Source organism: Caenimonas sp. SL110 (assembly GCF_001044395.1).
Classification (GTDB): domain Bacteria; phylum Pseudomonadota; class Gammaproteobacteria; order Burkholderiales; family Burkholderiaceae_C; genus Ramlibacter.
The window spans coordinates 57,672-115,342 of sequence record NZ_JANU01000007.1 but is presented as its reverse complement, the minus strand read 5'-3'; the positions used below and the strand labels follow the sequence as shown (position 1 = coordinate 115,342).

At 61.9% G+C, this 57,671-nt stretch carries 43 protein-coding genes, 2 tRNA genes and 2 pseudogenes (2 of these 47 cut by a window edge); 14 read left to right on the top strand and 33 right to left on the bottom strand.

Annotated features, from left to right (window positions below; translation table 11 throughout):
• From ahpC to hemP, 7 genes are all read left to right on the top strand, one after another.
• A protein-coding gene (ahpC, locus tag AQ12_RS05330) for an alkyl hydroperoxide reductase subunit C (RefSeq protein WP_048438832.1) crosses the window boundary here: on the top strand, positions 1-537 show its 3' portion. It extends 27 nt beyond the left edge of the window; 537 of the gene's 564 nt are visible here — the last part of the coding sequence; its start codon lies beyond the left edge, outside the window; it ends in the stop codon at positions 535-537.
• An 88-nt stretch (positions 538-625) separates the two neighbouring features.
• Positions 626-2,173: an alkyl hydroperoxide reductase subunit F gene (ahpF, locus tag AQ12_RS05325; protein WP_048438831.1), complete on the top strand. Its 1,548-nt coding sequence runs from the start codon at positions 626-628 to the stop codon at positions 2,171-2,173.
• A gap of 332 nt (positions 2,174-2,505) precedes the next feature.
• Positions 2,506-4,677 (top strand): TonB-dependent siderophore receptor, encoded by a 2,172-nt coding sequence (locus AQ12_RS05320; protein WP_238587656.1) that lies wholly within the window; start codon positions 2,506-2,508, stop codon positions 4,675-4,677.
• Positions 4,678-4,722: 45 nt separating this feature from the next.
• Positions 4,723-5,400 (top strand): Fe2+-dependent dioxygenase, encoded by a 678-nt coding sequence (locus AQ12_RS05315; RefSeq protein WP_048438904.1) that lies wholly within the window; start codon positions 4,723-4,725, stop codon positions 5,398-5,400.
• Positions 5,397-6,515, top strand: a complete 1,119-nt coding sequence (locus AQ12_RS05310; protein WP_048438830.1) for an alpha-hydroxy acid oxidase — start codon at positions 5,397-5,399, stop codon at positions 6,513-6,515. The genes AQ12_RS05315 and AQ12_RS05310 overlap by 4 nt, the downstream gene beginning before the upstream one ends.
• 61 nt (positions 6,516-6,576) lie before the next feature.
• On the top strand, positions 6,577-6,819 hold the full coding sequence (locus AQ12_RS22410; RefSeq protein ID WP_082151418.1) for a bacterioferritin-associated ferredoxin: 243 nt from the start codon (positions 6,577-6,579) through the stop codon (positions 6,817-6,819).
• Positions 6,803-7,003, top strand: coding sequence for a hemin uptake protein HemP (gene hemP, locus AQ12_RS05305; protein WP_048438829.1), 201 nt, complete (start codon positions 6,803-6,805; stop codon positions 7,001-7,003). The genes AQ12_RS22410 and hemP overlap by 17 nt, the downstream gene beginning before the upstream one ends.
• 29 nt (positions 7,004-7,032) lie before the next feature.
• Here the strand turns inward: hemP and AQ12_RS05300 are convergent, their stop codons facing one another.
• Positions 7,033-7,440, bottom strand: a complete 408-nt coding sequence (locus tag AQ12_RS05300; RefSeq protein ID WP_048438828.1) for a heme-binding protein — start codon at positions 7,438-7,440, stop codon at positions 7,033-7,035.
• A 154-nt stretch (positions 7,441-7,594) separates the two neighbouring features.
• Here AQ12_RS05300 and AQ12_RS05295 point away from each other — a divergent pair, with 154 nt between their 5' ends.
• The gene (locus AQ12_RS05295; RefSeq protein WP_048438827.1) at positions 7,595-8,284 is read left to right on the top strand and encodes a Bax inhibitor-1/YccA family protein; all 690 of its coding nucleotides are present in this window, start codon (positions 7,595-7,597) and stop codon (positions 8,282-8,284) included.
• Between the two features lie 64 nt (positions 8,285-8,348).
• On the opposite strand, the gene rlmD is transcribed toward AQ12_RS05295, so the two are convergent.
• From rlmD to surE, 6 genes are all read right to left on the bottom strand, one after another.
• On the bottom strand, positions 8,349-9,776 hold the full coding sequence (gene rlmD, locus AQ12_RS05290; protein WP_048438826.1) for a 23S rRNA (uracil(1939)-C(5))-methyltransferase RlmD: 1,428 nt from the start codon (positions 9,774-9,776) through the stop codon (positions 8,349-8,351).
• Between the two features lie 31 nt (positions 9,777-9,807).
• Positions 9,808-10,593: a 3'-5' exonuclease gene (locus AQ12_RS05285; RefSeq protein ID WP_048438825.1), complete on the bottom strand. Its 786-nt coding sequence runs from the start codon at positions 10,591-10,593 to the stop codon at positions 9,808-9,810.
• Positions 10,594-10,628: 35 nt separating this feature from the next.
• A complete protein-coding gene (gene rpoS, locus AQ12_RS05280; RefSeq protein WP_082151414.1) occupies positions 10,629-11,621 on the bottom strand; it encodes an RNA polymerase sigma factor RpoS in 993 nt (330 codons plus the stop codon).
• 3 nt (positions 11,622-11,624) lie between these two features.
• The gene (locus tag AQ12_RS05275) at positions 11,625-12,467 is read right to left on the bottom strand and encodes a peptidoglycan DD-metalloendopeptidase family protein (protein WP_238587655.1); all 843 of its coding nucleotides are present in this window, start codon (positions 12,465-12,467) and stop codon (positions 11,625-11,627) included.
• 58 nt (positions 12,468-12,525) lie between these two features.
• Positions 12,526-13,182 carry a protein-L-isoaspartate(D-aspartate) O-methyltransferase gene (locus tag AQ12_RS05270; RefSeq protein ID WP_152682685.1) on the bottom strand — a complete coding sequence of 219 codons (657 nt, stop codon included), beginning with the start codon at positions 13,180-13,182 and terminating at the stop codon, positions 12,526-12,528.
• A 101-nt stretch (positions 13,183-13,283) separates the two neighbouring features.
• Positions 13,284-14,036 (bottom strand): 5'/3'-nucleotidase SurE, encoded by a 753-nt coding sequence (gene surE, locus AQ12_RS05265; RefSeq protein WP_048438823.1) that lies wholly within the window; start codon positions 14,034-14,036, stop codon positions 13,284-13,286.
• A 110-nt stretch (positions 14,037-14,146) separates the two neighbouring features.
• Between surE and AQ12_RS05260 the strand changes: the two genes are divergently transcribed.
• Together AQ12_RS05260 and AQ12_RS05255 are read left to right on the top strand one after the other, a co-directional pair.
• Positions 14,147-15,121: an NADPH:quinone oxidoreductase family protein gene (locus tag AQ12_RS05260; protein ID WP_048438822.1), complete on the top strand. Its 975-nt coding sequence runs from the start codon at positions 14,147-14,149 to the stop codon at positions 15,119-15,121.
• Between the two features lie 27 nt (positions 15,122-15,148).
• Positions 15,149-15,224, top strand: a tRNA-His gene (locus AQ12_RS05255).
• A gap of 320 nt (positions 15,225-15,544) precedes the next feature.
• On the opposite strand, the gene AQ12_RS05250 is transcribed toward AQ12_RS05255, so the two are convergent.
• The 15 genes from AQ12_RS05250 to AQ12_RS05180 all read right to left on the bottom strand — a co-directional run bounded on the left by AQ12_RS05250 (position 15,545) and on the right by AQ12_RS05180 (position 43,966).
• Positions 15,545-16,510 carry a hypothetical protein gene (locus AQ12_RS05250; RefSeq protein WP_048438821.1) on the bottom strand — a complete coding sequence of 322 codons (966 nt, stop codon included), beginning with the start codon at positions 16,508-16,510 and terminating at the stop codon, positions 15,545-15,547.
• Positions 16,511-16,541: 31 nt separating this feature from the next.
• Complete coding sequence (locus tag AQ12_RS05245) at positions 16,542-18,641, bottom strand: UvrD-helicase domain-containing protein (protein ID WP_048438820.1); 2,100 nt, start codon at positions 18,639-18,641, stop codon at positions 16,542-16,544.
• Between the two features lie 4 nt (positions 18,642-18,645).
• Entirely contained in the window at positions 18,646-25,074 is a 6,429-nt protein-coding gene (locus AQ12_RS05240; RefSeq protein WP_048438819.1) for a DEAD/DEAH box helicase, read from the bottom strand.
• Positions 25,075-25,171: 97 nt separating this feature from the next.
• Positions 25,172-26,002 (bottom strand): hypothetical protein, encoded by an 831-nt coding sequence (locus AQ12_RS05235; protein ID WP_238587654.1) that lies wholly within the window; start codon positions 26,000-26,002, stop codon positions 25,172-25,174.
• Positions 25,999-29,409: a hypothetical protein gene (locus AQ12_RS05230; protein WP_152682682.1), complete on the bottom strand. Its 3,411-nt coding sequence runs from the start codon at positions 29,407-29,409 to the stop codon at positions 25,999-26,001. The genes AQ12_RS05235 and AQ12_RS05230 overlap by 4 nt, the downstream gene beginning before the upstream one ends.
• A gap of 82 nt (positions 29,410-29,491) precedes the next feature.
• On the bottom strand, positions 29,492-30,235 hold the full coding sequence (locus AQ12_RS05225) for a hypothetical protein (RefSeq protein WP_152682681.1): 744 nt from the start codon (positions 30,233-30,235) through the stop codon (positions 29,492-29,494).
• A gap of 104 nt (positions 30,236-30,339) precedes the next feature.
• A complete protein-coding gene (locus AQ12_RS05220; RefSeq protein WP_048438816.1) occupies positions 30,340-35,433 on the bottom strand; it encodes an N-6 DNA methylase in 5,094 nt (1,697 codons plus the stop codon).
• A 1-nt stretch (position 35,434) separates the two neighbouring features.
• Entirely contained in the window at positions 35,435-38,407 is a 2,973-nt protein-coding gene (locus AQ12_RS05215; RefSeq protein WP_048438815.1) for a DEAD/DEAH box helicase, read from the bottom strand.
• A gap of 1,006 nt (positions 38,408-39,413) precedes the next feature.
• The gene (locus AQ12_RS05210; RefSeq protein WP_053076559.1) at positions 39,414-39,803 is read right to left on the bottom strand and encodes a hypothetical protein; all 390 of its coding nucleotides are present in this window, start codon (positions 39,801-39,803) and stop codon (positions 39,414-39,416) included.
• A gap of 55 nt (positions 39,804-39,858) precedes the next feature.
• The gene (locus AQ12_RS23115) at positions 39,859-40,050 is read right to left on the bottom strand and encodes a hypothetical protein (protein ID WP_193387961.1); all 192 of its coding nucleotides are present in this window, start codon (positions 40,048-40,050) and stop codon (positions 39,859-39,861) included.
• A gap of 591 nt (positions 40,051-40,641) precedes the next feature.
• Entirely contained in the window at positions 40,642-42,153 is a 1,512-nt protein-coding gene (locus AQ12_RS05200; protein WP_048438813.1) for a YfjI family protein, read from the bottom strand.
• Entirely contained in the window at positions 42,146-42,613 is a 468-nt protein-coding gene (locus tag AQ12_RS05195) for a CHC2 zinc finger domain-containing protein (protein ID WP_048438812.1), read from the bottom strand. Before AQ12_RS05195 ends, AQ12_RS05200 begins: the two co-directional genes overlap by 8 nt.
• Positions 42,610-42,873 carry a hypothetical protein gene (locus AQ12_RS05190; RefSeq protein ID WP_048438811.1) on the bottom strand — a complete coding sequence of 88 codons (264 nt, stop codon included), beginning with the start codon at positions 42,871-42,873 and terminating at the stop codon, positions 42,610-42,612. The genes AQ12_RS05195 and AQ12_RS05190 overlap by 4 nt, the downstream gene beginning before the upstream one ends.
• Complete coding sequence (locus AQ12_RS05185) at positions 42,873-43,085, bottom strand: hypothetical protein (RefSeq protein WP_048438810.1); 213 nt, start codon at positions 43,083-43,085, stop codon at positions 42,873-42,875. Before AQ12_RS05185 ends, AQ12_RS05190 begins: the two co-directional genes overlap by 1 nt.
• Before the next feature lie 137 nt (positions 43,086-43,222).
• Entirely contained in the window at positions 43,223-43,966 is a 744-nt protein-coding gene (locus AQ12_RS05180) for a hypothetical protein (protein WP_152682679.1), read from the bottom strand.
• A gap of 482 nt (positions 43,967-44,448) precedes the next feature.
• Here AQ12_RS05180 and AQ12_RS05175 point away from each other — a divergent pair.
• Positions 44,449-44,893: pseudogene (locus AQ12_RS05175) on the top strand (ATP-binding protein); the annotation flags it as partial.
• On the opposite strand, the gene AQ12_RS23110 reads toward AQ12_RS05175, so the two are convergent.
• Positions 44,786-45,262 (bottom strand): hypothetical protein, encoded by a 477-nt coding sequence (locus tag AQ12_RS23110; RefSeq protein ID WP_193387960.1) that lies wholly within the window; start codon positions 45,260-45,262, stop codon positions 44,786-44,788. The pseudogene AQ12_RS05175 and the gene AQ12_RS23110 overlap by 108 nt on opposite strands.
• Between AQ12_RS23110 and AQ12_RS23505 the strand changes: the two are divergent.
• From AQ12_RS23505 to AQ12_RS22665, 3 genes and pseudogenes are all read left to right on the top strand, one after another.
• Positions 45,225-45,314: pseudogene (locus AQ12_RS23505) on the top strand (hypothetical protein); the annotation flags it as partial. The gene AQ12_RS23110 and the pseudogene AQ12_RS23505 overlap by 38 nt on opposite strands.
• Before the next feature lie 36 nt (positions 45,315-45,350).
• The gene (locus AQ12_RS05170; protein WP_369798973.1) at positions 45,351-46,901 is read left to right on the top strand and encodes a hypothetical protein; all 1,551 of its coding nucleotides are present in this window, start codon (positions 45,351-45,353) and stop codon (positions 46,899-46,901) included.
• On the top strand, positions 46,894-47,808 hold the full coding sequence (locus AQ12_RS22665; protein ID WP_152682678.1) for a hypothetical protein: 915 nt from the start codon (positions 46,894-46,896) through the stop codon (positions 47,806-47,808). Before AQ12_RS05170 ends, AQ12_RS22665 begins: the two co-directional genes overlap by 8 nt.
• 230 nt (positions 47,809-48,038) lie before the next feature.
• Here AQ12_RS22665 and AQ12_RS05160 read toward each other — a convergent pair whose 3' ends face one another.
• From AQ12_RS05160 to pgsA, 10 genes are all read right to left on the bottom strand, one after another.
• Positions 48,039-49,439 carry an integrase family protein gene (locus AQ12_RS05160; protein WP_082151417.1) on the bottom strand — a complete coding sequence of 467 codons (1,401 nt, stop codon included), beginning with the start codon at positions 49,437-49,439 and terminating at the stop codon, positions 48,039-48,041.
• Positions 49,440-49,736: 297 nt separating this feature from the next.
• Positions 49,737-50,693 carry a hypothetical protein gene (locus tag AQ12_RS05155; RefSeq protein ID WP_048438806.1) on the bottom strand — a complete coding sequence of 319 codons (957 nt, stop codon included), beginning with the start codon at positions 50,691-50,693 and terminating at the stop codon, positions 49,737-49,739.
• A gap of 14 nt (positions 50,694-50,707) precedes the next feature.
• Positions 50,708-51,634, bottom strand: a complete 927-nt coding sequence (locus tag AQ12_RS05150) for an ATP-grasp fold amidoligase family protein (RefSeq protein ID WP_048438805.1) — start codon at positions 51,632-51,634, stop codon at positions 50,708-50,710.
• 4 nt (positions 51,635-51,638) lie between these two features.
• Positions 51,639-53,564: a SurA N-terminal domain-containing protein gene (locus tag AQ12_RS05145; RefSeq protein WP_048438804.1), complete on the bottom strand. Its 1,926-nt coding sequence runs from the start codon at positions 53,562-53,564 to the stop codon at positions 51,639-51,641.
• Positions 53,565-53,630: 66 nt separating this feature from the next.
• Positions 53,631-53,706 (bottom strand) — tRNA-Val (locus tag AQ12_RS05140).
• Between the two features lie 17 nt (positions 53,707-53,723).
• Positions 53,724-54,014, bottom strand: a complete 291-nt coding sequence (locus tag AQ12_RS05135; protein WP_161798981.1) for an HU family DNA-binding protein — start codon at positions 54,012-54,014, stop codon at positions 53,724-53,726.
• Positions 54,015-54,279: 265 nt separating this feature from the next.
• Positions 54,280-55,377, bottom strand: a complete 1,098-nt coding sequence (locus AQ12_RS05130) for a tartrate dehydrogenase (RefSeq protein ID WP_048438802.1) — start codon at positions 55,375-55,377, stop codon at positions 54,280-54,282.
• A complete protein-coding gene (locus AQ12_RS05125) occupies positions 55,374-56,270 on the bottom strand; it encodes an alpha/beta hydrolase (RefSeq protein ID WP_048438801.1) in 897 nt (298 codons plus the stop codon). The genes AQ12_RS05130 and AQ12_RS05125 overlap by 4 nt, the downstream gene beginning before the upstream one ends.
• Positions 56,271-56,292: 22 nt before the next feature.
• Positions 56,293-57,204, bottom strand: a complete 912-nt coding sequence (locus tag AQ12_RS05120) for a DMT family transporter (RefSeq protein WP_048438800.1) — start codon at positions 57,202-57,204, stop codon at positions 56,293-56,295.
• On the bottom strand, positions 57,201-57,671 hold the 3' portion of the coding sequence (gene pgsA, locus AQ12_RS05115) for a CDP-diacylglycerol--glycerol-3-phosphate 3-phosphatidyltransferase (RefSeq protein ID WP_048438799.1). It continues 96 nt past the right edge of the window; the window shows 471 of its 567 coding nt (coding positions 97-567); its start codon lies beyond the right edge, outside the window; the stop codon is at positions 57,201-57,203. Before pgsA ends, AQ12_RS05120 begins: the two co-directional genes overlap by 4 nt.

Genomic DNA, 57,671 nt, shown 5'->3' with positions numbered 1-57,671 from the left:
CCGTTCAAGACCGAAGCCTTCCACAACGGCAAGTTCATCACCGTCAGCGACCAGACCCTCAAGGGCAAGTGGTCCGTCCTGATCTTCATGCCTGCAGCATTCACCTTCAACTGCCCGACCGAAGTCGAGGACGCAGCCGACAACTATGCCGAGTTCCAGAAGATGGGCGCCGAGGTGTACATCGTCACCACCGACACGCACTTCTCGCACAAGGTCTGGCACGAGACGTCCCCAGCCGTGGGCAAGGCGAAGTTCCCGCTGGTTGGCGACCCCACCCACGCACTGACCAACGCATTCGACGTGCATATCGCCGAAGAGGGCCTGGCACTGCGCGGCACCTTCATCGTGAACCCCGACGGCATCATCAAGACGATGGAAGTTCATTCGAACGAAATCGCCCGTGACGTCAAGGAAACGCTGCGCAAGCTGAAGGCAGCCCAGTACACCGCCGCCCACCCCGGTGAAGTCTGCCCGGCCAAGTGGAACGAAGGCGCCAAGACCATCGCCCCGTCGCTGGACCTGGTCGGCAAGATCTAAGCGCCCTTTCTTCGCGCCCCAGGGCTCGGCGCGACGTCGCTCCGGGCCCTTTTTGTTTCTCGAATCACCGCTATCCAAGGAATCCACCATGCTCGAAGCCGCTCTGAAAGCACAACTCAGCACCTACCTGCAGCGCATTTCGCAGCCTGTCGAAATTGTTGCGTCGCTGGATGACTCCCCGGCCTCGGCCGACATGCGCGAACTGCTCCAGGACATCGCAGAGGCGTCGCCGTTGATGAAGGTCAGCGAAACGCGCGGCGGCCCCTATCGAACCCCGTCGTTTTCGATCAACCGGCCTGGGGAAGACCACGGTCCGCGCTTTGCGGGTCTTCCGATGGGCCATGAGTTCACTTCGCTCGTGCTCGCGCTGCTGCAGGTCGGCGGCTATCCGCCCAAGGTGGACGATGCCGTGCTGGAACAGATCCGGGCGCTGGACGGTGACTTCGAATTCGAGGTTTACGTTTCGCTGACCTGCCACAACTGCCCGGACGTGGTGCAGGCGCTCAACCTGATGGCGATCCAGAACCCCCGCATCAAGACCACGATGATCGAGGGCGGCATCTTCCAGAACGAAATCGAAGAACGCCAGATCATGGGCGTGCCAACGGTCTTTCTCAACGGAAAGATGTTTGGTAACGGCCGCATGAGCCTGGAAGAAATCCTGGCGAAGATTGACACCAGCGGTGTCGAGCGCGAGGCGAAAAAGATCTCGGCCAAGGAACCGTTCGACGTGCTCATCGTCGGCGGCGGCCCGGCTGGCGCGGCAGCCGCCGTGTACGCAGCGCGCAAGGGCATTCGCACGGGTATCGCCTGCGAACGTTTCGGCGGCCAGGTGATGGACACGCTGGGCATCGAGAACTTTATTTCGGTCAAGGAAACCCAGGGACCGGCGTTCGCGCTGGCACTGGAAGATCATGTTCGCCAGTACGAGGTGGACATCATGAACCTGCAGCGCGCCAAGGCGCTCAGGACGGGTGGCGAGCTGATCGAGATCGAGCTGGAAAGCGGCGGCTTGCTCAAGTCCAGGAGCGTGATCATCACGACCGGCGCGCGCTGGCGCAACATCAACGTTCCGGGCGAGCAGGAATACCGCAACAAGGGCGTGGCCTATTGCCCGCATTGCGACGGCCCGCTGTTCAAGGGAAAGCGTGTGTCGGTGATCGGCGGCGGCAATTCGGGTGTCGAGGCGGCCATCGACCTGGCAGGCCTGGTCGGCCATGTCACGCTGATCGAATTTGATACGCAGTTGCGTGCCGACGCCGTGCTCCAGCGCAAGCTGGGCACGCTGCCCAATGTCACGGTGCTGGTCAATGCGCAAACAACCGCCATCACCGGCGACGGCCAGAAGGTGAACGGCCTCGACTACAAGGATCGCGCCACCGGCGAGAGCCATCATGTCGAGCTCGAAGGCGTGTTCGTGCAGATCGGCCTCGTGCCCAACACCGAATGGCTCAAGGGCACCGTCGAGTTGTCGCGCCACGGCGAGATCATTGTGGACGCCAGGGGGCAGACATCCGTGCCGGGCGTGTTCGCAGCGGGCGATGCAACGACAGTGCCTTTCAAGCAGATCATCATTGCCGCCGGCGACGGTGCGAAGGCAGCGCTGGGTGCATTCGACCACCTGATCCGCCAGTGATTTGCGCCACAATCGCCGCGAAGCCCGCATCCTGACGCTTGACGGCCTGCCCAACCTGCAGGACCTGGGCAAGGCCGGGCTGTAGAACTACCTGCAGTCGCAGTTGGACTCCGAGTAATCATCCAACTCCGGCCTAAATGCGATAGATTCTCATTTAGATATAGAATCGCCGTTCACAACGAAACGGCAAGCCAATCGCACGCACTTCCCCGCGTGCACCAGCCAGCCTCTAACCGACAGCGCCCGCCGAAGCGGACGCTCTTCTGGAGGCCATCTTGGCGCAAAAACCTGTACGTCCACGTTCCGACCACTCCCTGCTTCCCCTGGGCGCAATGATGCTGGCCGCCTCGACCGCCAGCTGGTCGCAAACTCCGCCGCCGGTGCGGGCCACACTGCCGGTCGTGGTGATCCGCGAGAAAGCGCAAGACAAAGACACACTGCGCGCGACCACCACCACCATCGGCAAGGGAACGCAGGAACTGCGCGACATTCCCCAGTCGATCAGCGTCGTCACCGAGAAGCTGATGGACGACCGCAATCTCGACACCATGAAAGATGCGCTGCGCAACACCGCCGGCATCACCTTCATGGCTGCTGAAGGCGGCGAAGAAGACATCCGCCTGCGCGGTTTCTCGCTGGCCGGCACCGGCGACATCTTCCTGGACAGCATGCGAGACCCTGCCTTCTACGACAGGGACACCTTCAACAACGACCGGATCGAATTGCTGCGCGGTTCGGCCTCGATGCTTTTCGGCCGGGGATCGACTGGCGGCGCCGTCAACCAGGTCAGCAAGGTGCCGCGACTGATCGACGAGCATGAGGTCAGCACCACCATCGGAAGTCACAGCTACAAGCGATTTACGGGTGACTTCAATTTCCACACGGGTGAGAACGCGGCGCTCAGGATCAACGCCATGACCACCAGCGCCGACGACAACGGCTCGGGCAGCAGCGTGTCCAAAAAAGGATTTGCGGCGGCCTATCGCCTGGGGATCGGCACCGCCAACGAATTCATGGCCAGCCTCTACGTGCTGGACAACCGCAACGGCATGAATTACGGCATGCCGTGGATCAAGCCGCTGGCAAGCGATTCTTCAGCGGCAAATACCCTGATCGCAAGCCTCGACCCAACCGCCTACTACGGCATGGCCAGCGACCGCAACAATGGCTCGGCGAACATGTTCACGCTCAGTCACCTGCATCGCTTCGGCGACGCAAACGAAATCAGGACCCTGGTGCGCAGGGGCAAGTTCGAGCGGGACCAGCGCGCGGGCACCGTGCGCTTTGGCGCCGGCACCGACCTGACCAACTTCGGCCCCAGCACGGTCATCGCGCGCGGCACACAACTGAAGATCCAGGACCTGGCCACGACCCACGCGCAAAGCGACGTGACGCTCAAGTTCGATGGCCTGGGCTACAAGCACGCCGTGCAGACAGGCATCGACTTCGCCCGAGAAGAAAAGACGGTGTATGCGGCGCGCACGGCAGCCCAGGGCGGAGTGAATCTTGCCAAGCCCACCTCCACCTTCGGCACACCCAATGACGGTGCGTGGATCGATGAGGACTCGCGCATCCTGCGCATCGGCAGTGAATTTGTCGCCAAGTCCTGGGGCATTTACGGCCAGGACCTGATCCAGGTTGCGCCGCACTGGAAGCTGCTCGGGGGCCTGCGCTACGACAGCCTCGATGGCGGGTTCACCAACTACGCGATTCCCACCAGCGCAGGCGGCCCAGTGACTACGACGGCCTATCAGCAGAAGATTTCCAAAGTCAGCAAGCGATTTGCAGTGCTGTACCAACCGACCGACCGTCACTCGTTCCACTTCTCGTACGGCACGTCGTTCAACACCTCCGCAGATACCTACTCGTACAACGCGAACAGCGCCAACACGCCACCCGAAGAAAGCCGCAACATCGAAGTCGGCGGCAGCATCGACAGCGCGGACAAGCGCTTCACCACACGCTTTGCGATCTTTCATGCGACGAAGCTTCACGAGCGCAACGTGGACCCCGACACGGCCGCAACGCGACTCCTGCTATCAGGCAAGCGCCATTCAGCCGGCATCGAAATCGACAGCACCGGACGCCTGACGCCACAGTGGGAGGTTTACGGTTCGTACCAGTGGATGCCGGTTGCACGTGTCGATGAAGCAGCGTCGACCGCGACCACGGTGGGCAATCGCGTCGGCGACCGACCGGGCCTGAGCCCCCGCCACAGCGGCACGGTCTGGACCACCTATCAGGTCAACCCGAATTGGCGGATAGGCGGCGGTATCAACTTTCGCAGCAGCCAGGCCGCTGCCGATGTGACGGCGCCTGCATGGGAAGCGCCCGGCTTCATGACCGGCGAGCTGATGACCGAATACACCTTCAATGAGATCTGGAAGCTCAAGGCGAACCTGAGCAACGTGGCGAACAAGCTGTACGGCGAATCGCTCTATCGTGGCCACTACATCCCCGGTGCCGGACGGCAACTCCAGGTGGCGCTGACAGGCCGGTTCTGACGCGGCGCGCCGACTTCGGTTGCAGGTTCTAATATGAGTGCAGCCATGCTCCACCTTCCCTCACTCATTGACGCAACAGAACTTCGCGAGATTGCCGGCCTGCTGGCGTCTGCGCCGTGGACTGACGGCCGCGCCAGCGCCGGTGAGCAGGCAGCACAGGCCAAGAACAACGAGCAGCTCGCACCCGACAGCGAAGCTGCTCGCGCCGCGCAGGCGATCGTGCTGCGCGCGCTGGAAAGATCACCGCAATTCCTGGCGGCCGCGCTTCCCAAAAAACTGTTTCCGCCCCGCTTCAATCGCTATAGCGGCGCGCGCAACCAGTACGGCGCGCATGTGGACAACGCCGTTCGATTCACCGAGAACGGTGTGCGCGTGCGCACGGACCTTTCGTGCACCCTCTTTCTATCGAACCCAGACGGCTACGAGGGCGGCGAGCTGGTCATCCACGAAGGCAGCCACACACGCAGCGCGAAGTTCGCTGCCGGTGATGCGGTGCTATATGCCGGCACAACGGTGCACGAGGTCATGCCGGTCACGCGAGGTGAGCGGCTCGCCTCATTCTTCTGGATCGAGAGCATGGTGCGAAGCGATGAGCAGCGCCACCTTCTGCACGACTTCGACATGGCCCTCATGGGTCTGCGCGAAACGCACGGAGACAGCGCTGGCACCATCGCGCTCACGGGGACTTATCACAACCTTCTGCGCATGTGGGCTGACACGTGAACACGCCCCGGTCAAAGCCGCTACCGGGCAACCTGGTCAACCTCGCCGATCACGAAGCCCATGCGCGCAGACGGCTCGATGACAACGCCTGGGCCTACTTCAACGGCGCAGCAGCAGACGGGTTGACGCTTCGCGCCAATCGCACCGCGTGGGATGAGCTCACGCTGGTTCCGCGCGTGCTGGGCACGATGGCAGGCGGTCATACCGGCATCGAACTGTTGGGGCACCAGTTGCATCACCCAGTGATGGTCGCGCCCATGGCGTACCAGCGAATGGCGCATCCAGATGGAGAGATCGCGACAGCACTCGCTGCCGGGGCACAGGGCGCGGGCCTGGTGGTCAGCACGCAGGCCAGCGCGCGGCTGGAGGACATTGCGCGGGCCTTCGTGACGCTGCCTCCGGCCAGCCCGCTGTGGTTCCAGCTTTATCTCCAGCCTGATCGTGAGGTCACGTTGTCGCTTGTGACGCGCGCGGAGGCTGCGGGTTTCAACGCACTGGTGTTGACAGTCGATGCGCCGGTGACCGGAGTAAGGGATGCAGAACGGCGAGCCGCGTTTCGCCTGCCCACTGGCATCACCGCCGTCAACCTCCCGTCCAGCCGGCCCGGGCGTGACGGCCATGGGCTTGCAGGGGGTCTTGCGCAAAGCACTGCCACATGGGCCGACGTCGAGTGGCTGATATCCACCTCGCGGCTGCCGGTGATCCTGAAAGGACTGCTGCATCCGCTGGACGCAAAGCTGGCGCTTTCGCTGGGTGTCAGTGCGGTGATTGTGTCCAACCACGGTGGGCGGACGCTCGATACGGCGATCGCCACCGCGACCGCCCTGCCCCGGATCGCCGACGCGGTCGGCGACTCGCTTCCCCTGCTGGTCGATGGCGGGATTCGACGGGGCACGGACGTGCTCAAGGCCCTCGCGCTCGGCGCGCGCGCGGTGCTGGTGGGGCGTCCCATCATCTGGGGCCTTGCGAATGCCGGCGCCGTCGGCGTCGCGCACGTCCTGCGGCTGTTGATTGACGAGCTCGAAATGGCGATGGTGCTTTGCGGCGAACCGAGCCTTGCGAAGCTGCGTCCAGACCTGATCGATCGAATCGGCACCAGCAACCGCTCACGCTGATTGGCCTGGCTTGGAGGCGGGCATTGCAAATGCGATCGATTCGCATTTATACTGCACCACCATGATCGTCTGTGTCTGCAAACGTGTATCCGACCGTGAAATCGCCCGTCATGCGCGAGCCGGCATGAGTTTTGACGATATCCAGTTTGAACTGGGCGTCGCGACACAGTGCGGGCAATGCGAAGGATGCGCACGGGATGTCGTGGCGCAATGCAGCGCAGGCTCGCCCGTCGCCTCGATCCAACTCGCGGCACGGATTCAGGAAAGTCCGGCCTGGAACTCGCCCGATGTCGCAAGGCCCTGAGGCGGCTCACTCGCGCGAGGCCGGCCCGGCATGCACCCTGGCAACTGGGTGCGCCGATGCGGCGCCGCCTTCAGTGGCGAGCTCCGTCCTGCTGCAAGGCGGCAGGACGGTGAATATCGTGCACAACGGCAGCGTCTATCGCCTGCAGGCGACCCGACTGGGCAAGTTGATCCTGACCAAATAGCCAGGACTGTTGCTCGCGCGAGGAGTCAATCAGAGACCGATTGCCGCAATACCGGCCCGCGCGATTTGCGCGTCTTCTGTCGACTTGACGCCACTGACCCCCACGGCGCCCAGGCACTGTCCATCCTTCAGGATCGGCACACCGCCTTCGAGCATGCCCTTCAGGTCGGGCGCGCTCAGGAAGGACATGCGGCCCCCGTTGATGACTTCTTCATAGACCCGGCTCTCGCGGCGGCCCAGTGCGGCTGTGTTGGCCTTGGCGGGCGCGATATGCGCGGAAATTGGCGGTGCACCATCCAGGCGCTGCAGCCATAGCAAATGGCCGCCGTCATCGACGATCGCAATGGTCACTGCCCAGTGGTTCTTGAGCGCTTCGGCTTCTGCCGCAGCGGCTACCTTCTTGATGTCTTCTGCTTCGAGGAATGGCCTGGTTTTCATGGGTCGTTCGTGCTGTTGTCCAAAGGCGCCAGCATAGGGCAAAGACCCTTGCGCCCGACGTACCTTTGAAACACCGGGGTTTTTGCCGGACTGCGGTTGAACCAACCTAGAATGCGCCCATCTAACTGCCACCAAGGCAAAGGAGATTTTGGCCATGAACGAGAACGTCCAGACCATCGACTACGGCTACGCCGGCGCGGTCGCAGAGCGCAACCGCGTACTACGCAACACTTATTGGCTCCTCGCATTGAGCCTGATTCCCACGGTGCTGGGCGCATGGCTCGGCGTGGCAACGGGCATCGTCGCCGGCCTCACGGGCTGGATGGGGCTCATCGTCTTCCTGGGTGGCGCATTCGCCTTCATGTTTGCGATCGAGAAGACCAAGAACTCAGCAGCCGGCGTGCCGGTACTGCTGGCATTCACCTTCTTCATGGGCCTGATGCTTTCGCGATTGATCGCGGGCGTGCTGGGGTTCAAGAACGGCTCCAGCCTGGTGATGACGGCGTTCGGCGGCACGGCCGGCATCTTCTTCGTCATGGCGAGCCTGTCGAGCGTCATCAAGCGCGACCTGTCGGGCATGGGCAAGTGGCTCTTCGTCGGCGCCCTTGCCATCCTGGTCGGCGGCGTCATCAACGTGTTCGTGGGCTCCACGATAGGCATGGCCGTGATCAGCGTGATGGCCATCGGTATCTTCAGCGCCTACATGCTGTACGACCTCAAGCAGATCATCGACGGCGGCGAGACCAACTACATCAGTGCGACGCTCGCGTTGTACCTGGACATCTTCAATGTGTTCCAGAGCTTGCTGGCCTTGCTCGGCATCTTCGGCGGCGAGCGCGACTGAGCGACGCGCAGTTCGACCAAAACAAAGGGGGCCATCGGCCCCCTTTTTCATTGCAGCGACAGCATCACTCCAGATCGAAGACGGCCATCGACTCCACGTGGGCCGTGTGCGGGAACATGTTCACCACCCCCGCGGCCGAGCAGCGGTAGCCGCCCTGATGCACAAGAAGACCTGCGTCACGTGCCAGCGTGGCGGGATTGCAGCTGACGTAAACGATGCGCTTGGGTGGCAGCCAGCCATTGCGCAGTTCACGCTGCTGGTGCAGGTCAGACAAGGCCTTGGCCATTGCAAACGCACCCTCGCGCGGCGGGTCCACCAGCCACCGGTCTGCATAGCCATCGGCTACCAGCTGCTGCGCAGTCATCTCGAACAGGTTGCGGGCCTGGAAGGTGACGGGCGCCAGTGGCGGTCCCACGCGCGGCAGGGCCTGGTTGTAGCTGTAGTTTTCGCGCGACCTCGCCACCAGCGACTCGCTCCCTTCGATGCCCGTCACTTGCGCAGCGAGTGTTGCCAGCGGCAGCGTGAAGTTGCCCAGGCCGCAAAACCAGTCGATCACGCGTTCGGATCGCTGCGGCGCAAGCAGGCGCAACGCCCGCGCCACCAGCACCCGGTTGATATGCGGATTGACCTGGGTGAAATCGGTGGGCTTGAACGGCATGACGACACCGAACTCTGGCAACGCGTAGGACAGCTGCGGCCCGGTCGCTTCGTCGAGCAGCTTGACTGTGTCTGGCCCCTTGGACTGCATCCACCACTGCACGCCGGCGTGGTCAGCTGCGAAAGCGCGCAGCTTTGCCACATCACCGTCGCTGAGCGGTTCGAGGTGCCTGAGCACCAGCGCAGTCACTTCGTCGCCGCAGGCCAGTTCAATCTGCGGACAGGTTTGCACCGCATCCATTGAACCGATCAGTTCCCGCAGCGGCATCAAAAGCGCGTTCACATGCGGCGGTATGACGTGGCACTCGCGCATATCGGCGACATAGCGGCTCTTGCGCTCGTGAAAACCGACGAGCACGGTCCCCTTCTTGATGACATGTCGCACCGAGAACCGTGCTCGCCAGCGGTAGCCCCAGGCAGGACCTTCGATGGGCCTGAGCACCATGTCAGGCTTGACCTTGCCCAGGTGCCACAGGTTGTCTTCGAGCACGCGCTGCTTGCTCGCGACCTGCGCACCGACGTCAAGATGCTGCATCTTGCAGCCACCGCATGCGCCCTCGTGCAGGCCGAAATGCGGACAGTGCGGCCGCACACGCTGCGAGGACTCGTGATGGATCTCGGTGACGGTGGCCTGTTCCCAGTTGTTCTTGCGGCGATTGACCTTGGCCGAAACGATCTCGAACGGCAATGCACCCTCGATGAACACGACTTTCCCGTCGGGGCGGCGTGCAACGCCCTGTGCTTCGAGGTCGAGCGCGTCAACCTTCAACCAGCCTTCGGGCAGAAGGTCGGCACCCTCGGCCACCTTGTTTTCCTGAACTTCTTCTTGTGTCATGGCCGTGATTGTCTCAGGCCGGCACACATCTTCAGCCCCACGCGGCCAGGTATTCCTGCCAGTGCAGCTCAGTAGCCGCGAGGTTGCCCAGCGCGCTCTTGACAAGTTCGATCTCCTGTCCGTATTCGGTCTCGGTCAGGCCGCCGCGCATCTTCTGGAAGCGGCAATACAGCAGATAGGTGTTCATCACATCGGTTTCGCAGTAGCGGCGAATCTCGTCAAGCTTGCCTTCGAGGTAGGCGGGATACACCTGCGATCCGTCCATGCCCAGCTTGCCGGGAAACCCACACAGCTTGGCCATGGCATCGAGCGGCGCATTGTTCTTTGGCTGGTAGAGGGCCAGCAGATCCATCAGGTCGAGATGGCGCATGTGATACCGGCTGATGTAGTTGTTCCACTTGTAGTCGCGATCGTCTTCGCCCATGTCCCAGTACTTGTCGGCAACGACGCCGTGACGCAGGCCCCGGTAATGCAGCACCGGCAGGTCGAACCCACCGCCGTTCCAGCTCACGAGTTGCGGCACATGTTTTTCAAGCGTGTTGAAAAATGTCTGGATCACCTTGCCTTCGCTCGCGTCATCGCGGTCGACAAACGAGTGAACCTTGAGCCCGTCGGCATTGCGAAACACGCAGCTGATCACCAGCACGCGCTGCAGGTGAAGCGGCGTGAAATCGCTTTGGCCGCGCTCCTTGCGCTCGGCCAGCCACCGCGCGTAAACATCGCTGTCGGTTGCATCGGGCGGCTCGCCCCGCAGTTGCCGAAGGCCCGAAATATCGGGAATGGATTCAATGTCGAAAGCAAGTACGGGCCAGGTCATCGGGCGACTTTATCAGCCGCGATGCTGCACGCCTGCTAGAACAACGCTTCTTTTGACACGCCGCTTCGCGTCATCTGGCGCTTGATCTTGACCAGCGCTTCGTTCTGGATTTGCCGTACGCGCTCGCGGGTGAGCCCCAGCCGGTCGCTCAGCACGTCGAGCGTTTCGGGTTCACGGTCATGCAGTCCGAAGCGGCCTTCGAGCACTTCCTTCTCGCGGTTGGACAAGGCATCGATCCAGTGTTCCAGGAGCTTTTCAACTTCGTGGCCCTGGGTCACACCGGTCGGATCGACAGTGAGCTCGTCGGGCATGGAATCGCCCAGGGTCTGGCCGTCCTCGTCATGGCCGAATTTCGCGTCAAGCGACTTCGGTGCCTCGGCGAGCGCCAGCAGTTGCGCCACTTCGTGCACGTCACGTCCAAGCAGCGCCGCGACGTCTTCGACGCGAACGCCCTCACCTTCAAACCCACTGCGTGCCGCAGCGAAAGCGGGATCGTTTTCAAGCGTTCGTCGCGCGCGCAGCACCTGCTGGAGTTCGCGCACGATATGCACCGGCAAGCGGATCACGCGGCCCTGGTTCATCACCGCGCGCTCCACGGACTGCCTGATCCACCAGGTGGCATAAGTGGAGAAACGAAATCCGCGCTCAGGCTCGAACTTGCCGATGGCGTGCATCAGGCCGAGGTTGCCCTCCTCGATCAGGTCCGACAACGGAACGCCACGCCCCAGATAGCCCTTGGCGATGCTGACAACCAGACGCAGGTTGTGCTCGATCATCGACTGGCGCGCGGCGAAGTCACCGGCGCGTGCACGGGTGGCGGTCTCGAATTCTTCCTCGGGTGTAAACAGCTCCGTCCGGCGCACATCGCGCAGGTACATCGTCAGCGTGTCGCTGGACTCGCCCGCAATCTGGGCAGCGATATCTCGCGGGTTGGGTTCCTGCTGCGCAACTTGCCCGGGCGCTACCTCAACCGCATCGTCGGCCGAAGCCGACGCTTGCGGCGCCGAGTGCCCGTTGCGCTTTTTCATTTGTCACCTGGGCGGCAGGTACTTTGCTGGATCGACGGGTTTGCCCTGGCGCCGAATCTCGAAGTGCAGCTTCACGCGATCCGAGTCGCTGCTGCCCATCTCCGCGATCTTCTGGCCCTTGCGCACAGCCTGGTCTTCTTTCACCAGCAATGCCTGGTTGTGCGCGTAGGCTGACAGGAAGGTGTTGTTGTGCTTGAGGATGATGAGGTTGCCGTAGCCGCGCAGGCCGGCGCCGGCATAGACCACGCGGCCATCGGCGGTAGCCAGGACGGGATCGCCAGGCTTGCCTGCAATGTCCAGGCCCTTGTTGCGTTGCTCGTCGAAGCCGGCGACCACCGAGCCGGTCGTCGGCCAACCCCATGCCACATCATCTTCACCAGCGCTTGCTGGTGCAGCCGAAGGCGCAGGAGCCGCCGGCGCGGTTGCAACCTGCGCCGATGCCGCCGCGCGTGGCGCGCTTGCTGCGCTGCCCGCAGCGACGGCAACGGCCGAGCCTTGCACGACCGGCCGCGTGACGACGCCTGACGACTCAGTGATCACAGCGACAGGCGCAACCACACGAAGCACCTGCCCCACTTCGATGAGGTTCGCATTCTCGATGTTGTTCCACCGGGCAATGTCGCGCCAGTTCTGGCCCGTCTCCAGGGCGATGCGGATCAGCGTGTCACCGCTGCGCACCGTGTAGTAGCCCGGCTTGCCAGCGTTATCGCTGCCCGTGACGGCGGGCCTCACCTCGACTTGTGCTGGCGCCGTCGAGTGGCGGATAGCAGACCGATCTTCAACGGGCGCGGGCGCACGAGAGCTCGATGCGCAGCCGGCAAGCACACCCACAACCACGATTGCCATCGCGTACGACCAACCCCTTGCACGCAACTCACGCAACAAACTCATCTTCATTCTTTCATCAAGCGATGCCTGATTTTAGGGGGACAAAATGCACTGCCTCGAGAACAGTTTGTTTCAATTCTGAAGGCGTTTTCTCAAGCACAACAAGCGCTTGCCGCCCGCCAGGCATCACGGTTGGCGCAACGATACGCCCACCGACGGCCAACTGCTCTATCCATGCCCCGGGCACCGATTCTCCTCCTGCTGCAGCAATGATCCCGGCGTACGGCGCTCCACGCGCATATCCCACCATCCCATCGCCAAAGAGCAGGTGAACGTTGGCAAGCCGGAAGGCTCGCAGGTTCTCTCGCGCCTTCTCATGCAGGCCCCTCAGCCTCTCGATGCTGTACACCTCGGTCGCCACGTGGCTGAGCACTGCCGCCTGGTAGCCGCAACCGGTGCCGATCTCCAGCACGCGTCCCAGCTTGCCTGATGCATCGGCGCGTCCGCCCAGCAGCAACTCGATCATGCGGGCAACCACGTTCGGCTTGGAAATCGTCTGGCCCAGACCAATCGGAATGCTTGTGTCTTCGTAGGCCTGGTTGGCCAGCGCGCTATCGACAAAGCGGTGGCGCTCCACGATGCCCATGGCTGACAGCACACGGGCATCGGACACACCTTGGGCAGCGAGTTTTTGCACCATGCGGGCGCGCACGGCATTCGAATCGAGCCCCATGCCCCGCGCAGTCGCCGGCGCAGGTGCAGGCTGCTTTTTCACTTGCGAGGGCGCCGTGAAGCCTGTCGGCAAGCGCGCCGGAAAACCCGGGCGGCGCGAATTCACGGTCGCACCACCGCGTCGGCCCAGGCCGACAGACGTTCATGATCGGTCAGGTCCACCTTCAAGGGTGTGATCGCCATGTGGCCCAGGGTGGTCGCGTGAAAATCGGTGCCCTGCGCGTCGTCCTTGGCCGGGCCTGCCCCGCCAATCCAGTACATCGTTTCGCCATGGGGACTGGTCTGCGAGATGATTTTTTCAGCGGCATGCCGGCGACCGAGCCTGCACACGCGAGCCGGCTTGATCTCATCGTAGGCGCGGTTGGGAATGTTCACATTCAAGAGCCACGGGCTGCTTTCGGCCAGGTGCTTTTCAAGCACCCGCTGCACGAGATCGCGCGCCTTGCGGGCCGCTGCATCCAGGTGACCCCAGCCTTTTTCGACCTGCGAAAAAGCAATCGCCGGCACACCGAACAGATAGCCTTCCATCGCTGCGCCAACGGTGCCCGAATAGATCGTGTCGTCGCCCATGTTGGCGCCGTTGTTGATGCCGCTCACCACGAGGTCCGGCCTGTAGCCAAGCACACCGGTCAGGGCGATGTGCACGCAGTCCGCAGGTGTGCCGTTCACATAGCGAAAACCATTGGCGGCTTCCTTGACGTAGAGCGGCGAATGCAGCGTGAGGGCGTTCGACTTGGCGCTGTTGTTGTGTTCGGGCGCGATGACCTCGACATCGCACAGGTCCTTGATCGCTTCGTACAGGGCGACGATGCCCGGTGCCTGGTAACCGTCGTCGTTGGAAAGGAGTATTTTCATTGGCGGTGGGAGGTGCAAAAAGATTGTAGGCGCGCGGCGTCACTACAGGGACATCAGCCGGTGGCGCCACCGCCCTATCATCACGCCAACCCGAAACGAGGAACACGAACATGCAAGCCTGGATTTGCGAAAACCCCATCGGCGTCGATGCGCTGCAGTGGAAGGAAATGCCGACACCCACACCGAAAGCCGGCGAGGCCCTGATCGAAATCAAGGCCGCGAGCCTGAACTTTCCCGATTTGCTCATCGTCCAGAACAAGTACCAGATGAAGCCCGCCCTGCCCTTTGTGCCGGGTTCGGAATACGCGGGCGTGGTGGCTGCGGTCGGCGAAGGCGTGACGCACCTGAAGGTCGGGCAAAACGTCGCCTGCCTCTCGGGCACGGGCGGCTTCGGCACCCACACCATCGCGCCGGCGGCCCTGTGCATGCCGCTGCCGCCCGGCTTTCCTCACGTCGATGCGGCCGCCTTCATCATGATCTATGCAACGTCGCATCACGCGCTGGTCGATCGTGCGCAGCTGAAGGCCGGCGAAACAGTGCTGGTGCTGGGCGCTGCAGGCGGCGTCGGAACGTCAGCGATCCAGATCGCCAAGGCGATGGGTGCGCGCGTGATCGCGGCAGCTTCCACCGATGAAAAATGCGAACTGTGCAAGTCGATCGGTGCCGACGCGACCATCAACTACACCAAAGAGAACCTGCGCGAGGCCGTGAAGGCCGCCACCGATGGCAAAGGCCCGGACGTGATCTACGACCCGGTGGGCGGCGACTTCGCCGAGCCGGCATTTCGCTCCATCGCATGGCGCGGGCGCTACCTGGTGGTCGGCTTCGCGTCGGGACCCATCCCGTCACTGCCGCTCAACCTGGCGCTGCTCAAAGGGGCTTCCATCGTCGGGGTGTTCTGGGGCGATTTCGCCAGGCGCGAACCCAAAGCCAATGCGGCCATGATGGCCGAGCTGGCGCAGTGGTACGCCCAGGGCAAGGTGAAGCCGGTGATCGATCGCACCATGCCCATGGCCGAGCTCAAGGCGGCTTATGCACACATGGGTTCGCGCGGAGTCAAAGGAAAGCTGGTGATGGTCAACTGATTGACCGCTATAATTGCGGCCTCTACGGTGGCTGTAGCTCAGTTGGTAGAGTCCAGGATTGTGATTCCTGTTGTCGTGGGTTCGAGCCCCATCAGCCACCCCATACAGCTTAAAGAAAGCCTGCTATTTAAACGATAGCAGGCTTTTTTCATCATGTTGCAATGTAGCCACCATGTAGCCAAGTACGGGTTCTTGTACCAGTCATCCGTGCGGCTGGCCGTCCCACCTTGAGGTGCGTGGGTGAGACATGGAAGATGCTGTCCATCTAACTTAGATGGGCACCTATGCACGTCAATTAGAAGCCGCGTGGCTGGCACGGCGAGCAATTCAAGGTGGAACGGCCAGCAGCTCAAGCAAAACTGGCTAAGTCCTTCTCCCTTTATGACGGCGATGTAAAGGCGGATGTAGGACGATTTTTGGCCTTCAGTCGACCGCAAACGCGCGGACGATTTTGCCGGCAGGGCTGTAGCCGAGAGTTTTATCCCGCATATAGCCCAAAAGGGCGTCGTCCTCGGGCGTCCGCCCGTCCGCCGACGAAATAAACGCACACACCGACTCCCACGTGACGCGGTGCATCCGGCGGGTCGGCGACTGCTCGAAATGCTCCTTCGCGAAGGCCAGGACGCCCTCCTCCGAGCCGTGGCGCACCAGGTTCACCAGTTCGAACCGCTTGCCGTCCTGGGCCGCCACCCAGCTCCCCAGCAGCCAAAGCCGCAATAGCTCGTACCTGCGGTGGTGGATAGCAACTGCCTGAAAGGGCGACTTCACCGCCCTCGCGTACCAGTTCGCTGCACCTTCGGTGTACCGAGCTTCGGCACCACCCTCGTCACTGGGCCGCGTGTTGTTCGTCGATCCGAACTTGGCCTCGACCCAGATGTGAGTGTCGGCAGTACTGATGATCAGATCCGGCTCTGATCCGCGGCCGTCAACTTCACCAAACGCACCGCGCGCCCTGGCAAGGGGCTCCCAAGTGGCGCCGGTAAGGTCGTCGAATGACCAGTAGTGAATTCGCGGGGCGACAGCAGCTGCGCCGGTCAGGGATGCCACCCACGAGCCTAGTCGCCCGCTCAACTCCAGGTGTCTGAATACGTTCCATGACAGCGCGTCTTCGCTGCGCTCACGGGCCATTCGGCTCTCGCGCTTGACGCCTTCGATTCGCGCGAGCAGCGCCAAGCCGGCGGCCGAGGTCCAGAGCAGATTGTCGTTGTCACTCTGGTATTCGAAGGTCGAGCGACCGATGTAGATGCGGTGAGCGGGACAGAGGAACGTGGGCTTAGCTTTGAACGTGCGATGCTGGACGGGCACTTCCACTTGACAGCCGAGCACAGGGCAAGCGACGAAATTCCCATCTAACGGTCTGCTGGGTTTCAAATCAGTGATTCCGAACATGTTGATCCTGAGATCGGCTGATGAGTCGGCCTCACGGAATCCGAAGCATCAGCGCACCCTGCTTGGCCCGCGTCAATGCCACGTAGAGCAGCTTGCGCTGGTTCTGGGTCTCCTGGGGGTCGCCGAAGTACGCGCTCGGGGCGACGACAACAACCACGTCAAACTCCAGCCCCTTGGCGCGGTGCATGGTGGCAAGGTGCACGACATCGCGGCTGTCTGGGTGGTTGCTTTGCGCAGAGATGGTCACGCAGGCCAGTCCTGCGGCCAGCAGTTGGCGCGACATCGCCTCGCGGTGCTTCTCGCTCGAAGCAATCACGCAGAACGAAGGTGACGATCCGTCCTGGCGTGTCGCCCGCCATCCACTGATGAACTCAATGGTCTTCTGGGAAGCCGCCTCCAGGCCATCGACTGTCAGAACGATCGGTGCCGGCCCATGGGACAGCGACTTGTACCGCTTGGTCTCGTCATGGCCGTCGTCGAGGTCGTCGACCTCGCAACCTTCAAGCAGGGCAACCGCGTGGCGACGGATCTCGTCGGTGGTTCGATAGTTGAGGTACAGCTTCTTCGAGCGACCACGGATGTCGATGCCACACTTGCTCATCGCGGCACGGTTGCGGCTGTAGATACGCTGATGACCGTCGCCGACGAAGAACAAGTCGTTGGCACCGTGCGGAGTCATGGCGCGCAGAAGCTTCAGCGCCTGTGGTCCGAAGTCTTGGGTTTCGTCGATGACGATCGCGCTGTACTCGGCTTCCTTGCCCTGACTGGCAAGCAACATTCCAGCCACCTCGCGGTACGCATCGTCCACCTCTTTGAGTTTGCGGGAGGACAATTGGCCGCGGTATTCCTCGAAAACCACCCAGACTGCATCCCGCTTCCCACGGCTCAACACGCTGGAGCGCCCGGTACGGCGTGCAATGCGGTATTCGTCCAGCGTCGTGATGCCCTGGGCCAGGATGACCTGTTCCAACTCCTGCTCGTAGAAATCGTCGGGCAGCACCAGCTTGGTGTCGCGCACGGCCATGGCCGCCTGCCAGGCTTGCAGCGCAGCGTCTTGCCTGCGGTCGTAGACGATTCGATGTTCCAGCTTCTGCGCCCGCATGAAGCCATGCACCCACGCGTCGAGGTTGCGTACCTGCAGCTTTGCCAGCGTGCTTGCGCCGCACAGTGTCTTCAGGTTCTGCTCGATGTCACCCGCCAGGTTGCGGGTGAAGGTCGTGAACAGCACCTTCTTGCCGTCGGGCGTTCGGTTCTCGGCCAGCCACTTCGCGCGATGCATCGCCAGCACAGTTTTCCCGGTGCCGGCGCCGCCAAGTACGCGCACAGGGCCGCTGCGGTCGCCAGTGGCGAGTTTTCGCTGCGTCGGGTGGAGGAAGACCCGCCATTGGGCGAGCGGCGCATTCATGATGGCCAGCATGGCCTCGTCGTCGTCGACGATGACGAACCGCGACTGCGACTCCGGCGTCGCCAGCGCGGTCGCAAAGTCTGCCGTGTCCACGGGCCGATCCACACGGGTTTCCCTGGACGCCAGCACTTGGCTCACGGTATCACCAGCCGCCACGAGGAACAGGCCCTCGTAGGCTTCCACGGGCAGCATCGTCTGCATGCCGTCAAGCTGGTCGTCCGACGCCAGAACTCGAACTGCGGGCAGGGAGTCTTCGGGTACCCCGAGGCTCAATAGCTCGTGGTCGCTCAGATCTGCAAATGTCGGCTTCGAAGCCACTTCCACCGCCGGTGCTGGCTCGCCGTTCACCTTGGAAGGCGCAACGGGCGCCGCCTCGATGACGCTTTCAACCACCACCATCTGCATCGCGCCGGTCACCGGGTTGATGGCCAGCCTGCGCTTCTCCGCCCAGCGGTAGGCTTCGTCATGATGGTCGACGTACAGCAGGACGTAGACATCCCCGCTGCTCGGCTTGAATACGATGCCCCGCCAGTCGCGATCCAAGCGAACTGACTTCAGGTTCGAATCACGCGCCGCATTGATGTTCTCGTAGTTGATGCCGGGACTCGTCGGGTCCGACTGGAACTGGATCGCCCACTTCATCACCTTCGATTGGATGGCAGAGGGCAACTTGGCGAGTTGCAGCAGGAAGTCCTGCGACAAAGCTACTTTTGGTTTGAGACTCACGGCGTCATTCCCCTTCGTTCTTCAGCGTCAGGCCGAGCCCACCCGCCACGACCACCGTCCAAGGCTGCCCCTGAACCGTGGCCAGCTTGTCATCCAGCACCTGCGCGGTCCATCCCGCTGCCTGCCACGCATCAGCCAAGTCCGCCTGGTCAGACCGCAGCAGGGCCAGCTTCTGATCCACCCAAGTCAGTTCGGCATCGGCAAGAACCTTGCCCTTTTCGTCGGCCAGCTCCGTACCCACCTCGGGCGGCGTGCCACCCGCAAAGGCCAATGACTTCAAGCCTCCCTCCAGCTCCGAGAGCGTCTGTTCCAACACGGCCTGCCAGGCAGCGCTGAGCCCAGCATGCCCTTGCGGCTTGCCAGGCGCCTGCGCTCCGCCACCCATGGCGCCAAGACTTTCGTAGTCGTGGGCATCCAAGCCTGATGACGTGGCCATCAGCACGCCCGGGATGAACTGCGCTGTGTTGTAGAGCTGCAGCCACCGCCTCCAACCGCGGTGCAGGCCATCCGCGTCAGTTGCCGCCGGCTCATCAATTACGACGGCGCCTGGAGACAACCATGCGCCCGGAATCGGAAGCCCCTTCGCCAGCGCCATGGCCCACCAGCCAACGATCGCAGCCGGTCCGTTGGCGCGGGACATCACCGGCGCATAACCGGCGCCGGGTTCGCGTATGTACAGCGGTAGCCTTGGCAGCCAGTGCGCCCGCTGACCATCACAAACGGCCTTGTCGTCCGGCGTGTTCGGGATCATCAGAAACTCAAGCCACGCGGCGTTGCGCTGCATGTTCTCTACGGCGGGATCCGTGTCGCCGCCGTCCGACCCAATCGCTAACCACTGCAGAAGCCGCGCGACGCCATGGTGCGTGAACGCCTTCTCCTGCGCCCGCGGCACCGTGTCTGGAGCCTTGGCGCCTTCGTGCCTGGACATCGCCACCAATGGCGACTCCAGGTCGGTATCCAAATTCACCGCCAACGCAGCCGCAACATCCTGATGTGTCACCGACCACACCCAGTACCCACCGCTGGCCACGATGGCACTGCGCTTCAGGGCATCGTCGCGCATGCAGTCCTTGTGATACGCCCAGCCATCGCAGAACACCGCCACCGGTCGACGCTTTGAGCCAGCCGCCCAGGGCCAGATGACGAAGTCGGGCTTGCTCGGTACCACCACACCATGATCGCCATTGAGTTCAGCTTGCGGCTCCACGCGGTAGCGCTGGGCGCCCACCTCCAGCAGGTAGCCAGATTTCCCGTTGACCACATCCTGAACCAACTTCACTGCAGGCAAACCACCCACGCCGCTGAGCTTCTTCAGGCTCTCAATGAACCGCGCCTCCAACACCGAATCGAAGTTCGGGTTGATGTAGATGTCGGAGATGGTCTTCACACGCTCCAAGGCGCCCAAGGACCCGACCAGATCGGTCAGCACCGCCTTGGCGTTGTCGCGTGACACCAGCCCCATGCTGCGGCCCAGGCGGTACTGGTATAGGCAGCGGTAGCAGCCATCCTTTTCCGGGTCCTGGTTGCATGAGCAAGTGGTCAGCGCCTTCAACGACATGTCCAGCACGTCGGCCAGCGTCTTCGCGTCGTGTGCCAGCAGCTGATGGAGATAGCCCGTTCCGCCAGGCACCGAGTCATACAGCATCACGTAGTGCTTGCGCGGCCCACCTTCCTTGCCGGGCTCATCCTGCAGCACCATGCGCAGATGATCGACCTTGCCGCCGAAGCGCCGCTTCAGCCCCAGCTGCACGGCTGCCATGAAGGACTGGACGACCGCTTCTTCCACGCCGTTTTTTGTGTACGGCACCAGGATGCGCAGCGCCTCTGACTCGAACTCACGGTAGAGGTACAAACAGTCCAGCAGGTTCGCCGGGTCATCGCTACCGTGCTTGGCACAGTCGAAGCTGTGGTTCTGCTCTGCCACCGGCCCGCCTCGACGTGCTGGCTTCTGAACCTTGCCGCAGTAGCGGCAAAGGCTGAAGCCGGGACGTTGCGACTCCTTGTCGGCCACCTTGAAGGCATCGCCCGGCTTTGCCAACTCGCCGAAGTTCACGTCGCGGAAGGTGACTCGCGAAATGAACTCGAAGCCGAAGGGCGTGCCCCCAGTCGGAGTCTGCCAGGCCTCGCGAATGCTCGCCGGCTGAAAGTCCGCCATCAGCTGCCGCACGTAGTACTTCGGCTCGCGGTCTTCTGAACTGTCGTCGATGCGAACGTCTGTGTCGTTGCTGTTGGCGATGGCTTGGCGGAAGCGAAGCAACACACGCCGTTGGCCCCCGTCTGACCACATCGGGTCGCCGCAGTTCGGGCAAGTCGGGTACACGTCCGGCTCGATGGCCAGGTTCTGCATGTGGTGGCAACTGGGGCAGAAGCGCCAGTCTTCGGTCTTTGCCAGATTCATGTTGATCTGGTCCACCTCCACGCGGCGCTGATTCGCATAGAAGCGGTTTTCAGGCGCGAACTCCGACAACGCCGACTGCGCAGGCCGTTCGTATTTCTGGGTCGCCAGCGTCACATAGGCGCCCTGCCCAGGTTCGTCAGCACCGCGTTTGCGCCACAGCACCGACTTGAGCTGAATGCCCGACTCCGGGAACGCGTAGTTCGGGATCAGGCCCGCATCGGTCAACGTGTTCAACAGGTCACGGGCGTTGATCTCCTTGATTAGCTCCAGCATCTTGTCGCGCTCGCGCAGCAGGTTGTCGATCTCGTCCTTGGTCGCCTCGTCCTGCGGCTTCTGCTGCGCCTTGGCCTTGGCTTTGTCGAGTTCGTCCTTACGCTTCTTGTAGTTGCGACGCTCCTCCACCAGTTCTTCCAGTGATTTCATCAGGCGCGTACGCAGGCCGTCGGTCTCGCCCTGACCTTGCATGTAGTCCCACAGCCGGCCACGGACCACCTCGTCCACGTCCTTGTCCAACAGCGCCATGAACCCATCGAACAGGCGCTGCTCGTGCTTCAGCACATGGTCGGCCAGGATGTACGGAAAGCGATCGAGCTTGGCCTGCTCCATCGCATCCAGTGCCTGCGATGTCTTCTCTGGCAAGGCAGTGGCGCTGGTCAGGTTGGACACCCAGTCGTCCATGCAGAACGCGAACAGCTGCCGCCGTAGGACTTCGGCCGCCTGCAAGAACACGCCAGGTGGCGCCACCTCGCCCGAAATCATTTCCTCGGTCTCGGCAAAGAAGTACAGGTCGTGCGGGCTGTTCCCGTCGGCCAGCGTCGTCGTCATGGCGTTGCCGTCGCGGCGCCCTGCGCGGCCCATCCGCTGCAGAAAGCTGGCCTGGTTGGGCGGCACCGAGCACAACAGCACCGACGACAGGTCGCCGATGTCCACACCCATTTCCAGCGTCGGCGTTGCGGAGAGCAGGTTCTCGAACCATGGCTTCGGCAACTTGTTCTTGAAGCGCAGTTCCAGCGCCTCGCGCTCCTGGCGATCCAGAAGGCCAGTGTGTTCGGCCGCGATCACGCGACGCAGATCGCCATGACTGAAGCGGCGTGACCACCAATCGGCGGCCTCCGGGATCAGTTGCTCGTACTCGGATTCCACTGCGTCCAAACACGGCATGTCCAGAAGGAACTCGGCATCCTGCCGTGGAACTGCCAGACGCCGCTTGTTGCCGGCCGTGGCCACGAAAGCCACTTCGGTGTCCACCTGCAAGGCATCAGGATTCAGCGCCAACGTGTCGCCCAGGTGGTGCACGGTTCGCACCAACACGCCCGCAGTGACCAGCGCATCGAAGGCCGCGTGGTACAGGTCCGCAGTCATGCCCTTGGCCAGCAGCGTCTGACGCCCCAGCGCCGCAGCGGCCCATCGGTCGTACCAGGTGGGGCGTGAGTTGCCCGCCAGCTTGTCGAAGTCGCGATGCTTTCCCAATGTCAGCAGCACTGGCCGGGGCGTGTACTCGCCCATCTTCGGCATCCATTCGGCTCGCCCGCCGCCCTTGGCCAGCAGCCACACATTTCCGTCGGCGGCATAGGCCGCCGTCTCGGCATGCATCACGCCGCCACGGCGGCGCATGTGCGCGAGCGTGCCCCACAGCCACTGCGTCAGCACCGGCAAGTCCAGACCCTGGGCACCGAACTGCTCGCGGAACTTCGGCAGCAAGGTTTCGGCCACTTCTTGCACCCGCGCCCAGGGCACGGAGAGCGTCACCTTGCCGATGCGCTCCAGCGTCCGGCCGCGCTGGCTCTGGTAGGTCAGGTCACTGAACAGCTGCCACAGCAGGCGCTTCTTCACCTTGGCCGGCAGGCGAGTGGTGGCCGGCAGTTGCCCATGCTGCATCAGCTCCACTGACCAGTCGTGCTGCCAGGTCATGTTGGGCGCCAGGAACTCCGACACCAGTCGTTCCTGCGACATGTGCAGCAGCGATGCCGGCTCGTCGAAGCGCTTCTCAGCCAGCGCAAGCAGTTGGGGCCATGGCATGCGGGTAACGTTCAGCTCGTCCAGCACATGGGCCCACGCGGTGCGCACGTTGTTCAGCCAGGTGCGGGCACCGAAGAAACCGGCCCGGTGCGCGGCATCCTGAACCGAATCGGAAAACGCGATCAGCTTCTTGTCGTCGTTGAAGACGCTGGCCCAACTGGCTTCCACCACCTGTGAGCCCAGCGTCGCATTGCGGGCACCCAACAGCAGCAGTTCGTCACGCTCGCCGCAACTCGGGCAGGTGTCGTCATGGCGCGTGTACTGGGCATTGCCCACCACCACGGTACGTTGCGCCGTGACGCGGAACACCGGCAATAGTTCTTGGTGCGCGCAGGCCAGACACGCTGCCCCGCTCTCAGATCCCGAGTGCTGAACATTGCCGCAGGCCACGCACACGTGCTGGTTCACGCCGTCCACGTGCGGGCGGCCGACACTTTGCGCGGCGTACAGCCGCGCTGCCTCGGGCCGACGCGAGAACCAAGTGTTGTAGATCTCGTCCAGCTGGGTGGAGAGCTTGTTGCTGCCCTGCACCAGCCGAGACAACCACCCAGTCGTGCGGCACTGGCTGCACTGGACCATCGGCAGGTACACGCCATCGCGCTCGCCGGGCAGGTCACGCTCACTGCGAAGGCAAACGTCCTTGGGGTCGCACGCCAGCTTGCCCACCATGCGCCTCAGCTCGCGCACCCACAGTTGCACACGCAGCGTCACCAGAGGCTGCTTGCCGTCGCGCAGCGCCCAGGCCACCAGCACCAGCAGCGCGTCCAGCACCCGGGCCACCTGTGGCCGGCCGGCGGCCGGCATGTTCCGCGCGAAAGCCTCGGTCAGGGCGTCGTAGCCCACCACGCCACTCTTCATCAGCCGAAGCAGGTTCACGAACAGCTGATGCCGCTTCAGGTGTTCCGCCAGCGCGAGGCGCCAGGCCTGCGTGACCACTTCTGCTTCGTCGGCGGGCTGCTTCAGCCCCGGAAAGAACACTGCGAACCATGCGCGCACCGCTGCCTGCGGTGTGGCATAGGGCGCCGGCGCCAGCGCTGCGTCCAGTTCGGGCTGCCAGATGAACATATGGTCGACCGTCGCGTCGCCCAGGAAGGCGTCCACGGTCAGCCGGTTTTCGGTGACCACGGAATCCGCCGCGAACGGCACGCCGAATATCTGCCTCGCGTACTCACGCAACGGCGCCGTGTCGGACGAGCCACCCAGCGTGGCCGACGTACCTGCGCAGATCAGATGGTCCTTGTCCGCCTTCAGGCGGGCACGCAGGCGGCGCAGCAGCAAGGCCAGGTCCGTGCCCTGGGCGCCGTCAAAGGTGTGCAACTCGTCCACCACCACGTAGCGCAGCGTGGTGGGGGTGTTGTTCGCCCAAAGCTGCCGGTCCCTGGGCCGCAACATCAGGTAGTCCAACATCTTGTAGTTGGTCAGCAAGATGTCGGGCGGGTGCTTGCGCAGCGTGTCGCGGTCGGTGATCACGCCAGTGGGCGTCATCACCATGCCCTCGCCCGGCTTGCCGGCGGTGCCGCCCACATACAGGCCCACGCGCAGGCCGTTGAATGCCGGCACCTGGGCCACGAGGGCGGCCATGCGACGTGCCTGGTCGGTGGCCAGCGCATTCATGGGGTAGATCACCAAGGCCTTGATGCCGGCCTTGCCCGCCGCGCGTTCACGTGCGCAGTGGTCCATCACCGGGAACAGGAAGCACTCGGTCTTGCCGCTGCCAGTGCCCGTTGCCACCAGCGTGCTGACCGCCAGGTGCTGGCTGGAAAGTCGCTTCCACGCCTGTTCCTGATGGCCATAGCCAGGGTGCTCGGTCTCGAAGGTCTGGAAAAACTTGCGACCGGCCGAGCCGGTCACGAACGGCAGGCCCACTTGCACATACGGCCCCTTCAGCCACGCCGACTCTTCCTCCACAAACCGGCTCATCAGGCCGTGCATGAAGGCGTCGGCCGGCTCGAAGCCGGACACGAGGAATTGCTTCAGGCCTTGCTGAATGTCACGCGCGAGAAGGGAGGGCAACATGGTGGGTGCGCCGTCAGGCGAATGCAGGTGAAAACACGATCAATGTCCACCCAGGGCTGTACGTCTCAGACTTCATGTTGCCGCTCCACTGCTTCTTCTATTTCCGCCGACGCGAACGATCGGCCACCGGTGTCGGCCGCCACCCTAGCTTCTGCTCAACTTCCGCCCAGAGCCCGTGCAGCAAATGGCGCTCGCCAACGGCCTTCACGCCCATGCGCAAGTCATCGAGTGGGTACCAGCGCTTGTCGCGATCTTCGTAGAAGACGCGGGTGTACACGTTGCCGGTGTTCGATATGCGGTGCTTCTCGTGCGCCTGAGAAAGCAGCGTGAACGCGTGGTTCAGGCTTGTGGCCGTCGGTTGCGAAAACCCTTCGGGCATCAACACCGTGCTGCCATGCAGTTCACATCGCTCCAGGCCTGTGAGTTTGAGGAATAGACCACCCCGGGTGAGCTCGGGGTCCAGCGACTCATCTTCGGGGATCTTCTTCTTCAACGGTCCGAGGCGGATCTGCGCGAAGCGGGTGGTGCCCACCGGCACCTTCGACGGATACGGCTTCGGCCAGGGACCGGCCAGGCTCCCGTTGGTGCTGCGGTCGCTCAGCGCCACCAACAGCGGAGTTTCTTCATCGAGGATCTTGACCGTGAGTTCCTGCGTCACCCGCAAGCGAAAACGCTCGTCGGTGATCTGCTCGGCGCTGAGCGTCAACTCCCCCAGCGTGCCCTCTTTCACAGGCACATCGCCGCCGTAGAAGAACTCCCAGCGGTCGCCTACACGCTTGACCGGCACGGTGACCTTTGCCGCCCAGTCCGGATCGAAATAGCTGCCGCTCACGTTCGAACCTCCCTGATCAGATCGTCGGTCGTCACGACGTGCATCCTGGGGCAGCCGCCATCGCTGCCACACGAGATCCGCCACGGCACCACTCATTTGCCTTGTGCATACGCCAGCCTGACTGCCCTGGGCTCACCGATCTCCACTCGTCGCGCGAATGTGAGTTTGAGGTCAACCAAGTTCTTGGCGCCTTCGAGCTCAACCACCTCAACCCGTACAAACCGACCCTCACCGTAGTCGGTGAACGTCAGGGCGCGAAACACCTCACTCGATAGCAAGATCGACTGACCAATCGGCAGCGGTGCGACGTAGACCTCGATCTCGTTGAAGTCACACAGGTACCCGGCGCCTTGCCCTTCACGTCGCCTGACCTGGAGATCCTCGGGCCGCTTGTGCGTGGCATCGAAATCCGCGTGCTGCCAGTCCCACACCCAATCGGGGCGGGTGGCGTTGTCCAGCAGAAGGATTGGCGTGCCGCCCTTCGCCACGATGAGGCCGGCCTGCGCCTGCAACGCCTTCCAGTAGGCATCGCCGTCCTGGACCGCGATTTCCTTGATATCCGATCGGTGCAGGACATCGTTCAGTACGACGATGGCAACCTGCTGGGCCATGGCATCGGCGAAGTACTCCGCCTCGTTCACGGCCCGTTGGTCCATCTGCAGCTGTGTCAGCTCGCCGCGACGCACCTGTGTGAAGGTAAGCGTGAAGTCCTCCAAGTTCTCGGCCGTGCTTCCGATCGGGAACAGGTGGATCGGGAAGCGACCCTTCTCCTTGCTGAACGCCTCGGTAGATGCATACCGCCCTATCTCCAGAAGTCGATCGGGGTCAATCGGCTGAGCGGCCAGTGTCTCTTCACGCCGATCCTCCAACGCCTGCTGGGCCGCAAGAAGGCCAGCCTTCACATGGTCGATGGCCGTCTGCGCCGGCACTCCGGGCTTGACGCGCGCCTTCATGAGGTCGATGTGCTCAACCGACAGGCCAGGCTGCGCGTCCAACCGTTCAAGCCAGCTCTTCAGACGGCCACGAAGAATGTCAATGCTGCTGTACTGATCAAAGCGGGCATCAAACCAGACATCCAGTTGCCGCTGCAGCGAGCGAGGCAAGCCCCACGCTCCATTGGCGAGAACAGCAAGCAGCTCCAGCTGGGAATCCTGGAGCGACTCCACATCGTCGGCGCCCCAGGAGGAGTACACACGCGAGCTGACCATGTTGGGCCTGTGCATGTCTCTCACGCGTTCTACGAACCCGTCCAAGCGCCCCACATACCCGCCACGCCATTCGCCGGATGCCGCGAACTGGCGCACCTTTGCAACCAGGTACTCGGGCGGCGACAAGGTGCTGAGCGAGTCGTCAGCCTGGCCGCCGCTCTTCCACTGCTTACCGGACAAAAGCCCGGCGGCGATCTCGAACGCCAGCGAACTGCTCGCGGATGCTGCCGGCACGGCTCGGACCCAGTCGAGCATCAGCTCGATGGTCAGCAAGCGCACATCTGTCCAGTAGTTTCGCAGGGCAGCTTGAAAGGCCCCCTGCTGCAGTACTGGCCTCAATCGCTCCTGCGACGCAGCATCGTCGGCGTCCAGGCCAAACTTCGTGCAGAACGCAGACCAAGCCAGCCCGAGATCGTCAATGGTGATGAACGTCGTCTTGTCGTAGAGCTGGTACGGCTCGTGATCGAAGGCCAACGTGCCCCACCACTTGCTGAGCACGTCAGCCAACCATTCGGCGGCAGCCTGATCTCCGCGCAACACGGCCGCGAGCAGCATCCGTGCCGTCTCTTCGATGTGCTTGCAGTTCAGACGTGCCAAACCTGGCAATGTTGCCCAGTCCAACGCATGCGCGTCTCGATTTCGCCGAGGCTTGTCGGGCCGCCCGTTCTCCCATCCCGCAACGAAGGTGGAGAGCACCTCCTCATAGACACGATTGAGCGGCGGCCGCAGCAGCACCATCTGCTTGTGACTGTGCTCGATGATCCCCTGCTCTTCGACCCTGAAGGCCCACCAGTTGCTGAGCTGAAACATCATCAGCGGTGGCATATGCAGCAGGTGTTCCCGAATCTCGACGGGCGATGCGCGAAGCTCGTCGTCATCAAGATGCTGCAGAAGGTGGCACAAGCGACGCAGTGGCCGGGTGTCTCGGACCATGCCCTCAATCGCAGCCTCGAAGATGCCGCGATAGACGTTGCTCCAGTTCGTGTGCAGGGGTCGGTCAAAGATGCTTTGCGAATCGGGTAGCAACGCCCAGCTGCCTTGCTCTCCGGTCTCCGTCTTGTCGAGGCAGGCCGCCAGCAGCAGTCCGTGCAAGTCGATCAGCGCGCTATAGGCGCGCTCGAACCCTTCGTTGTCGGGCCTGGCTGCCATGTTTCGCGCATCGGCGGCCAACTCACCAAGGATGGCTTCAACCCGGATGCCATACCTCTCTCGGGATGTCGGCTGCAACACCACCGACCAGCGCAGCAGCCAGCGCTGCCAGGGTGAAAGCTTCGGGCCGTCCGCCACCATGGCAAGAGACAAATTGCTTTCGTAGACCGTGCCCGGACTCATCGGCAACGTGAACAACGGCCAGGACTCGTTGACACCAAACGCTTCCGGCTTGTCAGGCCGAGGCGATGTCAGTGCACTGCGGTACCAGGCTTCGACGACCAGCCTGACAACCCAGATGCGAACGTCCACCAATCGAGCTTGCGTCTGCAGGCGCAGTTCGCCCTGGACATCACCTTCCCGGAACCCCCTGCCAATCAGCATGCGCGGTCCTTCCGGTGCCTTGTCGTCCCCATATGACGGCACCGGAAACCAGCCCTTGGCAATGCCACCGGCCAACACTTGAAATGAGTTCAAGCGCTGTACGTCTCTGGGCAGCGCCACGTTGACGGTGTAGCGCTGGATGACCCTGGCCTGCACCTCTGGCCGGAGAAACTCCACCGTTCGGAACAGGAAGAACGTCGTCAGCGCGGCATTGAGGACGAACCAGGCGGTGTCGATTGCCGCCCAGCCTGGAAGCCATGCCGTTCCCCATGTGCTCAACATCAGGTACTGGACGCCCATCACAACAACCAAGCCCAGCGAAGACAGACCCGCTGCAAGCCCGCCAGAATCGAGCATGTAGAGGTGAATGAAGGCCTCCGCTGCTGGCCTGCGTTGCAGGTAGACGGCAACGAAGGAGATCACGATCGGGTAGACCAGTGCAGCCAGCGTCGCCTGGATGGTCCACACCGTAGAGAAGTGCGTCAGCTGTTCGGCGGCCGCCCAATTGAACCAGGCGGGGTCGAGCCAATCCTGCGGGAGCAGTGCCACCAAAACTAGCAGAGCGATCTGCAACGCCAGCAGCGAGAAGGCAAGCCGCAAAGGATGTTCGCCTGCGAACAGCAGATCCCGTTCCAGCCTTGACAGCGCCAGGCGGCGCCTGCAGTTGTTCTGCGCGAACCACGCGGCCTCGTCGCGGCACGCAACCGTGCGGACGGACCACGGAGTACGAAACAAGTCTCTGACCAGGCGAAGAGTGCGCATCAAGGGCATCCGCAGCACCGTCGACGCGTTGTCGAGGTCAAGGTGACTCTTGCGATGCGATCCAGGTCAAAGTCGCTTCCGCTCATGGTGTGCCCTGGACCTGTGTCGCCGGGTCCGCCACAGCCGACGCCTCATCAGAGAACAGGGCCAAACCGATCTGGAATCGGCCACCGCAGGCGTGGCACACCAGGCGCCTACCGGCCTTGAGTTCGCCAGGCAGTATCTTGAACACCACTTCGCATGACGGACCTGGGCACGGGACCTCTTCGAGAACCGGACGCCATACGCACTGGCCATCCGCGTCCACTGACAGCTTGTAGTCCATCCCGCAATCCAGACAAGCCGCCGACAGCGCGCTCTGCCCTGTTGGAATGCGCCGCCGCACGGTCTTCCGGCAGTCGGGGTTCATGCACTCGATCGAACTGAAGGAGCCGAAGTTGATATTGAAGACGGGTGAGGACAGCACGCCGTCGAGCAACCCGATGATGGTCAAGCACCGATCGTGCAGCTTGGCCAAATCCGGCTGTCCCACGTCTTCCAGCTGCTTCAACGTGGGCATGTGAAGGTACGACCCCAGCGCGTCGTAGTGGGCCTTGATCGCACGCAGGCCAAATACCTGCTCCGCGCCAAGTGAAGTCATCTCCTTCGCGGCGACACCCGGCACCTCTTCGATGCCGTAGGCGATGATTCCCCCCTTGTCGGCACGCGGCTCGATGTCGACGAGCAGCTGCATCACCTTCTTGGGCTGCCACGTGCGGTACTCAGCCTGCGGAATCTCGTCGCGGTAGGACTGCGCTCGCTCGTAGGTCACCGACTCGATGGCCATGCGAAGCTCAAGCGCAGCAAACTTCAAGCGTGCCCTGTCGCCGCTGGCGAGTTCTGCACGAGCACGATCCACAGATTCGCGTGCCAAGTGGCGGAAGCTCGGTGTCATGGCGACTCCGCTTCGAAGAACGCCCACGCGATGCGGTAGTCCTCTTCGCGGTTGGCACGTGCGAACGGGGCGACGTAGCGGCGTTCCACGGTGCGCGGGCCGCCCGGCAGCGTGTCGTCGGTTACCCACTGGGTGATGACGGTGCCGTCGGGCACCAGCCACTCGCCGTCCTTGTAGAGGTCTTCCCAGCCCAGGGTGCCTTCACGCACTTTGCCATCCGGCGTGCGGATGCGGGTCTTCGGCGTCTTGGCAGCGCCCTTGCGCGGCATGCCGACGCCGACCAGGCCCTTGCTACTAGTGAAAATGATGCGACCGTTGATGTCATACCAAGTGTCGCGCTCGTAGCCCTGCATCACCGGAAACTGCACGCGGTAGATCAGCAGCAGCTCATCAAGCGTGAGGCTCAACGCCTGCGCCACTAGCACGTCGATCTCGACCAGAGCCATGCGACGAGCGTAGTCGCCACGCAGGGCGCATTGGCGCGTCCAAGTGCTGGTGACGCCGAGCCAGAAGTCTTGTGGCAGGCGCGGGTTACTTGGCTGGCTCCAAGATTGGTCCGCGAAGGCAGAGTCGTAAACGCCTTCCCAGAGCGGCGCATAGTGCGAGGTCAAGCAGTTGAGTGTCAGTGCTCGGGCGACTGCAGTTGTGTGCCACTCCATAGGGATGGGTAGTTGGTCTACAAGAGTCGTGTTTGCATGCCCCATACCAGTCGATTTGACTCGGAAGTCGGCAAGAACCGAATGCGACCACGCCAATGCGCCACATAGGTCTTCCTCCCTTCGAAACGCGTGCGCGAGAATAGTATTTAGGTGACTGACTCCGGGTGGGATCAGCGCGCTGATGTAAGTACGCTCGTTTGCCGGAACAACCATCTCTCTATTGATGAGCCGGAAATAGTGAGTAACCGGCTTCGGTGCAACTGCATTGGCATCGATCCAACCTACCCGTGGCGTCCGACGCAAATACTCAGGCGCATTCGAACTAGGCTTGTAGTTGGTTCTTGGAAGATAGTCGGGCGGCAATTCTTCCAAGGCTAGGCCGCTGTACTGCCCTCGTGTGACGCTCACTTGATCAGGAGTCTTGTTCAGCGGATTTGCCAAGAAGAAGTGTGGTCCGCTCAGGACCAAGTCGGCTGGCGAGTCCGGAAACCCGGGCTCGCTTGTGGGGCGACGCGAAATTGTTCCATCATCCTGCTGCAGCTTTTCGTTCCAGTGCTGCGTCGCGAAGTAGTCTTCTCCGAGGTCGACTAGACGGCGTGGCCAGCCCGCTAACTTTGACAAGACGCTACTGAGAGTCTGTGCATGAAGGACTGGGAGGCGAGCGCGATGCGGTGGCGTACCGGCTTCGTCGTAGAGCTTGGCAAATACGGTCAGTGATGCATCATCGACGCGTACGATGCGCTGCGCATGCCCGACAGTATTCCACTCTCCTTTCTCATTCTTGATGCCGCCTGTCAATCCAGCGCCATCGTGTAGATAACAGGCATCGACAGACGCAGGTGTGAAGAGATTTGCTAGATTGTCAAATCCAGCCTCGGCTTTTGCCGAACCGTAGATGTTGATGCTGAACTTCACCCTGTCCCCGATCGGAAAGAGCATCATCTGATTCTGAAACTGGAAGTGCGATCGAAGCCTCGCATACACAGCCTCCCGCAGCGTGCCGCCATTGGGGTCCTCAAAAGGACCCTCGGGGTGCAAGAGCGCCGCCACACCGGTTGGACTCGTTAGAGCCCAAGCCTTTGGCATAAAGCACTTGTACAAATTCGCCTTCATGCCGGCAAGCAGCGGATAGTTCTGTACCGCATTTAAGAACCGCTGCACGCCTTCGGCCTCCTCCAGCTCGTTCGTCCAAGCAGCTTGCAGCCCCTGATATCCACCGAAGGCCTCGGCACGCAGCATGGCCAAATCCGTAGCGCTGAAGTTGCGAATAGCAAACATGGGGTTGAACTCGCCGAGCACGCCGGCTTCGTTCCATTGGACCTTCAGCCACGGAGGATTTCCCACGATGAGGTCGAATCCGCCGCGATTGGCAAATAGGTCGGCGAAGCAAAGCTCCCAGTGCATGAAGCGTCGGCTAGAGGCAAGGGCCTCCACCACCGGCACTCGCGGAAAGTGCTCGCGAAGTCGGCTGATACGCAGTTGGCCGAACTTGTCGTGTAGGTTGGGCTGCTCGGTCGCCTGGGATAGCGGCAGCTGGGTCTCGAAGCCCTCAAACGTTGGCTGCACTTCAGGCACCAGCACCTGCGCCGCCACCGGCGCCGTAGGCTGTAAGTCCAGCTCGGGCTGCTGCGCAATGTCCACCACATTGCCTTCCAAGATGGCGCCCACCTCCATCCACCAGGCTTCGCGGCTGGGCAGCGTATTGCTCTGCGTGATAGGCCAGAACCACAGCGCGCACCAGTAGTCCATCACCAGCTTCAGCCGGCGGAATGGCGTGGCCAGGTCGCCGTCTTCGTTCAGCAGGCCCTGGCGGCGGATTGCCTCCTTCTGGGCACGGCTGACGACGACTTGCGCAGTATCGGCCGCGGCATCACGAGAGGCTTTGCGGTGCGGCCACACGTCGATCGGATCTTCCGTGCGGGCGCGGTCGCGTACCAGGGCCTTGGTGTGCTCGTCCCACAGTTCCTGCACCTTCGTGCTGAGTTGCTGAAGGCGTGCTATCTCGTGATGCGCGAGCGGCGCGTTGAAGGCCTTGCGCCATTTCTTCAGGCGCTCGAAGTCGTCGGCGTAGAGCTTCTTAGCGTCCTTGTCGGCATAGTCGGCCATGCCGGGGTCGGGCAGCAGGAAATGCCAGATCTCGTCGGCCTTGCGCGGCTGGGCGCGGGTGACGCGGCGCGGCGGCTCTTCATGCCAAGCGGGCTTGGCGCCCTTGAGCAGCTTGCCCGGTGGGAAGACCTGAGCCCGAGCACCGATCAGGCTGTTGCCTGCAAACAGCTGGTAGCCAAACCAGGGCACACGCGCCGGCAATGGGCGGCCTTGTCCATCTGCCTCGCCATAGATGGCATTCAGCCACAACGACACCTCGGCCAGTTCCACCGCCACCGGGTTCAAGTCCACGCCGAACACGTTGCGGTCGGCCAGCACCATGCGAACCTTCTGCAGTTCCTGTGGGTACTCGTCGTGCGGGATGCGCTTGCCCAGCTCGGCCTGCTTGCGTTCCAGATAGGCATCGGCCAGCTGGTTGACGGCTTCGTTCAAGAACGCGGCGCTGCCCATGGCGGGCTCACACACCGTGATGGTCAGGATGTCGTCGGCCCTCTTCACCCGGTCGCTGTTCAGCAGCTCTTTCAGCGCGTACTTCACCAGGCATTGCGTCAGCACCTGAGGCGTGTAGTAGCTGGCGCTCTTCTGCCGGTCGCGGCCGGCCAGGCGGTAGATGAAACTGCCCTTGACGTGCTTGCGCAGCACGCGGTGGCCGGCCTCGTTAACATCGAAGACTCGCTCGTCTTCGTGGTACTCGCTCAGGCGAGTGGCTGGCACGAACCAGGCGTTTTCCAGCTTGTCGGCTTCCGAGTCGCCTGGGGCGCGGCCCCGGCGGCCGGTGGGCGCGTCATCGGCGTCATCGGCGTCGTCATCGTCACCATCGGCGTCAACGTCGCCTCCACGACCCTTCTTGGGAGCCGGTTTCACCTCGTACAGGTCTTCGGCTGCGAAGAATCCGCGGTAACTGAGTAGCGCCTCGTACACCGCGCCCAGCTGGTTGATGGACAGCAGCTGGTAGCTGACCCGCCCACTGCGCCGACCCTTGCCCTGCCCTCGGGTCAGCGACATCAGGCGGACGATGTCTTGCCACACATGGTTGGGGAAGCGCACCTTGGCCAAAAGTGGCAACGTGCTGTCGTCGAACAGCCGGCTGTCCAGCGGTGCCATGGCGAAGGTGTCTTTCGCGCCAGCCACCGTGCTGCCCAACTGGGTTTGCGCGGGCTCGCCGAGACCGCAGCCCTGGGACACCAGCTTGAACAGGCGGCGCAGCGTGGCGTCGAAATAGAAGCCGTCGCGTGCGTGCGGCGTGTTGAGCGGCTGCATCTCCAGGTCGCGCAGGCTTTCCAGGCTGTAGCCCTTGAGATAGACCTCGCTCTTGGCGATGGGCACGTAACCCAGTTCAGGGCGTGCCTCGATATAGAACATGAACAACAGCCGGTACACCATGCGCAGGCATTCCAAACTGAGTTCCGCCGGGTCGAGCTTGTACTGGCCGGAGTACACGCTCTTCTTGCTGCCGCTGGCCTGCTCGTCCAGTTGGCGAGCGGCCTCGTTGCCCAGCAGCTCGATGGCCTTGCGCAGCGCGAACTTCAGGTCTTCGCTGACGCCGAAGGCGTGCTTGTGCGCGTTTTCGTCCAGGCTCTGCAGCAGGCTGTTGCCCTCGCCCGGGGCGAGGCAGTCCTTGTGCAGCAATGCGGCGCAGGCCTTGAGCGTGTCGGTGTCCTTGCGGTCAAGGATGTCGGCCCAGTCGAAACGCAGCGCTCGGTTGTTGGGCCACTTGTAGCGGTCCAGCAGCAGCCAGTGGTCCAGGCCCGCCAGCAACACGTAGCGCGGTGGGGCCTCGGCGCCGAAGACGGCGCCGGACAGCATGTCGGCCCAGGCTTCGTTGTGAAGTGCGCTTGGGACGGGCTCGCCACCGTAGTGCAGAGCCTGCAGCTTGTGGTCGAGCAGGTCTTCGTTTTCGGCGCCCGGCTGGTAGGCCGGAATCGCCACCAGCTTGGCGCCTTGCACCTGCCACACCGGAATGGGTTGACCGGGCACCCACTCGTGCTGCGCAGGTTGCGTGGCCGGCGCGTCGAAGCCCAGCGCCTGCATCAGGCCGGCCTGGATTTGCGTGAAGAGGTGCCAGCGTTCGGTATCGCCATCGGCAGCCGCTCGGCTACGCTGCACCTGGCCTCGCAGTCCAAACCACTTTTGCGCCCAGGCCTGAAGTCGCTTATGGGGAGCGCGGTGCGCTTCGTCGCCAGGGTGTTCGGCCTCCGCCGCTTCCCAGGCGTCGAGCCGGGCCTTGATGTCGCCCTTGAAGACTTCGGCCAGGTAGTGGTGGCTGTAGAACTCGTTTTCGTTGGCGATGCCAGCGAAGGTTTGAACGGCGTCGAGGACGGGCATGTCAGGCTCCTGCGGCGCCAGCGGCGGGGTTGGATGCAACGGGATGGCACACAGCGGCCAGCACCTGGATCCAGGGTTGGGGCTCGGTGGTCAACGTGTCGTGCACCCACTGCCGGTAGTCGTCGAAGACTCGGGCGATCTGCTGGCTGCGCTGCTCGTAACGGCCCCGCTTGACGGTTTCAAGCTGTCGCTCCAGTTCCAGGGTCAGCTGTTTCAACTGGCTGGCTTGAAGGCGCTGCAACTCGTCCATCGTCCCTTGAAGACGCTCTTCCAGTCGGGAGGCAAACGCCGACTGCTGCTTCAGCATGAAGTCGTGCATCGTGGTCACCGCCTGCGGCAGAGCAGATTGCATGGCTTGCGTGGCCAACACCAGTTCGGCACTGTGGCCTCGGTTGGGCACCTTGCCGGCCTTAAGGCCGGCGCGTTGTGCAAAGCTGTCGAAAGGCTCCAGCGCAAAGGCGCCGGCGCCAGCGGCGCCGACGACACGGTGTGCCACCTGCCATTCCACCAGCAGGGGCTGGCCCTTGCGGTTGGGCACCAGGCTCATCAAGATGAAGGCCTGCTCACCGGGCTGCAGCTTTGGGCTTTGCAGCAGCGGCGCCCGGTGACGACCGAAGTGCGTGAGCACGCGGTCGCCCAGCCAATCCATGATGGGATGCTGGGGCCACAGGTAGTGAAGCTGCGGCCACGTGTCTTGTTCTGCGCGAGCCTGGCGGGCGGCTTCGATGGCGGTGGCCATGCGGTTGGCGTCGGCGCACAGGGAGTAGAAGTCGTTGTCGGCCTGCACCTCACGCGGGAGCTGACGCAGGCGCTCTTGCAGGTCACGCGGCGCAGTCAAGGCGATGATGCTATCGGCATCGTGTGCCACCCATTGGCACAGCGACTGACCCTGGTTCAGTTGGGTCAGCGCGGTCTTGGCGTAGTGGAAATCACCGCTGAACAGCGACGCGGGTTCGTCAATCTGCGAAGTGCTGCTGACTGGCGCAGGTTGAGGGGCTGCCGTGGTGTCGCCCGCTTTGCCGCCAAACAGCTGCATCAGGAAGTCGGCTTCATTATCGCTGGTGCTCGCGGCGGCCTTGTCCAAAGTGGCTTCAACCTGCTCGGGGCTGAAGCTGTCGGCCATGAAACCGGTGACCTTCTCAGTTTCCTTGTCGGGGTCGTAGACGTTCAGGAAGGCCGACGGATCACCCAAGTTGAAGTTGGCCTGCTCGTCCTTCTTCTCCAGGATTTCAAGAATGCGCAAGTCGCCCTTGATGCGCTCGTTCACCGTCTCGGTGAAGAGGTAGACGATGTGCGGTTGGTGCTTCTGGCCATAGCGATCTACCCGCCCATTGCGCTGCTGGAAGACCATCAGCGACCAGGGCAGATCGAAGTGCACCAGCCGGTGGCAGAAGTAGTGCAGGTTCAAGCCTTCGCTGGCCACGTCGGAGCAGAGCAGCACGCGCAGCGGATCGTCGAGACGACCGAAGCGCTCGACCAGGTCCTGCTGCTGCGTGTCTGACATGCCGCCGTGCAGGACCTCAAGCTGGCCCTTCTTCAACTTCAAGTCGGCGCCGAGCTGATGAGCCAGCCAGTTCAGCGTTTCAATACGCTCGGAAAAGATCACCAGCCGGTCGGAAGCTTCGTCAACCTGCCAGCCAAAATCTGCGGCCCTCAACTGGGTTAGCAGCCGCTGGTACTTGCTAAAGCTCTTGGCACCGGGGTCATTCACCAGCGCTTGCAGTGCCTCTTGAAGCACCTGCAGGCCAGACACCTCAGTGCGCTCGTCGCCGGACTGGCCGCTCTTCGCGGACAGCAGCTGAATGCGCTTTACCGTCGACTCCAGCGCAGCGGCTGGGCTGGAAAACAAACCCTTCTGAAGGCCGATGCGCTGAAGCTCCTGCTGGCGGCCGGCCTTGTGCTGGCCGCCCTGCGTGAAAGCCACATCGAGCAAGGCGCGGTAGGCCGCTTCCTCCAGGGCCGACGCCGCCTGGTGCAGGCATGTTGTCTTGCGCTCCCGGAACTCGCCCGCGACCTGATCGCGAATGTCCTTCTTGAAGCGCCGGATGACCAGGCCCTTGCTGCGAAAGTCCTCCGGCGTGTAGTCGTCGGGATCGGAAATCGCTGTCGGGTCCAGCAGACTCATCAGCGACGCGAAGCTGCGCGCAGAGCCGTCATGGGGTGTGGCCGACAGCAGGATCAGCGTGTCGGAACGGGTGGCCAACAACTTGGCCAGGCGTGCACGCCTTGACAGGCCGGTCTCACCGGCCCGAGCGGCGACGTTGTGGCACTCGTCAATGACGATGACATCCCACCACGCGTTTTCCAGATAGTTGCGGTACTCAAGATTGCTCTTGAGCGTGTCGATCGAGATGATGCTGCGATCGAAGTAGTTGAACGGGTTGTGGTTGGCCGGGATGCGATTGCGCACCCGAGCCAAGCCGACAGAGTCCAACCGCACCAGTGGGATCGAGAAGCGGCTCCACCACTCCTTCTGGAACTGGGTGAGCATGGCCTTCTGCGTGACGACGAGGATGCGCTTGCCACGGCCGCGCTGGATCAGCTCGGTGGCGAGCACGCCGGCCTCCAACGTTTTGCCCAGACCGACAGCGTCTGCGATGAGGATGCGCGAACGCGGTTGACGTAGGGCCTGCAGCGCGGGGTCGAGCTGATAGGGCACCAGATTCATCACCGCCCGGTGGCCCAGGTGGATCTTCTCGTCATTGGCGACGCTGCGTCGGCGCAGGCTTTCCAGGTACAGCAGCGACGCGTTGTAAGTCGGGCTGTCGTCCGGCACCAGTTTCGTGGCCGACGGGTCCAGAACTTCAATCTGGTCCTCAAGCTCGGTGAGGAAAAGCGCATCCTTGCCTCGAACGAGGTCGGAAATGCCGTCACACGTGAGCAGCCAACCGCCGTCGGTAGCCGGGTCGACGCGACGAATGAGCCATTCTTCGTCGCGAATGACAGCACGGGTGCCGGGAGCGAAGGCCAGCATGCGCCTTAGCAATCGAAGACGTGCAGGACGAGGAACATGTGCGCCATCAGTTGCCGCGCCGTCGGACGACGTCGACTTCCATCGCTCATCGGATGCTTGATACGCATTGACTCCCACTCCTCACTCATTCGATCCACCACAACCAATCCTGATGCCCGACCCACGGAACCTGAACAGGACTGGCGATGCCCGACTCTACCGAAGAAATCGAGACAGGCAAGCGAGATGTCGCGCCGCACTCCGGGCATCACCGAAACCGACGGCTCATGCAGTGAGCCTCACAAGTCGGAGGCTACAGCCAGGTTAGCGACGGTGTCGGTAGTTCAACGGGTACTTGCTGCGGCGTAACAGCTTCTCAGGCCCAATGCCAAGCCCCGGCAACAGGCTGCCGATTCCAAGTTGTGGCCTCGATCCACGTGTATCGCGTTCGCCACGGGCGACAGGCACCTCGCGACCCGCTGTTGCCGTAGCACCTGCGGATCTGGCTTCCACAAAACGGCCTTTGAACGGGCACCCCATGAACTCCAGCGGTGACACCATCAAGTATGACGTGCCGTCGCGCTATGGTTCGTTGTAGGTACGAGCTGCATGGAGACTCGTGAAAGGCAATATCAACCGCATCGTCCAGCAATTGCTACAGCGGCCTCAAATCTCTTCATTCGCCCTGACGAGCCGTCCAGTCTTGGTTCATCCGTTTAATGCCCGCTCGGAACTTTGCTAGCTGCCCCTCCTGCGACAACCGAGGCGCTCGGCACTGGCATCCAGATCGGCAAGGGGTAATTTGCGAAACAGAATCACGGCTGCAACAACCGATGCAGGAAGCCCAGCTTGCGGCCGATGTCAAGCTGACCTGCACCAGCGCATCGTGGTGGCTCTTGAGTCGCTGGTAGGTCTTCCAGTGCATGCCTCTGGGCTTACCGCCACTGCCTTTCAACATTCCATCCTCCAAGCCCAGGCGTTTGCGCAGCTTGTCGGCTCGGCTGGATGCCCGGTCCCCTGCGCCTTCTTACTGTGTGGGGTAGACCAGCCCGCCGCACTGGCGGCAGGCAAAGTACCGACCTGGCGCGTAAAGCACTGCCACCCGCTTGCTGCACCGTGGGCAGGTGAACCAGTGGCGCTGACCGCCCAGGTGACAAGGTGAAGTTTGCGTCTGCACCCGTTGCTCGACCACTTCGCCGGTGCACTTCATGCGGTAGGAAAGCACCATGCCCTGCAAGTCCACCCGAACGCTGATGCCTGCCACCTGACGGTCGTCCACCAGCCACTGCCAGCTAAAGGTAGTCCCCGGCACCAGCAAGCCCTCACGGCTGATCCTGCGAATGTCCAGCGGCATGGAGTCACTGGTGTGCGGCTTGCAGCTGTAGCTGCTGCGCCGTCCACTTCCGCGTCCACCCATTTTTACTCTCCGCTTTTTGCCGAAATCAATTGGCAGTTGTAAACAACCTGGGACTCTAAATACCCATGGAATAGGCTGAAACCGGCATGGATGCTGGGATCTGAGTGTTTTTTGTAATGCCGGAAAGTACGCATGCTTTCACGCTGCGCGGCTGCCCCGGAGGTCCTTTAGCTTGATCAGCATTGCCAAAAGTGCGCTCAAACTTGCGGTCCAGGTGCGTTTCGTAGCGGGAAAGCCGCTCCAGCATGTAGCCTCATACCCTTTGAGTCCGCGGTCCTCGACCTGATCCTCTACGTGGGCTGGGATCGGAACGAGGTTGGTATCTTGTGTGGTCGTCTTCATGATCGGGCCCTTAATCAGTTGACGGGCGGTAGAAAGTGATCGCAGCGCTGCAAGACATCGAGCACAGCCAGTTGTTTGACGCAACGTGGGCCAGCGCAGCAGTGTCTGCACTCGACGCAAAGACGGCGGTCATCCCCCTCGCGGTCACGAGCGACAAGTTGGTCGGCTAGTTCTTCGGCCAGGCCACTAGGCAGGCCCAGCGTGTGGAATCGGGCTTGACGGACCATGAAAGTCTGGGTCTCGTTCTCGTTCCATACCCAACCCCGGCCGTGCCAGTCGCCGCGCTGACCTACCGATGTTTTCTGAAACGTGCCCTCCTGGGGTACTGACAAAACAGACACAAGGTCGCACGCATCACCGGACGGGTCCGGGTAGCGGACTGACACAACGGACAAAAGCGGCCGGATGCTCGGGCCGTCAATGGTTTTGGCAGTTTTGACAGTCGCGGGGGTGGACGCGTTTGCGCCGATTTCCGCGGCCCTGAGCATCCACCGGCTCATGGCTGTACTCCGGGCCGCAGGCTGTACAACGTGGTCGGCCGCCCGCCGTCGGCGAAAACGGACTCCATCAGCCAACCGTATTCCAACAATATGTCCAGCCCGGCCTCGACCGTCTCGCGGTCATTCAATCCTTCCCATCCAGACCGATACACCTTGCGCGCCGTGAAAGACGGCTCCAGAGCGCCCGTCTTGATCTTGACCAAGATGGCCTTGGCGGCCTTCACGGTTGGCCGAATGCCGCTGGCATAGGCCCGACTAGCATGGGCCTGGAAGTAATCGGCCAGTTCCAGCGATTGGGCCAGCGACTGCATGTCCACCGGACCCGTCTTGCCAGCAGCGAGATGGAGGGTTAAGGCCAATGCCGGCACATGCTTGCGGAACTTGGATAGCGCTGATTCAAGCAATGCCCCGCCGCTGGCACCCCGCAATTGGCCTTCCAGTTCGGTGCGCCATTCCACGAACAGGGTCCTGGCATCAACCGCAAGCCGCAGAAACGGCAAGCCATTGCCATCTAGCTGTGAATGCTCCGCGCCGAGTTGCACTGTGTCCAGTTGCTGGATTCGCTCAAACGCCTCTCTCGCGCACTTCTTGGCTACATTGTCGGGCCAGCGATCGACCTCGCGCCACTGACCTGGGTCGTCCGGCCATGCGATCACAAAGCGCTCAAGCAAGCCATCTGAACCATGCCGGTGCGCATCTTTGATCAGGCGAGACAAGGGGCCCGGTTGGATGCCACCGATCACACTGACTCGCAAGTCATCGATGCGGATATGCCCCCGACCGATTCGGTCAAACAGATACGGCCCCCCCGACCAGCTCTGCAGATAAAACCCGCGCGCCTCGGCCTGTTCTTCTTGGGCCAGATTTCGCAACAGACTGGCGATCTCGTCGCGCTCCAACAGTATGCCGCCCGGGTTGTCGGCAAGGATGGCCCCTGCTGATTCGTAGGTCAGGTTATTGACTACGAAGCGTTCATGTTTCGGAGACTCCAGTTCGACGCTGCATTCAAGTTGAAACGCCGCCTCAGGGTTCTTCTTTAGTGCTGCAGCCGCATTTACCTCGCGCGCCCGCTGGCGGATCTTGGCTACTTTAAGCGCCTGATCGTTGTCCTTGACCGCATCACGGTAGACCTCGCCCGACATTGCTTCCATGGCGCGTAGTGGAAGCAGCGCCGCAGACTGTGCGGGGCTTTTCATCAGGCCTGGCCGGCCAACGATCAGTCCCCACATGTTCGCGCGTTCCTCCCAGTCGGTTTTCTGCTGCGGACGAACGGCAAGCTTCCGGGCTGCCAGTGACGACAGGCCGACCAGCATCGGCACCGCCACGAAATCGGGCGGGCACGCCATGCGCTCAGAGACGTCCTGGACCCAGGGGCGAATCGAATCGGGCAAGGATGTGAGTGGAAATGCCGGCACGGCTTGGAGCTCCGGGGGCAACGGACGCGGCCCAGGCTGCCGTTCAATGTCAGTGTCCAGCGCCGCCAGGTGTCTTTCCAAACCGTCACTCATGGAATACCTCCACGATGCGGTTGATGCGACCCGCGGCTTGCAGCAGGCGATTTCGATCGGCATCTGAGAGAACGACACCGCGACCCACGTTGGCGGCGGCCACTGCAGTGAGCATGGCCTCTTGTTGGAGTACTTCCAGAGCAGCTCGGGCCGGCAGTGGTGTCGGCTTCTGGAGCCTTGACGGTTTGTCGTCGTCCACCCATGCCCCCAACTCCGTGGCGGCAACGACAAATTCAAGACCGTGCATTTGCATGTGGTAGCTGAGGACATCTCCGCCCTTTGCAGCGCAAGCCATGCAAATCCAGGCGCCGCTGTCCATCTTCACGCGCAGGGAGTCGCTGCCATGGTGGAAGTTGCAAGCCGTGGTCTTCCACTTGGCAGTGCGCGGACCCGAAAGGTTCAGGCCTTGGTCGGTGTAGTAGGTAGCGGGGTCCGGCAGTCTGGTGCGGTCGAAGCTCATGACCGTACCCCCAGCCTGGAAGCGAAGTCCCGCAGAGCGGCCAAGTCCTGGGCGAAGTAGCTGTATCCCCATTTGCTCACCGTGTAGCCGCCACAGGCGCCGCAGTGAACCCCATGCCCGGCCAGCGCAAGCTGGGCAATCAACGTCGCATCGGTCTTCACGAAACCGTCGCGGGTGCGTATAGTGGCGGAGTAGTTAGATTTGGTAGTTTCAGCAAGAGCCCGATTGCCGTCGGGCTTTTGCACGTCTGCGGCCAACATCACGCAAGCCCCAGCACACGGCGCAGGTCTGAAGTTTTCCAGGCCAGCCGCCCAGAAATGCGAATTGGATTTACCGCGCCGTTCTGATAGACCGCCCAGCACCTAAGTGTTTGCGGCTTGCGATTGAGGTAGTAGGCGGCGGCGGCGGTATCCACTGTGGGGCGCGTCACAGCTTCCAGCGGCGGGAATAGTTGAACGGTTTGCTTCTGCATGGGTCACCTTCCTTTCAAAGTGACTCAAGTAGATTTTTTGGGTATGTACCCCCGTCAAACCGGGTACGTTTCCCGCTTGCTTCTCATTGGTGAACTGAACACGGTTCCGGGTATGTTCCGGGTATGTTCCGGGTAAATCACTTCGGTCGCTTGCCGTCTCGTATCAGTGCCGACTGCCACCGCTCGGCTCCGTTGAGATCAGCCTGTTCCTGTTTGGCCTTCTTGACTTGCTTGCCAATGGATGAACGGTCGGCTTTCGGGTTTTCAGCGAGCTCTCGCTCGAAAACACGCTCCAATGCGCCGCGACCTCCACCTGCTTCGCCATGCCATTTAAGCAATCGAGCCCGCCGTTGCGCGGGTGTTTCGGGGGGTGGGGCCTTGCGCGCAGGTTCGGGTGCCCCGTCCTGAGGCGCGAACTGCTCTACCTCCCAGCGCCAGGGCACCCCACCATCGGTGGCCCATTCGTTCACATCCTGCGGCGTTACCAATTCATAAAAGTCGCGCACCGTCTCCGGGCGGTATGGGGCGAGCGTGTGCGGATGTCGAACGGTCATCGTTCCATCGCGCGCTGCTTGCATGAATTGCTTGAGCAGAGTGTCCCGCGACGGGTCATTCCAACCTCGCTGTTCTGCAATCGATTTGACGGCCTCGTGCAGCGTGTAGTACCCCGGCGGTGTGACCGGCGGCGGTGTTTCTGGTGCATCCACGGGCTGCGAGAATTCACCACCCCCAACAGAACCACGAAAATATCCCGCCTCGATGACCTCGCCCGCTTCATTTCTTAGGTCCCATACGTCCACCTTTCCCGGCTTGTCAACGAAGTGAAAGACATCGCCAGTGGTCTTCCCCCACGCAACCAAGTGTTCCGACTTCGCGTGCAAGAGAAGAAGAGTGTCGGTCGCGTCCGAGGCAGGGGGTATTTGAGCTGCTTCAATTAGTTCTTGCGCACTGGCAATACGGCCTTGGCCATCGCATACGGTCAATAGTCCTTTGTTGGCAGCGTGTAGCAGTAAGGAGATCCGTGCAGGGCGTAGCGACTTTAAAGTTGGCCCATGTAGAGGCAGCGCCCCATATCCGCTTGCAGCATGCTTTGCCATAGCCTCGGCAACGTAGATAAGCGGGATGACATCGCCGTGCATTGCCACCCAAACTCTCACCGTGTATTCCAATTCGCACCCCTTCAAAGTGCTGCCTTCATCGGGTGCCCCAGCAGGCGGGTGAAGGTTTCCCGCTTTTCGGTTCGCGGACCTAGCTGGGGCGATCGCAGCCTATCCCATTTTCGCGGCCTACCCCATTTCGCGGGCGCCTCCACTTGCGAGGCGACGACCAAAGCATCACCGCACCACGTGGCCGCGGATGCAATGCGCAGAATCTGCTGATCACCGCAGCCACCGGATGCGGCAAAACCTGGCTGGCCTGTGCGCTGGCGCATCAGGCGGCGCGCTCGGGCTTCCCGGTGCTGTACACCCGCGCGGCGCGGCGCGCCTGTTCGATCAACTGCAAGGCGCTCACGGGGATCGCAGCTTCGCGCGGCGCCTTACGCAGCTGGCCAAGCTGAATTTGCTGGTCATCGACGCCTTGGCGATCTCTCCGATGGGCGCGGCCGAGCGTAACGCTCTGCTGGATGTGCTGGATGATCGTCTTGGCAGCCGCTCGACCTTGATTACCAGCCGCGCCCGGTCAAAGCCTGGCACACCCACTTAGATGACCCGACGGTCGCTGACGCGATCCTGGACCGCGCGGTGCACAGCAGCTACAAGGTCGAGCTCAAAGGAAAAACGCTGCGCGAGACAGCCGAAGACAAATGACACCCGAACACCACCGTGCGAGCGCCAAAGACGACTTGCCCACCTCGTCGTGCATTCATCGCAAGCGACGCCCGTCGCCGTGGATAAGTCTGCACCGCGCAGCTCCAACGAGCGCTTCGCGCAGACCCGTTTGAAATTGATCGTGGACGATTGAGATATATTGAGTCCCTCGCTTGCGCGCTTCGCCCGCCCGTCCACGATCAGACTCAAATAGCCGTCCACGATCGCTGAAATGCGCAATCGAAAGAGGATGACTGTCGAAGCGGAGCGGATCCGCGCCTCCTGATCATTCGTTCGAAAGTCAGGCTGAAGTTGTTGACAAAGGTGCCAGATGCATATTTCGTCGTCACTCGAGGCAATAAGGCTCAAGAACTTTCAAGCTATCCGGGACGAAGTCGAAATTCCTCTCAAGCCCCTAACCTTCATTTATGGCCCGAACTCGGCTGGCAAGAGCAGCATGATCGATGCGCTTCGCTGCTTGGAGGAATTTTTCCTAAAGCCCGAGCATAGTGCCGGGCGATGGGTTCGCACAGAAGCGGGGGCAGCCGCGGCAACAATGGTGGTGGGTGCTACTTTTAAGACTTACGCCCGACTCGACGAGCTCGTCGCCACGGATGTACATCAAAAATTGCCCGAATGGCTGATCCGCGACAACAATCTACAAGGGGGGAACGAGTGGTGGACACCGGGTCCCCATCTCCTCGACATTAGGCTGACGATGGGCGAACTCTCCGGCGAGTTTGGCCTCACCGAATTGGAGCTACTCATTGATCAGAAGAAAGTCCTCGAGTGCAAATATGAATCTGAATCCATTGTGGAGGATGCCTACCTTGTAAAACTGGCTTCGTCATTCTTCGGAGATCGGGTCTGCAAGTATCTCAACGAACTTGACGGGTCCGTGGGCTACGACCGCAAAGGTCGGCTCGTAGTTGATGCAGAGCTTGTGCGGGGTCCGCTCCGTCTCCGCCGCCCGTATCTTGATGAAACGAGTGGGGATCTCGAGGCGGCGGTTCTAAGACTTGCCGACCTGTTGCTCGGCTTGGTTGCAGGTTGCTTGGTAGGGGTCGATCGACGGGTCGCGTTCGCTGACCGAGGATTGATCCACGATGATGAGTTAAGCGTGGTTCAGGCGCGGTATTGGAATCCCACAGATCCGCCAATGGTTGCGTTGCAGCACTTGGGTAAAAAGGCATCGCCCTCTGCGGCGATCCGTGTAATTGCCCTGTCCTTTTTAGAGGACATGAAGCGAGCAAAGTCAACGCAACAGAAGAAGCACCGACCCGGGAAAACCTTGGCGCTGAAAGAAGTTGTCAGGCGCGCGTTGGACGCGGATGCCGAAGCTGCTCATGCCGGTAGTCCCGATTCGAGATTCGACATTGATGAGTCGCTTCACCAATTCGTTAACCGGTGCCTTTCGGATCACCTGTTTATTGACCAGGGATTCCAGATCGCGGCCGAGATCTTTGAGATTCAACAGGCAGGAGTCAAACCCCAGGCTGCACGTAAGGCCGCTAATCCCGTGTCCAAGGATGGCTTTTTGGGATACCTGGTCACTTGTTTTCTCATCGACAAGGGCGCCCGTCGTCTGACCTTCGAGGACGTGGGGACTGGCATTAGTTGCGTCGTGCCGGTGTTGTGCAAGCTGCACGGCCAATTCAGTTTCTCTCAGCAGCCTGAACTTCATCTTCATCCAGCCCTTCAATCGGCCTTGGGGGATGTTCTGGTCGAGCGTGCCCAGCACCCACTTTTCCGGCACGTCGTGGAAACGCATAGTGAATATGTCTTGCTGAGGTGCTTGCGTCGAATCCGTGAAACTAGCCAGGGCCGCCGACCCACTGCATCGGGTATGGCACTGAAGCCCGATCAGATTTGCGTCCTCTACTTCGATCCCCAGCCAGATGGGGCAACGAGGGTCAGAGAAATCCGCGTTTCATCCGAAGGGGACTTCATCGACCACTGGCCTCGTGGATTTTTTGAGGAGCGCGGAAAGGAGTTGTTCGATGAATGAGCTCTACGGGGTTGACCCGTCGGCACCGTCGAATGCCCTTGAATTAGGATTCCTCCTCAGACTTTTTGACGTCGGTGAGGGGCGATTCATTGCCGAGTTTCCGGTGAATTGGCTTGATGACCTTAGGAGGAATTTAGCCGAGCGATCTGACCTCGGTGCGATGAGAGGTGAAGAAGCCAAGACGCGGATTCGCCACGCGCTCCTGCCGGCAAGTTCTCGCTATGTACCCGGGCTACCGTGGATTGAGAATGCGGACAAGTTGAGGCAGGAAGTCAAGATGCTGATCGGTGCGAGTGGCTGTCCGCCGTCCGCTGAGCCCCTTCCTTCTGTGATTGCATCGCCCGACTCCCTTCCCGATTCCAGAGCTGATCACATTCCTAGGACGGCTGGAGCTTATGCAAAAGCAGCGCGGCCGTTGTTCTTCACCTCTCCCGTGGTTTGCCTCGTCGACCCATACTTCCGACTGCGGCATCGGGATCGGCAAGGGACTCGATGGACTGCCGATCGACGGCGTAGTGATGTGTTGCGCGCGCTTCTACAGAACGCGACCGAGTCGAAGCGATTCGAGCGCTTTCGACTCACTGTGTCTCGAAAGGTTGGTCTTGAAGATGATGAGTCCGGCACCGAATTGATTGCCGCCGCGTACAGCATCGCAGAGGAGGCCGGGCTTCTGCACATCGATTTCGAATTTGATGTGATCGAGGATATTGCGCCGCGCCATGATCATCCTCGCTATCTGCTGGGAACGCGAAGTGGGCTGCAGTTTGACTACGGATTTGATACGTCGACAGACGGAAAGTTAAATCATGTGCATTGGATGAGCCGTGCTGAACTTGACCCCTTGCTGAAGGTGTTCATGAATGCGCCTGCTCGCACGCACCGGAACATTGGAGCTGGGCGGAGTTGAATCATCCCGGGCGAACGTCCGATGCCATGCCGGCGAGAGCGAAGACTGGGTAAAGGTACTCGTTCGTCACTCGCGTGGCGTGCACTTCGATTCCGCCACCGACGAATCCGTCGGCAGGCTGCTGAGCCGTTGGCATGCCCCACTCTTCTGAAAATCCGAGCCGAGGCAACGCGTCGCAAGCCGAAACGATCGGGTCTGGGAGCGGTATCGCAATTGACTACCTCGGGGCGTTACTTCACCACCCGAAGTTTGCCAGTGGTGGCGTCCGCGTCAAACTGAATCCCCGCGTGCCGCAGAATCCACGCCTCGATGCGCTCATGGTGAATCCGTAGGAGTTCCAAGGGACGGATGGTGTAGTGCTTTTCAGCGGTCGCGCTGGGCTTGTGGCCTTGAATCTGCGCCACCACTCCCACGGGCACTGCCAGCCATTCAGTCAGGCTTTTGAACGAACGACGCAGCCCGTGCAAGGTCAGCCCCTCAAGTCCGGCAGCTTTGCAGGCGCGTGTGTGGGGCGTGTTGGGCTCAGTCAGGCATCCGGTCGCACTGGTGGGGCTGGAAAACACCCACGGGTTAGGCACCTCTCTGCCAGTCTTTTTGTCTTTCATCATGCGGCGGGGCAGGGCTGCCAGCAGGTGCAGGATGTAGGGCGTTGCTGGTATCTCGCGGGTTCCCTCTACTTTGTCGCGGATGCTGATTCCCTTCCATTGGGTATTTACATCTTCCCAGCGCAGCGCCAGCACTTCACCCGGCCTCGCGCCAGTCAGCAGCATCATTTGCAGGCAGGCCGATATGACCGGGTTTTCAAGCTGTTGCACGGCGGCAAACCACGGGGCCAACTGTTCGCGCTGCAACACGTCCGATTTAGTCCTGGCCTTGCCCAACGACTCGCGGGCCTTTTTTGTCTTGGCTGGGTTCTTTGCGGGTAACAGGGCGGCATATTCCGGTTGTTCCGCGCACCATGTTAGAAACACGGTCAACAGTCGCCACGCAAGACGGGCAGACGATGCGCGGGTTTTGCCTTCTTTGGCGGCCCACCGTTCGATTTTCGCCGGGGTAATGTCCCGCAATGCCAGCGGCATCAATGAAGCCAGCGGCCCCGGCTTGGTCAATTGCTTGCCACCACCACGGCGGCCAGACGGTAGCCCCCCGGCCTTGGCCTTGTCGATATGGTCGCGGTAATGCAACTCCCCCCAGAGCGGGCGGCGTTCCTCTATGTATGTAGCCCACACTTCGCCCACGGTCACCGCGGCCAACTTGTCGGCTTGGGCTTTGACATTTGCGGCGGTTTTCTTCGCGGCATCGACGGCCATGCGCTCGCGTTCTACCTCTCTCGGGTCTGCGCCAGTGTCGAGCATGGTTTGCAGCTTGCGTGCTTCCTTTTGGGCGGCATCGATGCCCCATGTGCCCACGTTCCCAATGGTGCGGCGAATGGTCTGCCGGTTTAGCTTGGCTTCAAACACGAATGATTTCGCGCCAGCAGCAGTCACGCGCACCCGTAGACCGTTGCCTTTTTTGTCCCGCAGGAATGCTTGAGACTTCCCAACTGGGCAGGCCAAGCACTTGATTACCTCGACGGTCAGGTTGTGGGCCCCGCTCAAATCTAGCGTGTCGCTTTTGGGTTTTCTTGCCATGGCCTGCACCCTTTTAGGTTGCCAAAAATCCATGTAGCCACCATGTAGCCACTTTTTGTGAATTTCGAGGAATATTAATCAACGCCTCTTGTTTTCGATTTCCCCGCTGAAAACTCGTAAGTTGTTGATTTTCATTGATTGTATAGATAGCAATCAACAGGCGAAAATACTAAAAAGTCAGGATTGTGATTCCTGTTGTCGTGGGTTCGAGCCCCATCAGCCACCCCAGATTTTTTGGTACCTAGCAAGAGGGCTCACAAACGTGTGAGCCCTCTTTTTTTGTGCCCGTGTCGGCAGTCACGCGTCATTGCGCGAACGCAAATACGCCTCCACCACGGTTTTCAGCTCCGTTGCTCGCGGCATGAACCGCAACGCGTCCAGACCACGATCAATGTCGACAGCCGGGTCGTAGCCGCGCGGACCCAGAATCTTCATGCGTTCCCCATACTGGCGCCCCTCCAGCGTGCCATGCCACAGGTGCATCACCCTGTTGTCCGCATAGCCCAGGCGCTGTTGATCTGGATGCCCAGGCAGGCAGTGCGCCGCCCAGGCCATGACATCGGCTTGATGGCGCGGCGCATAGTGACGCACACTGAAGAGCTCTTGCAGCCTGCCGGTGACTGCCGCTGCCAGCACCAGGTCTCCCCCACCGACGATGTTGGCGTCGTACAGGGCGAAATCCGGCAATGCCGCCAGCCGCACAGCACACGCCATTCCCGGCCCGCCCGCGGGAGAAACCGCACGGGTGATCGCCATTGCGTTAGCCGTCGCGACGTCAGTGGTGAACAACGAGCCCTTCTGCGCCAGTGCAAAGGCAAGCGATCCAACCGAGCTCTCGGGTGCCTGCGAAACCAGGTCGCAGCGGCTGCGCACAGTCGGTGGCAACTCTGGAAGGTAATCGACCCACGAGTGGCACTGCACGATAGGGCAATCATCGAGTGCGTCTTCCACACGCAGATGCCAATCGGCGTCTGCAAAGACGACATCGGCATCCAGGATCGCAACGTCGCCTGCAAGACGGTCAGCGCGGATGCGCGACAAGCCGTGATTGAGCATCCGTTCCTTTTGCCACATGAGGTCGCCGCCACTGATGCGGATCATCACGTCCGCATCGGACTCGCCCAGGTCGAAGCGGGCATCAGGGGACCACTCGACTGTCACCAGGGGCACGCCGAGGTTTTCACGGAAGACCTGGTAGTTGTGCCGGCGCCGCTCGCCCTTGAACGGGTTGTAGTACGTGGTCAGTGCAATCAACGCGCTCTTCCCGCTCACCCCTTGGGTAATCCCTCGTAACGCCACCACTCGCCTACGCGGGCGTCCCACTCCTTCGGCTGGAATAGAACTCTGCCTGCACAGGGCGTGAATGTCATCTCGCCGAAGCGAATGTCCGTACCGCAGCAATAAAGGTCCACACGCACAAAATCGAATCCGGACGACAGCGTTGCCGCGATCTCCAGCATCTCATCGAGTTTGGCTGGCCGTGGGATCGGCGGCGCCAGGTACTCCTTGCGGTAGGTCAGCTCGATGGGCTCCCAGTCAGGCGTGAAGAAGCGGTGGATCGTGTGCGAACGGCTGCCGACCTGAAGCAGTCTCGGTACGCCGGCGAAACAGAAAAAGATGTAATCGAGCGGTCCGTCAGGATGGCCGTCATCCAGGCGAGGCTCGATCAGCAGCCGGCGCGGAACATCCCAGTAGTGGTATTCGCGCCTTCTCCAGTAGAACGACTCGGCTTGCCAGCCAGCGGCCATCGCTTCTACCGCGCCGTGATCGCAGGGCGAAAGGAGCAGCGCCCCCTTGCCAGAACCTTCATTGCACTTGAGCACGACTTCGCCCGGAAGCCGCTCCCAGGGGATCTCGCGTGCATCGTCGCCGGTCCACAGCAGCGGTGTGAGGAAGCGTTCATCGATACGGCTCGCCACATGGTCGCGCACCCTGATCTTGTCGGACAGGGTTGAGTAAACGGGACAACCGCTCTCGTGAACATCGAGCATGCGGCGGTAGAGCTTCTCGGTGAAGGTTGACGCGTTGGCACGGTCGAGCGGGCGCCCCTGCTCCACCTCGTAGTAAGCGCGAAGGATGTCGGGGCCCAGGGCGATAGCGTCGGCTTCCCGGCCATCGGTGCGAAGCGCCGATGCCTGATCGAGCAGCGCCTGCAACGCATCGGTGGCCTCGAGCCCGTTGTGCGACAGCGCCATCGCGTCACTTCGTGAGCAGCGGATCCATCTCAGGTTTTGGCGCCTTGATCGTGACCTTCAGGCGCTCCTTGAGCAGGTTGTAATAAGCAATGCCTTCTGCGGTTGCCCACCACTGCGAATACTGCTGGCGCTCCTGCTTTGCAACTTCATCGGTCGGGTTCTCGCGCGCGACCAGCTTGTTGACTTTCACGACCGCATAACCCTGCGCTCCGAGGTCAACCCCGACAAAACCAGGCAATGCACCCGGGTCGGCACGCAATGCGGCCTCGACCAGTGGCTGCGGTTGATTGGCTGCGTCCTGGCGCGAGAGCGTCACAGCGGGTGAAAGCGTGGCCGTCGCCGGCGCCGCCTTCCAGGCAGCCAGCTTTGCCATGCCTTCCTTTTTTGCCAGTTCGGAAGAACGTGCGGCCACCAGCTTCTCGCGGACTTGCTCCTTGACCTCTGCGAACGGCAAGGTCCGCGCAGGCATGTACTGCGCGACGCGTCCCGAGACCAGGGCACTGGGTCCCGCCTCGACCGCCTCGGTGTTGCGCTTCTTGTCCACGCTGTCCGGCGCGAAAAGCGCATTCAGGAACTTCTCTGACGCCAGCGGACCTGTGGCACCGGCCGCGGGGGTGCGGCGCACACCGGATGCCGTCCTGATCTCGAGCTTGAGCTTGTCGGCAACAGGCTTGAGGCTGTCAGCTTGCTCATAGACCGTGTTGCTGAACGCATCGGCGCTCTCGGCGAACTTGCGCTGGGCTTGCTGCGTCTTCAGCGTTGCTTCGAGTTCGGTACGCGATTCCTCGAATGTCTTGGGCTTGGGCGCTGCCTTGATGTCAGTGAGCTTGACGATATGCAGGCCCAACTCGCTTTCGACAGGTCCGCCGATCTCGCCCTTCTTGAGCGAGAACGCAAGATTCGCGACCGCAGGCAGCATCGCGTCCTTCACGAAGAAGTCGAGGTCGCCGCCCTTGGCTGCCGTCTCTTCGTGCTTCGATTCTTTTTTGGCGACATCCGCGAAGCTGTCGGGTGCTTTCTTCACAGCAGCCAGCAGTTGATCCGCCTTCTCTTTGGCTTTCGCGCGATCGGCTTCGCTTGCACCCTTTGCCAACGGCACCAGGATGTGGCTGGCGCGGCGCTCTTCCTGGCCGGCAACCGTCTTCTGGTTCTGCTCGAAGTAGCTCTTGACGTCCTGCTCGGCCAGCGTGATCCCCTTCTTGACCGTCTCAAGGTCCAGCACCACATACTCGATGTTGGCTTGCTCCGGGGTCTGGAACATCGACGGGTTCGCCTTGTAGAAGGTGTCGAGGTCCGCATCAGTGATCGTGACCTTGCTGGCGAATTCGGCCGGTGCAAACCGGGCCACCTGCACTTCGCGTTTTTCGAAGAACGGGTTGATCGACAGGGCCGCTTGCTGCGGTGTCGCGAAGCTCGTTCCACTGACGCCTGCAAACAACTGACGGGCAGACAGATCGGCGCGCACGCCGGCTTCATACATTTCAGGCGTCATGCCCTGGGCGCCAAGCAGTGCGCGATAGCGCGCCATGTCGAGCTTTCCATCAGGGCCGCGCATCGAGGCGATCATTTCGTTCTTTTGCAGCTCGCGCGCCAGGCGCTGGTCCGTCGTTGTGAGGTGCGCCTTGTCTGCTGCCGCAGCAATCACGCGGTCGCGAACGATGCGCTCGAGCATCGCGTACTTGAATGCCGGTGTGTCCAGCATCTTGGCGTCGAGGCCCGGGTTTTGCGATCGGACACGATCGACTTCCTTTTTGTGGGCTTCATCCCACTCCGACTGCTTGATCTCGCGGCCATCGACCTTGGCAACGGCCTCGCCCTGTTCGTTGTAGCGGTTGTACCCCTCAAGGCCAAACAGGACAAACGACGGGAAAATCAGCAGGACCAGCAGGAACTGCATGACCCGGTTGTGCTTGCGAACGAATTCAAACATGAGTGGAGTCTCGAATCTCTCGAAAAAAACAAAAGGCGAACAAATCGTTCGCCTTCGCTTGGGTCTTGGTGGGTGCTGACGGACTCGAACCGCCGACCTACGCCGTGTAAAGGCGCTGCTCTACCAGCTGAGCTAAGCACCCCACCTTAACTGGCCCCATCAGTTCAGCGCATCTTTCAGCGCCTTGCCGGGACGGAACTTTGGAACCTTGGCGGCCTTGATTTTAATCGCAGCGCCAGTACGGGGATTTCGACCACTTCGCGCTGCACGTTTTCCGACTGCAAACGTACCGAAACCCACCAGCGAAACCGACCCGCCTTTTTTCAGCGTGGTCTTGACGGCGCCGATCATCGACTCAAGTGCGCGGGTAGCCGCGGCCTTGGAGATGTCCGCATGCTTTGCGATGTGCTCGATCAGTTCAGTCTTGTTCACAAGGGGCCCCTCGTACAGAGAATTATGGACAGTGTGTCTCTTGAAAAATCAATTGGGCTTGTTGAGCAGGGCTGCCGGGGAATGCATTGAAGGTGCGTTCCGGGAGAGCCTTGCAAGCCACCGACCGATTAAAGCGATGCGGTCTGACGGTGTCAATACGGGGGCAGCAATACAACAGCGCGGAGGCGGATTCTATGCGCTTTTCGTGCCGTCCCAGTTCGAAGCACGCCCGATTTTTGTGCGGCACTGCGCAAGAAAATCGGTGCGCGCATCGTGCATCTGCTTACAACGCGGCGGCTATGGCACGCCCCACGTCGGTTGTGCTCGCGGTGCCGCCGATATCCCCGGTTCTCGGTGCGCCACTCCTGGGGTCCAGCACCTTTTCGATGGCCTGGAGAACGGCGTCATGCGCATCCCTGTGCCCCAAAAAGTCGAGCATCATCGCGCCGCACCACACCTGCCCGATCGGGTTGGCAATATTGCGCCCGGCAATATCCGGCGCCGAGCCGTGCACGGGCTCGAAGAGCGACGGAAAAAGGCGGTCAGGGTTGAGGTTGGCGCTGGGTGCAATGCCGATGGTGCCGGTGCATGCCGGGCCCAGGTCACTGAGGATGTCGCCAAAGAGATTGCTGGCGACCACCACATCAAAGAAGTCCGGGCGTTGCACGAAGTGCGCGGTCAGGATATCGATGTGGAACTTGTCCACCTTCACGTCGGGATAGGACTTCGCCATTTCGGCGACGCGTTCGTCCCAGTACGGCATCGTGATCGCAATGCCGTTGGACTTGGTTGCGCTGGTGAGGTGTTTCTCGGGCCGCGACCTGGCCAGCTCGAACGCGAACTTCAGCACACGATCAACGCCGATGCGCGACATCACCGTCTCTTGCATGACGATCTCGCGCTCGGTTCCGGGGAACATGCGTCCGCCGATCGACGAATACTCGCCCTCGGTGTTCTCGCGCACGATGTACATGTCGATCTCACCGGGCTCGCGTGCGCTGCCGTCGCGCCGCACGACGGGCGCGATGATGCCGGGCATGAGTCGCGCCGGCCGCAGGTTGACGTACTGGTCGAACTCGCGCCTGAACAGCAGCAGCGAACCCCACAGCGAAACGTGGTCGGCGATCTTCTCGGGCCAACCCACAGCGCCGAAGTAAATCGCGTCATGCCCGCCGACCAGGTCCTTCCAGTTGTCGGGCATCATTTGTCCGTGCTTTTCGTAGTAGTCCCAGCTCGAAAAATCGAAATGATCGAACGCCAGATCGATGCCGAACTTTGACGCTGCTGCTTCCATCACACGCACGCCCTCAGGCATGGTCTCCTTGCCGATGCCGTCGCCTGCAATGACTGCGATGCGCTTCTTGCCTGTGCTGTTGCTCATGGTCCTGCTCCTTCAAAGAATCCGGTTGCTTCCTGCAGCAGGAGGCCGGGTGCCTCCTCCGCGATGTAATGGCCGCAGGGCAACGCTCGCCCGCTGACCTGCGATGCACGTTCGCGCCAGAGCGCAAGAACGTCAAATGATGCGCCCACGGCGCCATGTTCGCCCCACAGCACGCGAAGCGGTTGCTCCACATGCCGCCCCGCCGCGATGTCCTGGCGGTCGTGGTCCAGGTCGATGCCGGCGCTTGCACGGTAGTCGCCGCAAATGCCTCTGGCGCTTCCCTCGATCTGGATGCAGCGCTCGTATTCGGCCAGCGCCTCGGGCGCGAAAGCGCCCAAGCCCGCATGGCGCTTGCCCATGACGCTGCGCAGGTAACGCACCGGGTCGGACTCGATCAATGCTTCGGGAAGCGGCGGAGGCTGCACGAGGAAGAACCAGTGCCAATACGCGCGAGCAAATGCCAGCGAAGTTTGTTCGTACATCGCAAGCGTCGGCGCAATGTCGAGCAGCATCATCCGCCCCACGGCTGCGCCATGATCCACCGCGAGCCGATGGGCTACACGAGCGCCACGATCGTGGGCGAGCACGTCGAATTGATCGAAGCCCGCTGCATGCATCACCGCCATGGCGTCCAAGGCCATTTCGCGCTTGCTATAGGCCGCACTGCCCTCGCCGGCAGGCGGTCGCGCAGAGTCGCCGTAGCCGCGCAGATCCATCATCACGACGGGCCGGGCATTGGCCAGTTCAGGGGCCACCAGGTGCCACATCGCATGCGTCTGCGGATGGCCGTGCAGCAGCAGCAGGGGTCGGCCCGATACGGCATTCACACTTCGCCAGGCGTTCAGGCGAACCGCCCCACGGTTGACTTCGAAAGCTTCGAACTGCTCCAGCATCGGGCGATTGTCCTTGCGAACTTCAGGAAGACCCGTGTGGCGCGGGGGTCCGCACCACCAGACTGACGCCCACTGCCGTGAGCGCCATTCCCGCGACGGTGAACGCCGTGATGGCTTCCCCAAAAAGAATGGCTGCCATCACAGCGGTGCACGGCGGCACCAGATAGAGCAGGCTCGTCACGGCAGTGGCCGCGCCTTTCTGGATCAGCAGGTACAACAGCGAACTGCCGCCCAACGTCAACGCCAGCACCGACCACGCCATCGCACCGGCCAGCTCGCCGTTCCAGCGCATGGCTTCGGTTTCCAGCAACGCCAAAGGCATGGTGACTGCGAATGCTGCGCATAGCTGCACGAAACTCGCCGTGCGCACATCGCAAGGCGTGACGAAACGCTTCTGGTACAGCGTCCCCGCCGTGATGCTCACCAGCGCCATCAATGCGAGTGAAAAATTGAGCGGATGGATTTCGCCGATGCCCAGCTTTTGCCAAACCACCAGTGCGAGCCCCAGAAGGCCAAGCGCCAGGCCGGCCCACTGCCGCTTCGAAACAGAACCGCCCCAGGAAGATACCCATACCGCCGTCAGCACCGGCTGCAGGCCGACCAGCAACGCTGCCAGGCCCGCGCCCATGCCGAGCTTGACGGCAGCCCAAACGCCGCCCAGGTAACCCGCATGCATGAGGACGCCGGTGATGGCCAGATGCCCCACTTGCTGGCGATTGACTGGCATGGCGGCTCGCGCCACGAACGCCCAGACCGCAAAGCACACGACGGAAAGAAAGTACCGCATCGCCAGGAACTTCATGGGCGGCGCGTGGGGCATGCCGTAGCGGGCGACGATAAAACCGGTGCTCCAGATCAGCACGAAGACGATGGGCATGGCACGCACCAGCGCAGCGTGCCGGTCTTGTCCGGCCTGACCCGAAACGCCGGTCATTTCACCCTTCGCCTGATTTCGGGCAGCGCCTTCTGCAGGTAATACACCATCGACCAGACCGTGAGGATTGCGGAGATCCACAGCAGCCAGGTGCCCCAGACCCCGGTGTCCATGAACCCGAAAAGCACACCGTCGAACAGCAGGAAAGGAATGGCCGTCATCTGCACCGCCGTCTTGACCTTGCCCAGCATGTGGACAGCCACGCTCTTGGACGCCCCGATGTTCGCCATCCACTCGCGCAGCGCCGAGATCGCGATCTCGCGGCCGATGATGATGAGGGCGACGAAAACATCCGTGCGCTGCAGGTGGACCAGAACCAGCAGAGATGCGCAGACGAGAAACTTGTCGGCAACCGGATCGAGGAAAGCGCCGAATGCCGACGTCTGGTTCAGCTTGCGCGCCAGGAATCCGTCGAGCCAGTCAGTGGCTGCAAAGACGACGAACATCACGGTGGCGATGAGGTTCTG

Bases quoted from the DNA above. Each gene is read 5' to 3' on its own strand.
- AQ12_RS05120 (WP_048438800.1), bottom strand. From the start codon at position 57,204: ATGACCGGCGTTTCGGGTCAGGCCGGACAAGACCGGCACGCTGCGCTG.
- hemP (WP_048438829.1), top strand. From the start codon at position 6,803: ATGTCGCAAGGCCCTGAGGCGGCTCACTCGCGCGAGGCCGGCCCGGCA.
- AQ12_RS22410 (WP_082151418.1), top strand. From the start codon at position 6,577: ATGATCGTCTGTGTCTGCAAACGTGTATCCGACCGTGAAATCGCCCGT.
- AQ12_RS05235 (WP_238587654.1), bottom strand. From the start codon at position 26,002: ATGAGTGGTGCCGTGGCGGATCTCGTGTGGCAGCGATGGCGGCTGCCC.
- AQ12_RS05275 (WP_238587655.1), bottom strand. From the start codon at position 12,467: ATGGCAATCGTGGTTGTGGGTGTGCTTGCCGGCTGCGCATCGAGCTCT.
- ahpF (WP_048438831.1), top strand. From the start codon at position 626: ATGCTCGAAGCCGCTCTGAAAGCACAACTCAGCACCTACCTGCAGCGC.
- AQ12_RS05295 (WP_048438827.1), top strand. From the start codon at position 7,595: ATGAACGAGAACGTCCAGACCATCGACTACGGCTACGCCGGCGCGGTC.
- AQ12_RS05285 (WP_048438825.1), bottom strand. From the start codon at position 10,593: ATGACCTGGCCCGTACTTGCTTTCGACATTGAATCCATTCCCGATATT.
- AQ12_RS05230 (WP_152682682.1), bottom strand. From the start codon at position 29,409: ATGCGCACTCTTCGCCTGGTCAGAGACTTGTTTCGTACTCCGTGGTCC.
- AQ12_RS05170 (WP_369798973.1), top strand. From the start codon at position 45,351: ATGATCGATGCGCTTCGCTGCTTGGAGGAATTTTTCCTAAAGCCCGAG.
- AQ12_RS22665 (WP_152682678.1), top strand. From the start codon at position 46,894: ATGAATGAGCTCTACGGGGTTGACCCGTCGGCACCGTCGAATGCCCTT.
- AQ12_RS05210 (WP_053076559.1), bottom strand. From the start codon at position 39,803: ATGGGTGGACGCGGAAGTGGACGGCGCAGCAGCTACAGCTGCAAGCCG.
- surE (WP_048438823.1), bottom strand. From the start codon at position 14,036: ATGAAAATACTCCTTTCCAACGACGACGGTTACCAGGCACCGGGCATC.
- AQ12_RS05315 (WP_048438904.1), top strand. From the start codon at position 4,723: ATGCTCCACCTTCCCTCACTCATTGACGCAACAGAACTTCGCGAGATT.
- AQ12_RS05195 (WP_048438812.1), bottom strand. From the start codon at position 42,613: ATGAGCTTCGACCGCACCAGACTGCCGGACCCCGCTACCTACTACACC.
- AQ12_RS05190 (WP_048438811.1), bottom strand. From the start codon at position 42,873: ATGTTGGCCGCAGACGTGCAAAAGCCCGACGGCAATCGGGCTCTTGCT.
- AQ12_RS05300 (WP_048438828.1), bottom strand. From the start codon at position 7,440: ATGAAAACCAGGCCATTCCTCGAAGCAGAAGACATCAAGAAGGTAGCC.
- AQ12_RS05215 (WP_048438815.1), bottom strand. From the start codon at position 38,407: ATGCTGGCCTTCGCTCCCGGCACCCGTGCTGTCATTCGCGACGAAGAA.
- AQ12_RS05220 (WP_048438816.1), bottom strand. From the start codon at position 35,433: ATGCCCGTCCTCGACGCCGTTCAAACCTTCGCTGGCATCGCCAACGAA.
- AQ12_RS23115 (WP_193387961.1), bottom strand. From the start codon at position 40,050: ATGCTGGAGCGGCTTTCCCGCTACGAAACGCACCTGGACCGCAAGTTT.
- rlmD (WP_048438826.1), bottom strand. From the start codon at position 9,776: ATGACACAAGAAGAAGTTCAGGAAAACAAGGTGGCCGAGGGTGCCGAC.
- rpoS (WP_082151414.1), bottom strand. From the start codon at position 11,621: ATGAAAAAGCGCAACGGGCACTCGGCGCCGCAAGCGTCGGCTTCGGCC.
- AQ12_RS05125 (WP_048438801.1), bottom strand. From the start codon at position 56,270: ATGCTGGAGCAGTTCGAAGCTTTCGAAGTCAACCGTGGGGCGGTTCGC.
- AQ12_RS05145 (WP_048438804.1), bottom strand. From the start codon at position 53,564: ATGTTTGAATTCGTTCGCAAGCACAACCGGGTCATGCAGTTCCTGCTG.
- AQ12_RS05200 (WP_048438813.1), bottom strand. From the start codon at position 42,153: ATGAGTGACGGTTTGGAAAGACACCTGGCGGCGCTGGACACTGACATT.
- AQ12_RS05160 (WP_082151417.1), bottom strand. From the start codon at position 49,439: ATGGCAAGAAAACCCAAAAGCGACACGCTAGATTTGAGCGGGGCCCAC.
- AQ12_RS05260 (WP_048438822.1), top strand. From the start codon at position 14,147: ATGCAAGCCTGGATTTGCGAAAACCCCATCGGCGTCGATGCGCTGCAG.
- AQ12_RS05225 (WP_152682681.1), bottom strand. From the start codon at position 30,235: ATGGCCATCGAGTCGGTGACCTACGAGCGAGCGCAGTCCTACCGCGAC.
- AQ12_RS05240 (WP_048438819.1), bottom strand. From the start codon at position 25,074: ATGTTGCCCTCCCTTCTCGCGCGTGACATTCAGCAAGGCCTGAAGCAA.
- AQ12_RS05185 (WP_048438810.1), bottom strand. From the start codon at position 43,085: ATGCAGAAGCAAACCGTTCAACTATTCCCGCCGCTGGAAGCTGTGACG.
- AQ12_RS05270 (WP_152682685.1), bottom strand. From the start codon at position 13,182: ATGGGGCTCGATTCGAATGCCGTGCGCGCCCGCATGGTGCAAAAACTC.
- AQ12_RS05130 (WP_048438802.1), bottom strand. From the start codon at position 55,377: ATGAGCAACAGCACAGGCAAGAAGCGCATCGCAGTCATTGCAGGCGAC.
- AQ12_RS05150 (WP_048438805.1), bottom strand. From the start codon at position 51,634: ATGGCGCTGTCGCACAACGGGCTCGAGGCCACCGATGCGTTGCAGGCG.
- AQ12_RS05320 (WP_238587656.1), top strand. From the start codon at position 2,506: ATGATGCTGGCCGCCTCGACCGCCAGCTGGTCGCAAACTCCGCCGCCG.
- AQ12_RS05250 (WP_048438821.1), bottom strand. From the start codon at position 16,510: ATGTTCGGAATCACTGATTTGAAACCCAGCAGACCGTTAGATGGGAAT.